Source organism: Pseudactinotalea sp. HY160, from assembly GCF_009372055.1.
Classification (GTDB): domain Bacteria; phylum Actinomycetota; class Actinomycetes; order Actinomycetales; family Beutenbergiaceae; genus HY158.
The window spans coordinates 57,672-114,499 of record NZ_WHMT01000009.1 but is presented as its reverse complement, the minus strand read 5'-3'; the positions used below and the strand labels follow the sequence as shown (position 1 = coordinate 114,499).

Sequence of the window (56,828 nt, the reverse complement as noted above, 5' to 3'; positions counted from 1 at the left end):
AGCGCGGTGAGCTTGGCCATGAAATTCTCGTAGCCGCGGTAGATGAGCTCGATCCCGCGCACGTTCGAGGTGCCCTCCGCGGCGAGCGCGGCGATGAGGTGGGAGAAGCCGCCGCGCAGGTCGGGCACCTCGATGTCGGCGGCCTGCAACGGGGTGGGCCCGGAGATGACGGCGGAGTGGAAGAAGTTCCGCTGCCCGAACCGGCAGTCCTTGCCGCCGAGGCATTCGCGGTAGACCTGGATCTTCGCTCCCATGCGCCGCAGCGCGTCTGTGAACCCGAACCTGTTCTCGTAGACGGTCTCGTGCACGATCGACAGGCCGGTCGCCTGGGTGAGGGCGACGACGAGGGGCTGCTGCCAGTCGGTCATGAAGCCGGGGTGGACGTCGGTCTCGAGCACGATGGAACGCAGGTCCCTGCCGGGGTGGCGGAACCGGATGCCCTCGTCGTCGATGTCGAAGTCGCCGCCGACCTTGCGATAGGTGTTGAGGAACGTGCCCATCGCCGACTGCTCGGCGCCGCGCACGTAGATGTCGCCGTGGGTGGCGAGCGCGGCCGAGGCCCACGAGGCCGTCTCGATCCGGTCCGGCAGGGCCGTGTAGGTGTAGCCGCGCAGGGCGTCCACCCCCTCGATCCGGATGACCCGGTCGGTGTCCACGGAGATGATCGCGCCCATCCGCTGCAGCACGTCGATGAGCGCGAGGATCTCCGGCTCGATCGCGGCATTGCGCAGTTCGGTCACGCCGTTCGCGCGCACGGCGGTGAGCAGGAGTTGCTCGGTCGCGCCGACGCTCGGGTATGGCAGCTCGACCTGGGTTCCCTGGAGCCCGCGGGCGGGGGCCTTGATCCAGATGCCGGATTCGAGCTTGTCGATCTCGGCGCCGAACTGGCGCAGGATGCTCAGGTGGTAGTCGATCGGGCGGTCGCCGATGTGGCAGCCGCCGAGGTCGGGGATGAATGCCTCGCCGAGGCGGTGCAGCAGCGGACCGCACATGAGGATCGGGATCCGGCTCGAACCGGCGTGGGTGTCGATGTCGGCGCGGCCCGCGACCTCGACCCGGGACGGGTCCATGGCGACCGTGCCGGCGGCGGAGTCCCAGTCGACCTGCACGCCGTGGAGCGAGAGCAGCCCGCCCACGACCTGGACGTCCTTGATGTCGGGGACGTTGCGCAGCACCGAGGGGGTCTCCCCCAGCACCGCCGCGACCATCGCCTTGGAGACGAAGTTCTTCGCGCCCCGGACCGTGATGTCACCGGTGAGCGGAACTCCCCCGTGCACTCGCAGAATCGTCATGTGACCGTCCCTTCTCGCCCCAGGATAGGCCACGCCCGCCCGCGTCCCCGTCGCGGCGGGATGTGACCGGGCCGAACCCCCCGATCCACCGGCCGACCAGGGCCGAATCCCGGATCCACCGGCCGACCAGGGCCGAATCCCGGAAATCCCAGCAGAATCCCCGGGCTACGCCCTGCTCGACCGCGGGGTGAGCGACCCCGCCACCAGGCCATGAGGTGGATCGGCCGGATACGCTGGTCGCTGCAGCACGATGCCACTCCACTGGAGTTGATGGTCACGATGCCCAGGTTCCTACGCCGACACGGCCTTCCCGAAGGACCACGGTGGCCCGCCGGCTTCACGCTCGGGGTCACGCCACGCGCCCGGAGCCTATTGGAACTCCTGTACATCCGGGACCGCTGGGATCTGCACCCGCAGATCGACCTCCCGCCGCTCGACCCGCCGCCACCGCGGGACCGCTCGCGCCCGCCGGATCCTGGGGTGCCGGAGTGGGAGGACCGCTGGCTCGGCTGCTGGCAGGAGACCCTGCAGTGGTTCCGCGACCAGACGCCCGCGCCGCACCCGCCCACGCGAACCAACCCGCCCGAGTTCCCACCACTGCTCTGGCGGCGCCGATACGGAGACGTGGGCATCGACCGCGAGGCCCTGGACGAGTGGTATTTCGCGCTGCCGATCGAGGTGTTGCCGCCGCCGGACGGGTCGCCCGAGGACCGCTGCGCCGACGCCGTGGCGCGGGCGTGGACGCGGGGCCTGCGCGGCGTCGTCTCCCTGCCCCTCGCCGGGGATCACGCCGAGCGGCTCGGGCAGCACCGCCTGCTCGTGTCAGCCCACACGCGCGCCGAGCCGGACCGCTACCGGGCCGCGCTCGAGGCGACGTTCTGATCGGAGCCGGCCGGGCGCCGTCCATACGAGACGACGAACGCCGCCCCGGGTGGGGCGGCGTTCGCGCGTGCTACCGGCTTCGCGGGGTCAGCTGAGCGACTCGTTCTGGGTCGGCACCGTGACCGGGCGGGCGGCTACGATCTCGACGGGCGGGAGGGTCTTGGCCGGCAGGGTCGTGGGACGCCAGGCGGCGCGCGACTGTTCGTAGGCCGTGATGTCGGCCTCGTGGTTGAGCGTGAGGCCGATGTCGTCGAGGCCCTCCATGAGGCGCCAGCGGGTGTAGTCGTCGATCTCGAAGGTGGCGACGATGTCACCGCAGGTCACCTGCCGGTTCACGAGGTCGACCGTGATCTCCTGGCCGGGGTTGGCCTCGAGCGCCTTCCAGATGAGCTCGACGTCCTCCTGCGCGAGGATCCCGGCGACGAGACCCTGCTTGCCGGAGTTGCCGCGGAAGATGTCGGCGAAGCGGCTCGCGAGCACGACCTTGAAGCCGTAGTCCTTGAGCGCCCAGACGGCGTGCTCACGGGAGGAGCCGGTGCCGAAGTCGGGGCCGGCGACGAGCACCGAGGCCGTCTTGTACGGCTCCTGGTTGAGGATGAACTCCGGGTCGGACCGCCAGGCGGCGAAGAGCGCGTCCTCGAAGCCGGTGCGGGAGACCCGCTTGAGGTAGACGGCCGGGATGATCTGGTCGGTGTCGACGTTGCTGCGGCGCAGCGGGATGCCGACGCCGGTGTGCGTGGTGAATTTCTCCATGGTGGCGGCCTCCTCAGGCGTTCACGAGGTCGGCGGGGGACGAGAGGGTGCCGCGGATGGCCGTGGCGGCCGCGACGAGCGGGGAGACGAGGTGGGTGCGTCCACCCTTGCCCTGCCGGCCCTCGAAGTTGCGGTTCGAGGTGGAGGCGGCCCGTTCCCCGGGCTTGAGCTGATCGGGGTTCATGCCCAGGCACATCGAGCAGCCGGCGTTGCGCCACTCGGCGCCGAAGGCGAGGAAGACCTGGTCGAGCCCCTCGGCCTCGGCCTGGAGTCGCACCCGCGCCGAGCCCGGCACGACGAGCACGCGCACGTCGTCGGCCTTCTTCCGGCCGGCGATGACGTCGACCACGGCGCGCAGGTCCTCGATCCGGCCGTTCGTACACGACCCGATGAAGACCGTGTCGACGTGGATGTCGCGCAGCGGCAGTCCCGGCGCGAGGTCCATGTACTCGAGCGCCCGCTCGGCGGCCACGCGCTCGTTCTCCTCGTTGATCTCCTCCGGGTTCGGGACCCGGCCCGACAGCGGCAGGCCCTGGCCCGGGTTCGTGCCCCAGGTGACGAAGGGTTCGAGGTCGTTCGCGTCGAGGGTGACCTCGGCGTCGAAGGTCGCATCCGAGTCGGTGCGCAGCGTGCGCCAGTACTCGACGGCGGCGTCCCAGTCCTCCCCCTCGGGGGCGTGCGGGCGGCCCTTGAGATAGGCGAAGGTGGTCTCGTCCGGGGCGATCATGCCGGCGCGCGCCCCGGCCTCGATCGACATGTTGCAGATCGTCATGCGCGCTTCCATCGACAGCGCCTCGATGGCCTCGCCGCGGTACTCGAGCACGTAGCCCTGGCCGCCGCCGGTGCCGATCTTGGCGATGACGGCGAGGATGATGTCCTTGGCGGTCGTGCCCTCGCGCAGCGTGCCGTTCACCGTGATCGCCATGGTCTTGAACGGGGCGAGCGGCAGGGTCTGGGTGGCGAGCACGTGCTCCACCTCGGAGGTGCCGATGCCGAATGCGAGCGCGCCGAAGGCCCCGTGGGTCGAGGTGTGGGAGTCGCCGCACACGACGGTCAGGCCGGGCATGGTCAGGCCGAGCTGGGGCCCCACGACGTGGACGATCCCCTGATCGGCGTCGCCGAGGGAGTGGATCCGCACGCCGAAGTCCTCGACGTTGGCCCGCAGCGTGTCGATCTGCTTGCGCGAGGTCTTGTCGGCGATCGGCAGGTCGATGTCGAGGGTCGGGGTGTTGTGGTCCTCGGTGGCGATCGTCAGGTCGGGACGACGCACGGGACGCCCGGCGAGGCGCAGCCCCTCGAAGGCCTGCGGGCTCGTGACCTCGTGCACGAGGTGGAGATCGATGTAGAGGAGGTCGGGCGCGCCGTCCTCACCTCTGCGGACAATATGGTCCGCCCATACCTTCTCCGCCAACGTCCTACCCATGACGCGTCCAACTTCCTTGATCCGTGTGCTGATGGAGGGCCTTGCGACACTCCGGGTTTCACCATCGAACTTGCGTCTCATCTTCCGAGACGGCAATATCGACTTATGGACAACTCTAGCGGAGTCGGCGTTCTTGACAAGGCCGCGATCGTTCTGGGCGCCCTGGAAGCGGGTCCGGCGACCCTGGCACAGCTGGTGGCCAGCACCCACCTGGCGCGCCCGACCGCGCATCGGCTCGCCGTCGCCCTCGAGCACCACCGACTCGTCTCCCGCGACATGCAGGGGCGGTTCGTGCTCGGGCCGCGCCTGGCCGAACTCGCCTCCGCCGCGGGCGAGGATCGACTGCTCGCCGCCGCGGGCTCGGTGCTCGTGGCGCTGCGCGACCACACCGGCGAGAGCGCCCAGCTCTACCGCCGCCAGGGCGATCAGCGGATCTGCGTGGCCGCGGCCGAGAAGCAGATGGGCCTGCGTGACTCCATCCCCGTGGGCGCCACGCTCACGATGCTCGCCGGCTCCGCCGCGCAGATCCTGCTCGCCTGGGAGGAGCCGGACCGGCTGCACCGCGGGCTGCACGGCGCGAAGTTCACGGCCACGATCCTCTCGGGGGTGCGCCGGCGCGGCTGGTCCCAGTCGATCAGCGAGCGCGAGGTCGGCGTGGCCTCGGTCTCGGCCCCCGTGCGCGGGCCGTCGGGTCGGGTCATCGCCGCCGTCTCCGTCTCCGGCCCCGTCGAGCGCATGAGCCGGCAGCCCGGCCGGCTGCATGCCGCCTCGGTCGTGGCCGCCGCGAACCGGCTGACCGAGGTGCTGCGCAAGGCCGACGAGGGACTCTAGGGCGCCGTCGGCCCCGCCCGGAGCGCCCCCTCCTCGAGCGCTCGCGCACCCGCGCGCAGGTGGGAGACGAAGGCGTCGATCTCGCCGATCTCATCGGCGCGCCACGTGAGGCAGAACTCGTATGCACCCGGGTCGGCCGTGTAGTTCGCGCCCACTCCCCCGGCCGCGGTCGGAGCGAAGGCGAGCCGGACGATCTCGCCCCGGCCGCCGATCGAGGTGGTCGAGAGCACATCGGTGGTCAGCAGCCGGTAGCCGTCGTCGGCGAAGATCCGCGGGGTGAGCCCGAGCCGGGAGGCCATGGCCCGCAACCCGAACAGGTGCCGGTCGATCCCGTTGCCGCTCTTGCACGCCTTGACGAGGGCCGAATGCGCCCCGCGGGCGGCCTCGAGCTGTTCCGGCGTGGCATCGCCGTCGAGGAGCGCGCCCGCGAGGGCCACCGCCTCGGGCGTGTTCGGTCGCAGGCACTCGGTCCGTCCGGCGAGGTACTCGCGCATGTCCACGGCCTCGTAGGTGCTGCGGACCCGCCCCCACGTGGCGCGCTGGGCGACGAGCATGATCCACTGCATCGCGCCGTCGTGGCTGAACCGCAGGCCCGCCGGTGCGGTGAACGGCACGGTGACCACGCGGACCCGATATCGGCCGGCCTCGGCGCGATACGCCTGCAGGGCTGCGTCGATCTCGCCCCGGAGCCGGGCATCGACCGGCCAGACCAGCTCCGTCGGCCGCCCCGCCGCCGGCGCCTCGACCACCCGGTCGTCGGGCTGCACAAGGTGCGCCTGCGCGACGTGCGCGGCGAGCGTCGCCCCGTCGAGGATCGAATGCTCGACGTGGACGGCGACGAAGCCGTCGACCAATCCGACCTCGACGCTCAGCGGCTTGTACACCCACGCCGCTCCCGGATCGAACGCCACCCGCCGCAGCGCCTCGGCGGTGCCGCCGGTCTCGCCCTCGTCGCCGAGGTCGAGCACGAACAGGGCCTCGCGCAGCCGGCGGTAGGTCTCGGCGCCGGCCGGTTCGGCGCGCAGTCGATCGAGGACGGCCGCGGCGTGCTCGCTGCCGAGGAGGGAGGGGTCGGTGAACGTGCCCGGCGTCGCGACCGAGCGCAGGATCTGCGTCATCGCCGCGGCGAGGGCGGGGCGCGGCAGGGGCCGCCCGGCGGCATCGGACACCGCCAGGGCATGGGCGCGGTTGTGTCGGAGCACGACGATCTCGCGGTGCGCCGGTGACGGGTGGCCCTCGAGGAAGCCGTCCGTGCCGGGACGCGGATCACGGATCCCGCCGGCGAGGTAGCGCCACTGCGTGGGCGTGAGCGGCTCCCCGCGCGGGCTCACCTCGGGCCGGGCCTCGCCCCGCAGGTGACGCAGGTGGACGGCGGCCAGTCGATGGGCGACGTCGGCCGCGAGGTCGACCCCGCGCCTGGTCCGGTCCCACGCGAGCTGGAACGCGACGTTGCCGGCCAGCGGCAGGGGGGATCGCTGCTCGAGGTAGGTGTCCTGCCATGCACGAGTCAGCCAGCTGCGCCCCCGCCGGTGCTCGGCGCGGGCGAATCGCTCGAGCTCCTCCTGGCAGGCCGGACCGTCGGCGTTCGCGAACTCGGTCACGGCCGCGCCCGTGACCGCTCGTTCGTGCGCGGTCTGGAGCGGCCCCAGCGCGGTGAGATAGCGCTCCAGGGTCTGCGCCAGCGGCGGAACGGGGAGGGACTTCATCGGGCACCCTCCGATCTCGGACGGTCACGTCAACGGCTTCACGATACCGCCGCGGCGGGGCCGATTCTCGTGACCCGAGTCTCCCGTCAACGAAGAAAGGCACAGGATCCCTGCTCAGCAGAGATCCTGTGCCTTGTTTGCAGCCCCGACCGGATTCGAACCGGCGCCGCCGCCGTGAGAGGGCGGTGTCCTAGGCCGCTAGACGACGGGGCCATGCAATTTCTTCTTGCCTTCGGAATGCTACCTGACGGAGCACTCTTCACGCGCTGGGGTACCAGGACTCGAACCTAGACTAACTGTACCAGAAACAGTCGTGCTGCCGATTACACCATACCCCATCGGAGTATTCGGTCCGGATCGGACGCCGCGAGGCGCCGTGATCCAAACGTCCTACCGCCGGATGACTCTACCGGAGCGGGGGCCGCGAACCAAAACGAGAGCCGTGAGCAAGCCCACACCTGTGCTCGATCCGCATCAGAGAGCCCCGAGCAGGTCCGGAAGCTCCGTCAGCGAGGTGAGGACCGCCACACCGGAGGCCCGGGCCCCCTCCGGGTCCTCGTCGTGGTGACCACCCCGGCGGCGCCCCGGACGCGCCAGCCACATGCCCCGCAGCCCGGCGTTCATCGCCCCGCGGGCGTCCGTGTCGAGCTCGTCGCCGACGTAGGTCGTCTCCCCCGGCTCGACGCCGAGCCGCCGGCACGCCTCGAGGAAGACCTCGGGGGCCGGCTTGCCGACCCCGAACGTGTCCATCGTGACGAGCAGCGGCAGATCGTCCAGCCCGGTCGCGGCGAGCTTGAGCTCCTGCACGCGCGTCTGGGCGTTCGTGACGACGCCGATCTCGTAGCCGGCCTCCCGGAGCCGGTCGACCGTCGGGCGGGCGTCGGGGAACGGGGCCCAGGCGCCCGCGAAGGCGAGGTCGAAGGCCTCGTTCCACGCCTCGACGTCGTCCGCGCCGAGTCCGGGCAGGCCGAGGGCGCGGCCGATCTCGCGCAGCCGGGCCTCCCGCTGTTCCCAGTAGCCGACCGTGCCGCGGGTGTAGGCGCGGTAGTGTCCGCCCAGATCCTGTCGCCAGCTCGCCAGGGCCACGGCGGACCGCTCCGGGGTGAGGTCCGGGTCGAGCAGCCGGGTGGCCGCATCGATCGCCGCCGCGAACGCCGTGCGGGTGTCCACGAGGGTGTCGTCGAGGTCGAAGACGACGGCCCGGCTCACAGGCTCGCCCGCAGCGCGCGCAGCCGCGCGAGGCTCGAGTCCCGCCCGAGGATCTCCATCGACTCGAACAGCGGCGGCGAGACCCGCCGGCCCGTCACCGCCGTGCGCAGCGGCGCGAACGCGAACCGAGGCTTGATGCCGAGCTCGTCGACGAGCACCGCCTTGAGCGCCTCCTGCTGCGATTCGGCGCCGAAGTCCGTGAGCCCGGCCAGCACCTCGATCGATCGGTCGAGCACCTCGGCGGCCTCGGGCCGCAGCTTGCCGCGGGCGTCGTCCTCGACGATCAGGTCCGCGTCGGCCGTGAACAGGAAGCCGAGCATGCCCGGCGCCTCCCCGAGGAGGGTCATGCGCTCCTGCACGAGGGGGGCCGCTTCGCGCAGGATCTCCCGCTCCCGCTCGCCCAGGCCCGCGTACTCCGGCGCCGAGACGGCGCCCGCAGCGTGCAGGTACGGCACGAGCCGGCCGCGGAAGTCCTCCGGGGCGAGCATCCGCAGGTGGGTCGCGTTGATCGCCTCGGCCTTCTTCACGTCGAAGCGCGCCGGATTCGGGTTGACGCTGGCCACGTCGAACGCGGCGACCATCTCCTCGCGGGAGAAGATGTCGTTGTCCGGGGAGATCGACCAGCCGAGCAGGGCGAGGTAGTTGAGCAGGCCCTCGGGGATGAAGCCGCGGTCGCGGTGCAGGAAGAGGTTCGACTCGGGATCGCGCTTGGACAGCTTCCTGTTCCCCTCCCCCATGACGTAGGGCAGGTGGCCGAACTCCGGCATGACGGTGGCCACGCCGATGTCGAGCAGGGCCCGGTAGAGCGCGATCTGGCGCGGCGTGGAGGAGAGGATGTCCTCCCCGCGGAGCACGTGGGTGATCTGCATGAGCGCGTCGTCGACCGGGTTGACGAGCGTGTACAGCGGCTGACCGTTGCCCCGCACGATGACGAAGTCGGGTACCGAGCCGGCCTTGAAGGTCACCTGCCCGCGCACGAGGTCGGTGAAGGACAGGTCCTCGGCCGGCATCCGCAGCCGCAGCACGGCGGCGCGGCCCTCGGCCCGGTAGGCGGCCTTCTGCTCCTCGCTCAGGTCGCGGTCGTGGCCGTCGTAGCCGAGCTTCGGATCGCGGCCCGCGGCCCGGTGACGGGCCTCGATCTCCTCGGGCGTCGAGAACGACTCGTAGGCGTGCCCGGCGGCGAGGAGCCGGGCGGCGACGTCGGCGTAGATCTCCATCCGCTCGCTCTGCCGGTACGGCCCGTGCGGGCCGCCGACCTCGACGCCCTCGTCCCAGTCGAGGCCGAGCCAGTCCAGCGCGTCGAGCAACTGCCGATAGGACTCCTCGGAGTCGCGGGCGGCGTCGGTGTCCTCGATCCGAAAGACCAGGGTGCCGCCGGTGTGGCGGGCATAGGCCCAATTGAACAGGGCCGTGCGGATGAGGCCGACGTGGGGAGTACCGGTGGGCGAGGGGCAGAAACGCAGGCGAATTGTGCTCATGATGCCCACCAGACTACTGGGCGCGGCCGGCCTCGGTTCCGGCCGTCGCATCACCGAACAGCTGATGGGCGGCGGCGAGCGTCAGGCGTTCCGGATCGGTGCCCGGCAACGCGCCGCCGAGCCAGAGCGTGGCCAGCCCGTGCACGAGGGCCCAGGCGCACTGGCGCGCCTGGGTGGGGCCCACGAGCAGTCGGTCGCCCGGCACGGATGCGAGCCCCGAGTCCAGGAGAGCGGTCGTCCGGCGGCGGGCGTCCGCCAGCGCGTCGTCCGTCGTCGCGAGCAGGTCGGAGCGGAACATGACGCCGTAGTGGCCGGGATGGGAGAGCGCGAAGCGGACATATGCCACCGCGGTGCGATCGAACTCGCCCGCGGCGACCGAGGGTTCCAGGGTGGCGGCGAGGAGGTGGAAGCCCTCGGTCGCCAACGCCGTGACCAGCCCGCGCCGGTTGCCGAAATGATGGGCCGGTGCGGCGTGGGAGACGCCGGCGCGGCGCGCGAGCTCGCGCAACGACAGCGCGTCGACCCCCGACTCGGCCACGACCTCGGCGGCGATGGCCAGGACGCGCGCACGCAGATCTCCGTGGTGGTAGGGCCGTTCCATACGCGCCACCCTAAACCAATCTAGTCACCGCCTAGACAGGCCCGAGGCCCGCGCCGTAATCTAGCCACCGACAAGATACCTCGATCTCCCGGAAGGCCCGCCATGGCTCCACTTCTCGCTCTCGTGGGCGTCACCCTCGTCGGCCGGCTCCTCGGCCGGCTGGGTGTCGACTACCTCGACACCTGGCCGCAGGCGCTCGCCGCGGGGCTGGCGGCGCTGTTCCTGCTGACCTCGAGCGCCCACCTGTTCCAGCCGCGCCGGGCCGGACTGATCGCGATCGTTCCGCCGGCCGTCCCCTTCCCGGCGCTGGCGGTCACGGTCACCGGCGTCCTGGAGCTGGCGGGGGCCGTCGGGCTGCTCGTCCCCCCGGCGTCGGCCGCGTGGATCCGACCGGTCGCCGCCGCCTGCCTCGGCATGCTCATGCTCGCGATGTTCCCCGCCAACGTCTACGCCGCGGGCCGGCGCCGCCACCCGAGCGCGCCGACCACGCCCCTGGGTCGCCGGGCCCTCGTGCAACTGCTGTACCTGGCGGCCGCCGTGGCCGTGACGGTCACGGCCGTGTAGCCCGCCTACCATGGGGGCGGATCACCGAACGACTTCGCCGAAAGGGACCCGGATGCACGGACCGGAGCGCCACTCATGACCGATGGCCACCTGATCGACGCGAGCCCCGACTCGCCCGCGCCCCGCCCGCGTCCCACGTTCGGCCGGAATCAGGCGACGCTCTCGGTCGCCCAGCTGCTCTCCGGGGTCGGGATCGCGGTCGGATTCGCCGTCGGCGGGCTGCTCGCCGAGCACCTGACCGGGAGCGCGGCGTACGCCGGATTCGCCCAGACCGCCTCGATCCTCGGGGCGGCCACGCTCGCCATCCCGCTGGCCCGGCTGGCCCAGCGCACCTCCCGCCGCCGGGCGCTGACGACCGGATTCGGCATCGCGCTGGCCGGGTCGATCCTCGTGCTCGTCGGGGCCGGCACGGGCTCGGCGCCCGTCTTCTTCGTCGGGATGCTCGCGTTCGGCTCCTCGACCGCCGCCGGGTTCCAGGCACGCTACGCGGCCACGGACGACGCGCCCGTACACCGGCGGGCCGTCGCCCTCTCGATCGTCGTCTGGGCGACGACCCTCGGATCGGTCGCGGGCCCGAACCTGGCCGGCCCGGCGGGCCGGCTCGGCCGGGCGCTCGGGGTGGGCGAGCTCGGCGGGCCGTTCGTGGTCTCCGCGGTCGTCTTCCTCCTCGCCTCGCTCACGACGCTCCGGCTGCGCTCACCGGGGCACGCACCCGCGTCGACACCGACCGGCACGCGGACCATCGGCGTGGCCGAGGGCCTGCGGGAGGTGGTCGCCGCCCCGCGGGCGCTGCTCGGCTTCGCGGCCGTCGTGCTCGGCCACACGGTCATGGTCTCGGTCATGGTCATGACCCCGGTGCACATGGATCACCACGGCGACTCGATCACGATCATCGGCCTGGTCATCTCGCTGCACATCCTCGGCATGTACGCGCTCTCGCCGGTGTACGGCTGGCTGAGCGACCGCTACGGCGCGACGCGGGTCATCTGGGCCGGGTTCGCGATCCTCGTCCTCGCCGCGACCCTCGGGCTCGTGGACGACGTCGCCGGCTCCTCGACCCCGCGGATCACGGCCGCGCTCGTGCTGCTCGGGCTCGGCTGGTCGGCCTGCTTCATCGCGGGCTCGAGCCTGCTCACCGCCTCGATCCCCGAGGAGCACCGGGTGCCGATCCAGGGCACGGCGGACGCGGCGATGAACGTGGGCGCGGCCGTGTTCGCCGCGGCCGCCGGGCCACTGCTCGAACTGGGCGGATTCACCCTCATCAACGCCGTGGCCCTGACGCTCGTCGCCGCCGGGGTCACGATCGCGATCCGGTCGACCCGCCCAGGGCGGCTGCGGGGAGCCTGAGGGAGGCTACCGGCGCACGATCGGGTTCCCGAAGCGGCCGATGCCGTCGATCTCGATGTCGACCCGCCGGCCCGCCTCGACCGGCCCCACGCCCGCCGGCGTGCCCGTGAGGACGACGTCGCCCGGCAGGAGCGTGAACACGCTCGAGGCGTAGGCCACCAGTTCCGTCACCGAGCGCACCATGTCGGCGGTGGTGCCGTCCTGGCGCAGCTCACCGTCGACGTAGGAGCGCACGCCCACCCGCCCCGGATCGAAGGAGCCGTCGTCCAGGACCAGGTACGGGCCGAGCGGGCAGGAGGTGTCCCACGCCTTGCCGCGGGTCCACGTGGCATCGGCGCGCTGCGCCTCGCGCGCCGTGTAGTCGCAGGCGGCGGTGTATCCGAGGATCGCCGCGGGGGCCTGCTCGGGCGTGAGGTTCTTGCAGATCCGCGAGATGACGACGGCCAGCTCGGCCTCGTAGTCGACCCGGTCCGCGTAGGCGGGCAGCACGATCGGATCGTCGGGGCCGGCGACCGCGGTGTTCGGCTTGAGGAAGAGCACCGGCTCGGCCGGCACCTCGTTGCCGAGTTCGGCCGCATGCGCGGCGTAGTTGCGCCCCACGCCGACCACCTTCGAACGCGGGATGACCGGCGCGAGGAGGCGAACGTCGTCCACACGCACCCGCGCGCCCGTCGGCTCGGGCGCGGTGTGGAGCGGGTCGCCCCGCAGCACGACGAGTTCTCCGGCGGCCTCGTCGAGGAGGCCGTAGGCGGGGTCGGAACCATGGGCGAAACGGGCGATGCGCATGCCCCTACGGTAGCGCTCAGGCGCGGGCCAGGACCTCCCCGTGCACAACCACGAACCAGCCGTCGTCGTCGGCCGCCCAGTCCTGCCAGGCCGCGGAGATCCGGTCGAGTTCGGCCTGATCGACCAGGCCGGTGCGGATCGCCTTCTCGGCCACCCCGGAGTGCTGCATCCGCTCGGACCACGTGCGGGCCCAGTAGGCCCGCTCCTCCGGATCGGAGAAGCACCAGGTGGAGGCCCCGGCCTCGACCTGGCCGAAGCCGGCCGCGCGCACCCAGGCGAGCAGCCGCCGGCCCGCCTGCGCCTGGGCGCCGTGGGCGGCCGAGACCTGCTGGTACAGGTCGCGCCAGCCGGTGAGCCCCGCCTCGGGATACCAGGTCATCGCGCCGTAGTCCGCATCGCGCACGGCCAGGAGCGCGCCCCGGCGCAACACCCGGCGCATCTCGGTGATCGCGGCGACGGGATCCTTGAGGTGCTGGAGCACCTGGTGGGCGTGGACCACGTCGAAGGAGCCGTCCGCGTACGGCAGCGAATACACGTCGGCCTGCTCGAACTGCACGTTCTCCACACCGCGGGCCACCGCGAGGTCGGCGGCGCGGTCGAGCACCTCGGCGGCCCGATCGATCCCGAGCACCCGCCCGCCCGGCACGTGGGTGGCCAGGTCGGTCGTGATCGTGCCCACCCCGCAGCCGACGTCGAGCACGTCCATACCCGGCTCCAGATACTCCAGCAGGTAGGCTGCGGAGTTCTCGGCGGTGCGCCATGCGTGCGAGGCCAGCACGCTGGCGTGATATCCGTGCAGATATTGCTCGCTCATCTGCTCACGGTAGTACCGTTGCGCACGTTTATCTAAGAAACCGCCCGCGGTTTCCCGATCTGGATCCAGGGGGTCCGAGCCCGTGAGGAACATCCGCGTGGTCGGCATCGACGTGGCACGCGGCCTCGCGATCCTCGGGATGTTCGTCGCGCATCTAGCCATGCCCATGCCCGGCGGGTGGCTCGCGGACGGGCGCCCCTCGGCGCTGTTCGCGATGCTCGCGGGCACGGGCCTGGGGTTCATGACCGCCCGGGCCTACCGAGGCGGGGACGTCGAGGTGGTCGCCCTGCGCGCCGAGCGGGGGCGGATCCTCCGGCGGTCCGCGGCACTGTACGGCGCCGGGGCGGTGCTCATGCTGCTCGGCACCCCGGTCGTGGTGATCCTCGGCTCCTACGCGGTGATGTTCGCGCTCATGATCGGATTCCTGCGGTACCGGCCGGGGGTGCTCCTGGGCTGTGCGGGGGCCGTCATGGTGCTCGCTCCCCCGGTCGTGGCCGGGCTGCGGCTGTGGGTCAACGGCGAGCCGGCCGCCGCCTACGGGCCGCCCGTGCTCTTCGAACTCGCCACCGGCTACTACCCGGCGCTCGCCTGGATCGCCTACCTGCTCGTCGGGCTGGCCGTCGTGCGCCTCGACCTGACGCGCCTGGCCGTGCAGCTGCGACTGCTCGCCGCGGGGGCGGCCGCGGCGGTCGCGGGCTACGGGGGCGGCCTGCTCGCGATGCGGGTGTTCGCGCCCGCTCAAGGCGGCTTCGCCGCGGCGCTCCTCAGTCCCGCCCCGCACACCGACTCGGCGCCGGAGCTGCTCGGCAACGCCGGCGCCGGCGTGGCGGTGATCGCGCTGGCGCTGCTCGCGACGCGGGCGGCCCCCGGGCGGGTGCTGCTCGGCCCGATCGCCGCCACCGGCCGGCTCTCCCTCTCGGTCTACAGCGCCCACATCGTCTATATCGCCGTGCTCGGTTCCGACGCCGTGTGGTTCCCGCAGTCCCAGGCGCCGTTGCTGTGGCTCGTCGTCGTGACCCTCGTGGCCGCGACCGGCTGGACGGCCTGGCTCGGGCAGGGCCCGCTCGAACGGCTCGTGGCTGCGCTGGCGGGACCGCGCCCGCAGCGACGTAGCGTTCCGCTCACCCCGTGATCCGCCGAAGGTCCCAATTACGAAACTCGACCCTCCCGTAAAGTGGGGGCGTGTCTCGCCCAGGTACCCCCATGCTCCGCCTGGCCTTCCTCGTCCCCGCCGGGCTCGCCATGCTCGCGGGTCTGAACGCGGCGCTCCTGCTGCTCGGCGTTCCGGCCCCGGTGCAGGCGCCGGCGTGGGCGGACCTGCACGGCATCCTCATGGTCGGCGGCTTCCTCGGCACGCTCATCTGCCTCGAGCGGGCCGTGGCGCTGCGGCAGGCCTGGGCGTTCTGCGCCCCGGCGCTCCTCGGCGTCGGGGCACTCCTGCTGCTCACCCCGCTCCCGGCGCTGCTCGGGCAGCTCTTCCTCGTCGAGGGGGTGATCGGATTCATCGCGATCTACCTGGCGCTGTGGCGACGCAATCACGACGACGTCGTGCTCGTGCAGCTCCTCGGCGCGGTGCACCTGCTCATCCCGCTCACGCTGTGGATCTGGCTGCCGCTGCCGTGGATCATGCCCTGGCTCGTGGGCTTCCTCGTGCTCACGATCGGGGCCGAACGCGTGGAGCTGGCGCGGCTGGCGATGCCCGCCACGGGCGGGCGCACCCTCGTGCTCGCGGCCACCGCCCTGACCCTGACGATCACCGCCACGCTCCCCTGGCCCGCGTGGGGCGCGCGCGCCACCGGGCTCGTGCTCGGGCTCTTCGTGATCTGGCTCGTGCGCCACGATCTCGCCCGGACCCTCGTGCGGTCCTCGGGGCTGCCCCGCTTCAGCGCCGCCGCGCTCCTGGCCGGCTACGCGTGGCTACTCGTGGCCGCTGCGGCCTGGCTCGTCGCCGGCGATCAGCGCTCCGGCGCGCTCTACGACCTCGTGGTGCACTCGGTCATGCTCGGCTTCGCGATCTCGATGGTCATGGCGCACGCCCCGATCATCCTGCCCGCCGTGCTCCGCCGGCCGCTGCCCTACCGGGCGGTCATGTGGGCCCCGCTCGCGCTCCTGCACGCGGGGCTGGTCGTGCGGGTCGCCGCCGGTGACCTCGCCGGGATCACCGCGGCCTGGCGCGCCGGCTCGGTCGTCAACGTCATCGCGCTGCTGCTGTTCGTGGGCGTGGCCGCCACCTCGAGCCTGCTCGGCCCGCGCGCCCGCCCCGAACCGGCACCCCGAGCCCGGGCGACCCGAGCACAGGTGAGCCGGCCCGCCCCACCCGACCCGACGTCGTCCATCCCCCGGAGTGATTCGTGAGTACTCGTGGCACGTGGTTCATGCGTGACCGGCCCGTCGTCATCTGGCTGTTCGTGGCGGTGCTCGTCAGCCTCGTCCACCCGTTCTTCGCCGACTCCCGGTGGCTCATGGTGCACCTCGTGGCCCTGGGCGCGCTCACCCATTCGGTCATGGTCTGGAGCGTGCACTTCGCCGACGCGCTGCTCAAGACCAAGTCGATCGAGCCGCGCCGGAGACAGTCGCTGCGCCTGGGGCTGTTCCACGTCGGAGCCGTCGCCGTGTTCGCCGGGGTGCCGCTGACGCTGTGGCCGCTGACGATCGCCGGGGCCGCGGCCATCAGCGTCGCCGTCGCCTGGCACGGGGTCATGCTCGTGCGGCGCCTGCGGGTCGCCCTGCCCGGGCGGTTCCGCATCACGGTGCGCTACTACGTCGCGGCCGCGGCGATGCTGCCGGTCGGGGCCACGTTCGGGGTGTTGCTCGCCCGGGGGCTCGGGGACCCGTGGCACGGCCGGCTCCTCGTGGCGCACACGATGACGAACCTGCTCGGCTGGATCGGACTGAGCATCCTCGGCACGCTCGTCACGCTGTGGCCCACGATGCTGCGTACCCGCATGGCCGAGGGCTCGGAGCGGACCTCCCGCCGCGCGCTGCCGGTGCTGCTCGTCGGGCTCGCCGCCGTGATCGCCGGCCCGCTCGTGGGTCTCGAGCCGCTCGCCGCGGCCGGGATCGCGTGCTACCTGGCCGGCGCGCTCGTCGTCTACTGGCCGATCCTGGTCGCCGCCCGCAACCGGCCCCCGTACGCGTTCCCCACGCTCTCGGTCGGCGCAGGCCTGCTCTGGCTGCCGATCGGCCTCGTGACCATGGGCGTGGCCCTGCTCAGCCGCGGATGGACGGCGCTCGCCGGCTCCTACGGGAATCTCACCGTGATCTTCCTCGTGGGTTTCGCCCTCCAGGTGCTCTTCGGGGCGCTCAGCTACCTGCTGCCCGTCGTGCTCGGCGGCGGCCCGTCGGTGCTGCGGGCGACGATGAAGGGCATGGAGCGCTGGGGCACGTGGCGGGTGGTCGTGGTCAACCTCGGCCTCGCCGCGTGCCTGCTGCCGGTGCCGAGCCTCGTGCGGGTCGTGCTCTCGGCCGTGACCCTCGTGGCGCTCGCGAGCACGCTCGTGTTCATCCTCACCGGACTCGCGGCCGGGATCCGGGCGAAGCGGGCGGCCCAGGCGAGCCCGCCCGCCCGGGGCGGGGCGCCCACCCACGACCGGGCCGAGCGCGCCCTCACGCTGTCGTGGTCGCGGCCGCAGCTCATCGCCGGGGTGACGGTCATCGCCGTCGGTGCCGCGCTCGGCGTGGGCCTCGACCCGGCCGCCGCGGGCTTCCCGACGGCGGGGGCCGACCGGCCGGCCGCCGGCGACACGAGTGCGGTGACCGCCACCGGCGAGGTGACCACGGTCGACGTCACCATGAGCGACATGCGCTTCCACCCGGCGTCCGTCGAGGTGCCCGTGGGCAACGAGCTCGTGATCAACCTGACGAACGCCGACGAGGCGGAGGTGCACGACCTCGTGCTCGCCGACGGCGCGAACTCCGGGCGGCTGGCCCCGGGCGAGTCGACCACGCTCGAGGTGGGCGTCGTCGGCGCGGACATCGACGGCTGGTGCTCGATCGTGGGGCACCGGCAGATGGGGATGGTCTTCGAGGTCGTCGCGACCGGCGGCTCCGATGGCATGAACGGCCCGGGTGACATGGGCGGCCCGGGTGGCATGGGTGGCCCGGGTGACATGGGTGGCATGCACGGCGGCACGGGCTCCTCGAGTGATGCGGGTGATTCGTCGTCCCCGATCGACTTCATGGCCCCCTGGCCCGAGGACTTCACCGGCTTCGACCCGGAGCTGCCGCCGCTGGCCGAGGAGACCGTGCACGAAGTCACGATGCGGGTGACCGACGTGCCCACCGAGGTCGCCCCCGGGGTGCGGCAGGTGCGCTGGACCTATAACGGCTCCTCGACCGGGCCGACGCTGCACGGGCGGGTGGGCGACACGTTCAAGGTGACGCTGATCAACGACGGCACGATGGGGCACTCGATCGACTTCCACGCGAGCGAGCTGGCGCCCGACGAGCCGATGCGCGACATCGCGCCGGGCGAATCCCTCGAGTACACGTTCACGGCGAAGCGGGCCGGGATGTGGATGTACCACTGCGGCACGATGCCGATGACCGCCCACATCGCGGCCGGGATGGCGGGTGCGATCGTCATCGAGCCGCCGGGGCTGCCGGAGGTGGACCGGTCCTATGTGATCACCCAGTCCGAGCTGTACCTGGACACCGCGGGTGCGGCGGGCACCTCCGGCGACGGCGACGCCGCCGAGGTGGATGCGACGAGGGCGGCGACCGAGGACGTCGACGCCGTCATGTTCAACGGCTTCGTCAACCAGTACGTCGACAATCCGTTGCAGGCGAGGGTCGGCGAGCGGGTGCGGTTCTGGCTGCTCGATGTCGGACCGAACCGGCCGCTGAGCTTCCACATCGTCGGCGCCCAGTTCGACACCGTGTACAAGGAGGGCACGTATCTGCTCAAGGACGGCCGCGGGCCGCTCGACCCACCCGGCTACGATGCGGGCGGATCGCAGGCACTCGACCTGCTCGCCGCCCAGGGCGGATTCGTGGAGACGGTCTTCGTCGAGGCCGGCCACTACTCGATGATCAACCACGTCATGGCCGATGCCGAGCGCGGCGCCCGCGGGATCGTCGAGGTGAGCGAGTGAGGGACGGGTAGCCTGGCGCCGTGGCCACCAACTCCGATCAGCCGACGTATCCGAGCCTCGCCCGGTTCGACTTCCCGACCGCGCTCGTCGTGGCCGATGCGAGCCACGTGCTCAGCGTCGACGGCGACGTCGAGGGCGTGTACCCGTGGAAGTCGGTGACGAAGCCGCTCGCCGCACTCGCGACGCTCGTGGCGATCGAGCAGGGGCACGTGCGCCTCGACGAGCCCGCCGGCCCCGAGGGGGCGACGGTGCGGCATCTGCTCGCGCACGCCTCCGGACTGCCGTTCGAGGCCGGCGCCCCCGCGCAGGCGCCCGGGCGGCGGAGGGTGTATTCCAATCTCGGCTTCGAGGCCCTCGCCGAGCACGTCGCCGCCCGGGTCGGCATGGACTTCCCCACGTGGGTCCATGTGGCCGTGCTCGAGCCGCTCGAGCTCGACTCGGTCGAGTTCACCGGCAGCGCCGCCCACGCCGCGAGCGGGAACGTCTTGGACGTGCTGGGCCTGGGGATCGAGCTCCTCACGCCCACGCTCATCTCGGCCGAGCTCGGTGCGCAGGCGCGCACCGTGCAGTTCCCGGGCCTGGACGGCGTGCTGCCGGGCTTCGGGCGCCAGAGCCCGAACGACTGGGGCCTCGGCTACGAGATCCGCGCCGCGAAGTCGCCGCACTGGACCGCCCCCGGCGCCGACCCGGCCACGTTCGGCCACTTCGGCCAGTCCGGCTCGTTCCTCTGGGTCGACCCGAACGCCGGCCTCGTGGCCGCCTTCCTCGGGGAGCTCTCGTTCCGGGAGTCCGTGCACGGGGCCATCTGGCCCGACCTCAACGCCGAGATCCTCGAGGCTCACCGACCCTGAACGGGTAGCGGGCATCACTGGGCTCTCAGCCCGCGTGCGCCCGTCCCGGGGCGATGACATCCAGACCCGCGGCGCGCGCCGCGTCGCCGAGCCTGTGGTCATACGTCAGGACGGCGGAGGCATCGAGCCGTAGTGCGGCCTCCAAGTGAAGCGCATCCAGGGTGCGCAGGTACGGCATCGGCAGGTAGCCGGCGCTGCGGTACACGGCCCGGTCGAGGGCCGCCAGCGCCACTCCATCCAGAAGCCGGGTCACATCGACCTGCTCCAGCCCCTCCCGCATCGCGAGGCGGCGCAACTCGGTCTCGAGAAGGTCGCTGGAGACCAATGCGGCGGACGTCCGGTCGAGCCAGTCCAGCAGCGCAGCACTCTCGGGCTGGTCGACGAGCAACGCCCCCAAGGCCGAGGTATCGACGTAGACGGTCACAGGCGGTCCGCGCGCAACTCGTCCAGAACGGCGGCAAGGCTCCGGGCCGCGGGCCTGCGGACGATCCCGAGCGCGGCCCAACCACCCACTCTCCGCACAGGCCGAGCAATTCTGAGGGAGGGGGTCGGCGTGTCGAGCGGCACGATCCGCCCGACCGGCACCCCGCTATTGGTCAGCACGAAGGAGCGCCCCTCGCTCACCGACCGGAGCACGCGTCCGGACTCGTTACGCAGCTCGCGCTGCGACAGGCTCTCCGGCTCGTGATGGTCGATACTCATGCCCCCGAGCGTAGCGCTCGTGCGACAGCTGTGACAGGTACCTGGCCTCCCCGGGACCGCGGACCGCGTCGACGCCCCGGGAGAACACCCGAACCGGGCACGCCCGCAGAGCCGGGCGGGCGTCGTCCACAGGCCGACCGGGCGGGCCGGAACCGAAGCCGATGCGGCGATGTCGGCCACGTGCGGCAGACTGGCGGGTGATGACCTCCTCAGCCTCCCCCCAGCTCCCGCCGGCGAACTCCCACCCGGACGACGACGAGCTCGTGCTCGCATTCTCCGAGTGGGCGGCCGCGCGCGGGCTCGAGCTGTACCCGCACCAGGAGGAGGCGCTGCTGGAGATCGTCACGGGCTCCCACGTCATCGCCTCCACGCCGACCGGGTCGGGCAAGTCGCTCATCGCGGTGGCCGCCCACGCGGTGGCGCTCGCGCGCGGGCAGCGGTCGGTGTACACGGCTCCGCTCAAGGCGCTCGTGTCGGAGAAGTTCTTCGACCTGGTCGAGGTGTTCGGCCCGGAGAACGTCGGCATGGCCACGGGCGACTCCTCGATCAACCCGGACGCGCCGATCATCTGCTGCACCGCCGAGGTGCTCGCGAACCAGGCGCTGCGCCAGGGGGCGGAGACCCCGTTCGGGATCGTCGTCATGGACGAGTTCCACTTCTACGCCGACCCGCAGCGCGGCTGGGCGTGGCAGATCCCCCTGCTCGAGCTGACCGAGGCCCGGTTCGTGCTGCTCTCGGCCACCCTCGGCGACGTCTCGTTCTTCGCAGGCGACCTCACCCGCCGCACGGGCGCACCCGTGGCCGTGATCGACTCGGCCGAGCGGCCGGTGCCGCTCACGTTCAGCTATGTGGTCGAGCCGCTCCAGGATCTGCTCGCGGAACTCGTGAGCACGCACCGGGCCCCCGTGTACGTCGTGCACTTCACCCAGGCGGCCGCCGTCGAGCGGGCCCAGTCGCTCAGCTCGCTCAAGCTCGTGAGCCGCGCCGAGCGCGACGAGATCGCCGACGCGATCGGGGACTTCCGGTTCGCGAAGGGCTTCGGAAGCACGCTCTCGCGGCTGCTGCGGCACGGCATCGGCGTGCATCACGCCGGCATGCTCCCCCGCTATCGCCGGCTGGTGGAGCGCCTCACCCAGGCGGGCCTGCTCAAGGTCATCTGCGGCACCGACACCCTCGGCGTGGGCATCAACGTGCCGATCCGCACGGTCGTGCTCACCGGGCTGACGAAGTTCGACGGCCGGCGCCAGCGCCACCTCAACGCCCGGGAGTTCCATCAGATCTCCGGCCGGGCGGGGCGGGCGGGCTACGACACCCTCGGTGAGGTGCTCGTGCTCGCCCCCGAGCACGTGATCGAGAACGCGAAGGCGCTCGCGAAGGCCGGCGACGACGAGCGCAAGAAGCGCAAGGTCGTGCGCAAGCAGGCCCCCGCGGGCGCCGTGAACTGGACCGACAAGACCTTCGAGCGGCTCCGCGACTCCCAGCCCGAATCGCTCACGTCCCAGTTCCGCATCTCCCACGCGCTCGTGCTCAACACCCTCGCGCGCTGGGAGGACCCGGTCGAGGTGATGCGCCGGCTCATCACCGAGAACCATGAGCCCGCCACGGCCTGGAACCCGCACGTGCGCGCGGCGGTTCGGATCTTCCGCTCCCTCAAGGCGGCCGGCGTGGTCGAGCACCTGAGCGAGCCGGACTCGTTCGGGCGGCGGGTGCGCCTCACCCAGGATCTTCCGGAGGACTTCGCGCTCAACGCGCCGCTGTCGCCGTTCGCGCTCGCGGCGCTCGAACTGCTCGACCCCGACGACGAGGACTACGCGCTCGACGTGGTCTCGGTGCTCGAGGCCACGCTCGAGGATCCCCGCCCCGTGCTCATCGCGCAGGAGAAGGCCGCCCGGGGTGAGGCCGTGGCCCAGATGAAGGCCGACGGGATGGACTACACCGACCGGATGAACGCGCTCGAGGAGGTCACCTATCCCAAGCCGCTGGCCGAGCTCCTCGGCGCGGCCCTCGCCGAGTACGCGAGCGTGCACCCGTGGGTGCGCGACCACGAGCTGCGACCCAAGTCCGTGGTCCGGGAGATGGCGGAGTCGGCGATGACCTTCGCGGAGTTCATCTCCCACTACTCCCTCGCCCGGTCCGAGGGGGTCGTGCTGCGCTACCTCAATGACATGGCCAAGGCCCTGCGGCAGCTCGTGCCCGAGGAGAAGCGCACCGAGGAGCTGACGGACCTGACGGCGTGGCTCACGGAGACCGTCCGCTCCGTCGACTCCTCCCTGCTCGCCGAGTGGGAGGCGATCGCCTCGGGCGATCCCGCGGCCGCCGCCCGCGCCCTCACGCCTACGGACGACGAACCGGCCTTCCGTAGTGATCGGCCGGTGACCGAGAACGAACGCGCGTTCACGGTCATGGTGCGCAACGCCGTCCACAGGCGGATCGACCTGCTCGACCGCGAGGACTACCGGAGCCTCGCCGACCTCGACGGGGAGTGGACGGCGGCCGAGTGGGCCGAACGCATGGAGCCGTACTGGCAGGAGTACACCGACCTGGACACCGGCAACGCCGCCCGGGCCGCGTCGATGACCTCGATCGTCAAGCACCCGGCCACCTGGGAGGTGACCCAGGTGCTCGCCGATCCGGACGGCGACCACGACTGGCGGATGCACCTGAGCGTCGACCTGGCCGCGAGCGCCGAGGCGGGCGAGGCCGTCGTGCACGTGACCGGGCTCGGGCCGCTCACGGGCTGAGGAGCGCCCGCCGGCACGCTGCTGCCTGCCGGTGGACACGTCGAGCCGTTCTGCACTGGATAGGTGTCGCTCCGTAGTCTCGATTCGCCGCGCGGACGACGCTCGCTCTCCACGGAGGCGGGCCGGACAGTATGTATCTTTGAGTGCGATACGCGTCAGGTCGAGGAGGGGTGATGTCGGCTGAGATGACTTCCTCCGTGTCCAGCGGCAGGTCCACAGGTCCACAGGTCCACAGGTCCACAGGTCCACAGGCGAAGCTACCCGGCCGCTTCCGTCCTGACGTTCATGCCCTGCGTGCTCTCGCCGTCGCGCTGGTTGTCGCGTTCCACGTAGCACCAACGTTCTTCCCCGGGGGCTACGTCGGCGTCGACGTATTCTTCGTCATCTCCGGCTTCCTCATCACCGGCATCATGTTACGCGAGGCCCGAGACGCCGGCCGAATCTCGCTGATCCGATTCTATTCACGTCGCGCCCGCCGAATCCTCCCCGCCGCCACGACGACCATCGTCGTGACCGTGGCGGCCGGACTCCTGCTCCTCCCGCCCATGCGCTGGGAGGGCCTGGCCAGACACGCACTCGGCTCATCGCTCTTCTTCGAGAATTGGCTCCTCGCATCGGAGTCGGTGGACTATCTCGCCGAGGGGCAGGCGCCGAGCCTCTTCCAGCACTATTGGAGCCTCTCCGTCGAGGAGCAGTACTACCTGGTCTGGCCGCTGGTCTTCCTCCTTCTCATCGGTCTCGCGGGGCGGCGCGGTTGGCGGCATCGGCACGCCATCGGGGCGATCCTCGCGACGGTGACCCTCGCCGGGCTGGTGCTCTCCATCGTGATCACCAGTTCGGGCGAACCATCCGCCTACTTCGTGACACCGACGCGAATCTGGGAATTGAGTGCGGGTGGCCTGCTCGCATGCATCCTGACGCAGGAGCGCAACCGCTCACGCCCTGCAGCGACCGCCGGCGGCTTCGCGCTCATCCTCCTGGCGATGCTCACGTTCAGCGGCACCACTGCCTTCCCGGGCATCGCGGCGGTCGTGCCAGTGCTCGGTTCGCTCCTTGTGATCGCCGGCGGGATCGGCCCGCGCCGGCAGTCGCTCTTCACATCTCGGCCGGTGACGTGGCTCGGCGATGTCTCGTTCTCGCTCTACCTCTGGCATTGGCCGGTCGTCGTCCTATTGGCGGCACTATGGCCGGCCTCCCCGGCCTGGCTTCGGGCCCTGGCCGTACTGGTCCTCGCAGGGATACTTGCTCACCTCTGCCGCCAGTGGATCGAGTTGCCGTTCATCAGCGGTCGGTTGCGCACGCTCAGCCCGAGACGGGTCCTCATCACGGGCACGACCGCCATCACAGTGGGTGTGTGCGCTGCTTCCGTCGGATTCATCGCCCTGGACGCGCGCACCGCCGCCATGGCGGCGTCTGCCGAGCAGTTGGCGACCTCGCCACCGCCCGGAATGGGCGCGGCGTCCATCTTCAGCCAGGACTATCGAGAATTCGCGCCGGGTGCACCGATCGGCGTGATCGTGCCCAGCCCGATCGATGCCCGGTCGGAACTCCCCGAAGGCGCCGAGGGCAGGTGCAAGAGCACCATGTCCGCGGACACCACGCCCGTCTGTGAGTTCGGAGACGTGGACTCCGCCTTCACGGTCGCCCTGGTCGGCGATTCGCACATCGAGCAGTACCTTCCAGCCTTCCAGCAACTCGCGGGTGAGTACGACTGGCACGTCGTCACGTACTTCCATTCCAGCTGCCCATGGTCCACGGCACAGCGGGTGAGTGACGCCGATCGTGGTGGTCCGTGCCTCGAGGCGAACGAGCAGACTCTCGCCGCCCTGGCGGAACTGCACCCCGGCCTCATGGTCACCTCGTCACGAACGGCTCTGCCGTTCGTGCAGAACGCGAGCGTGCCCGATCCGGTCACCGGATTCCGCGAGGCCTGGACGAGTGTCACGGCCCTCGACATTCCCGTCGCCGTCATCGCGGACAATCCCCTCATGCTCCCGAGCGATGCCACGAACGAGTGCGTGTCCGAGCACCTCGACGATCCCGAGCAGTGCGAGCGCTCGCGCGACGAATCCATGCCGCAGGATTGGCAGCGTCCAGCCCTGAGCACTCCACAATCCGGCGTCTCGTTCATCGACCTGACCGACCGATACTGCACTCGGGCGGTGTGTCCCGCCGTGGCCGGCAGCACGCTCATCTATCGCGATGAGCAGCACGTCACGCCGGCATTCATGCGAACGCTCACCCCGTACATCCACTCCGCCCTCGACGGGCACGGACTCATCGGCCGGGCCGCGAGGTAGGCGCGGGCGAGTCGCCCGCGAGTTCGCGGCTCGGGCACGCCCTCAGGCGCGGGGCACGATGCGCTTGCCGAGCGGGGCGAGGGCGAGCGGGATCATCTTGAGGTTGGCGTAGGCGAGCGGGATGCCGATGATCGTCAGCAGCAGGAACACGGCGGTGATCAGGTGGGCGAGCACGAGCCACAGGCCCGCGACCACGAACCAGATCACGTTCCCGATCGCCGTCACCGCGCCGGCGCGCGGCCGCTCGAGGATCTCGCGTCCGAACGGCCACAGCACGTAGCCGGCGAGGCGGAAGCTCGCGATCCCGAACGGGATGGTCACGATGAGCAGGCAGCACACGATGCCCGCGATCGTGTAGCCGACGGCGAGCCCGAACCCCGCGAAGACGAGCCAGATGACGTTCAGGATCGTGCGCATGCCTCAAGTCAAGCACGTCCGGGCCGCCCGGGAGAAGCCTTCGCCGCCCCCGCGCACCCGCGGCGGGCCTACGATGAGGTCGTGCAGGAGCCCGCCGGATGGTATCCCGATCCCGCCGAGCCGGAACGCGACCGGCTCTGGGACGGTGAGGCGTGGACCGCCTACACCCGCACCCGCATCCCGGGAGCCGAGCCCGGCCCGCCGGACCTCACCGGCACCTCGGCATACGGCTACCTCGCGACCTCCGCGCAGGCCGACTCCCCGATGGCCACGCCGATGCCACCGGACGATCCCCGCCGGGTCCGCGACGTGCGGATGCAACGGATGCGCACCGCGGGCTGGTACGCGATCATCGTACTCATCGTGCTCGCCCTGTTCATCGTCTACGGCGGCGTCGCCCTCATCATGAGCTGAGCCCCGCCGCGGCCGGCATGACCAGGCTGGAATACCTCGCCGGGCACACCTGTTCTCCCTCGTGGAAGCACTCATCCCGCCACTCCGAGGAGCCGAGCGGGCCGACCGTCAGGAGAACCGTGACGACCCTCAACGTGACCACCGAGACCTTCGAGCAGACCGTGACCGGCACCGACATCGTCTTCATGGACTTCTGGGCGGAATGGTGCGGCCCGTGCCGCCAGTTCGGCCCCATCTACGAGAAGGTGTCGCAGTCCTACCCCGACATGGTGTTCGGCAAGGTGGACACCGAGGCGGAGCAGGCGATCGCCCAGCAGGCGCAGATCACCTCGATCCCGACCCTCATGGCCTTCCGCGAGGGCATCCTCGTGTTCCGCCAGGCGGGCGCGCTCAACGCCCAGAGCTTCACCGAACTCGTCGAGGCCGTCAAGAACCTCGACATGGACGACGTTCGGCGGCAGCTGGCCGAGGCCGAGGCGGCCGGGGCGACACAGCAGGGCTGATTCGGCGCCGCCCTCAGGGCACGCGATTGCGCCAGGCGGGCGCGGTGAACTTGGTCTCGACCAGGTCCCGCGCCCGAGCCATCTCCGCGGCCGTGATCTCGCCGGGAACGGTCGCGTACCGCGCGGCGAAGTAGTCCGTGAAGGCCGCGATCACCTCCGCCCGCGTCATGCCGGTCTGCCGCCGCATCGGGTCGACCCGCTTGTTCGCGGACTTCGTGCCCTTGTCGGAGAGTTTCTCGCGGCCGATCCGCAGCACCCGGCTCATCGCATCGGCGTCGATGTCGTAGGCCATCGTCGCGTGATGAAGGACGGCGCCCCCCGCCAGCCGCTTCTGCGCCGCCCCGCCGATCTTCCCGGCGGGCGAGGAGATGTCGTTCAGGGGCACGTAGGTCGCCTCGATTCCCACCGTTGCGAGCGCGCCGAGCACCCAGTCGTCGAGGAAGGCGTAGGAGCGCTCGAAGCTCAGCCCGTCCACGAGGCTGCCCGGCACGTAGAGGGAGTAGGTGATCGTGTTGCCGGGCTCCATGAACATGGCCCCGCCGCCGGAGATCCGCCGGATCACCTCGACGTCGCGCTCGGCCGCGGCCTCCTCGTCGACCTCGTTGCGCACCGACTGGAACGAGCCGATGATCACCGCCGAACTCGTCCACTCCCACAGCCGCAGCGTGGGGCCGCGGCGGCCCGCGCCGACCTCCTCGAGCAGCACCTGATCGAGGGCGACGTTGAGCACCGGCGGGATCGGATCGCCGTGGACGACCTCGAACGTGTGCTCCGACCAGTTCGACGCGTGGCCGAGCGCCCGCCGGACGGCGATGGCGACCGCCTCGGGCGTGAAGCCGACCATCGATGCCCCGGCGGTGGCCCCCTCGACCGCCTCGGTCATCGTGGCGACCGTGGAGTCGGCGGGCAGTCCGGTGAGCGCGGCGTCGATCGCGGCGAGGGCGTCGTCCGGTTCGAGGAAGAAGTCCCCGCTGATGCTTGCCCGGGAGATGACCCCGCCCGAGACGTCCACCTCCGCGGCGACGAGCTTGCCTCCGGTGACCTTGTACTCGCCTCTGCTCACGCCCCCACTCTAGCTAGGCCGCCTCGCACCCGTGGACGAGCAGGCCGTAGGTGATCGCGTCGACGAGCGCCTCCCACGAGGCCTCGAGGATGTTCGCGCCGACGCCGACCGTGTTCCACGTGCGCTCCCCGTCGCTCATCTCGATGAGCACCCGGGTGATGGCGTCGGTGCCACTCGAGGAGTCGAGCAGGCGCACCTTGTAGTCGATCAGGGTGAACTCCTCGATCACCGGATAGGCGGCCATGAGCGCCTGCCGCAGGGCGTGATCGAGGGCGTTGACCGGGCCGTTCCCCTCCCCGGTGCTCACGACCCGGCTGGACAGCCCCGGGCCGGTGTGGAGCTTGACGGTCGCCTCGGCGTCGACCCCGGGTGCGTCGACCGTGCCGCCCGCGCCGGTGTGGGTGACGATCGAACGCCACGACTCGACCCGGAAGAACGTGGGACGGCGGCCCTGCTTCTCCTCTCGAAGCATGAGCTCGAAGGATGCGTCCGCCGCGTCGTAGGTGTATCCACTCGCCTCCGCATCCTTGACGCGGGTGGTCAGTCGCGTGAGCAGGTCGGACTGACCGGTCAGGTCGAAGCCGAGCTCGCGCCCCTTGAGCTCGATCGAGGCCCGGCCCGCCATGTCGGAGACGAGCATGCGCATGTCGTTGCCGACCTCGCGCGGGTCGATGTGTTGGTAGAGATCCGGGTCGATCCGGATCGCCGAGGCGTGCAGTCCCGCCTTGTGGGCGAACGCGCTCGTGCCGATATAGGGCTGGCGCGCGAAGGGGGCGATGTTGGTGATCTCGCTGATCGCGTGCGCGATCCTCGTCGACTCGGCGAGCCGCCCGGCTGGCAGGAGGCGCCGGCCCGTCTTGAGTTCGAGGTTGGCCACGACCGTGAGCAGGTCGGCGTTGCCCGTGCGCTCCCCGTAGCCGTTGATGCAGCCCTGCACGTGGGCGGCGCCGGCGGCCACGGCCGCCATCGTGTTCGCCACCGCGCAGCCGGAGTCGTTGTGGGCGTGGATGCCCAGGCGACCGCCTGTGCGCGCGCGCACGAGGGTGACGATCTCGCTCACCCACTCCGGCAGCATCCCCCCGTTCGTGTCGCACAGCGCCACGACCGACGCCCCCGCGCCGAACGCGGTCTCGACGGCGCGCAGGCCGTAGTGCTGATCGAAGCGGTAGCCGTCGAAGAAGTGCTCGACGTCGACGATCACGGTGCGCCCCTCGCCCGTGAGGTAGGCGACCGTGTCGGCGATCATCGCCAGGTTCTCCTCCGGGGTCGTGCGCAGTGCGCGCTCGACGTGGCGGATGTCGCTCTTGGCCACGAGCGTGATCACGGGCGCCTCGGAGTCGAGCAGGCCGCGCACCTGCCGGTCCTCGTGCACCGCCACCCCGGGCTTGCGGGTCGACCCGAAGGCCGCGAGCTGCGCGTGGGTGAGCTCGACCTCCTTGTGCACCCGGGCGAAGAACTCCGTGTCGCGGGGAATCGCGCCGGGCCAGCCGCCCTCGATGTAGCCGACCCCGAGTTCGTCGAGCAGCGGGATGATCGCCAGTTTGTCGGCGACCGACAGGTTCATCCCCTCCTGCTGGGCGCCGTCGCGCAGCGTCGTGTCGTAGACCTGCACGTCGCCGGCGTCTGCCAGGGCGGGTTCGTGCGTGGTCGATCCGGTGGGGGTGGTCATCATGTCCTCCGCGTTCGAGGCGGGGCCTGAGGGGCCCGGCGTATCGCCGCCGGTCGGTCGGTGCCGCATGGGTGTCGTGGCAATAAAAAACCCCCCGGGTAGGGAGGTGCGCGCGTTCGAGTGGTGTGTCGAACGCGCTACGGAATGATTGTGAACCGGCGGGTCATGTTTCCCAGTATGTCACATCGCCTCTGCGGCCTCGCCCGGCTCCCGATTACCCTTCTCGCGTGGAGATCTATCTGACCGGCGACGCGAACGAGGACGTCGTGGAGCTGGCCGTCGGCGACGGGCCCGTCCACACCGCGCCGCCCGAGGAGCTCCACACGCTCCTGCCGGATCCGGCCGATCCAGCCGATCCAGCCGGTCGGGCCGGTCGGGCCGGTCGGGCCGGAACGGGGGGCGCCGGTGACATCGTGTGGGTCTGGGCGGACACGGCACGCGCCTACGGCCCGGCGCTGCACCGGCTCGGATGCGTGCGGCGCTGCCACGACCTGCGGGCCGTCGAGCGGCTGTTGCGCTCGGTCGACAGTTCCGGCGGGGCCGACAGTGCCGACAGTTCCGGCAGGGCCGACGCGCTTCCCACGACGCCGCCGTGGCTCGACGTGTCCCACCATCCCCCGCACACTCCGGATCCGGCACCGCGCGGGCTGTTCAGCACGCAGTCCGCGACGCCCACCGTGGCCGAGTTGCGCGCGCGGTATGCGCTGCACGCCCGCGTCCTCGAATCGGCGAGCCCCGGGCTCCGGCTCCTGGCGGCCGCCGAGTCCGCGGGCGCGCTCGTGGCCGCGGAGATCTATGCGGCCGGGTTGCCGTGGGACGTCGGCCGGCACCGGGAGATCCTCGAGCAGACGCTCGGCCCGCGCCCGGCCGCGGGACGGCGCCCGGCCGTCATGGCGGGCCTCACCGAGGAGATCCGGGCCGCGCTGCACGCCCCGCGCCTCAACCCCGACTCCCCCGCCGCGCTGCTGCGGGCGCTCCAGGCCGCCGGCGTGCCCGTCCAGAGCACGAGCAAGTGGGAGCTGCGGGCCCTCGATCCGGCCCTCCACCCCGTGGTCACGCCCCTGCTCGCGTATAAGCGTCTCGCCCGCCTGCTCGCCGCGAACGGCTGGGCCTGGCTCGACGAATGGATCGTGCCGCCCGAGCACACGCGCCTGCGCGGCCGGTTCCGGCCCGACTACCTCCCCTCCGCGGTGGTGACCGGCCGGTGGGCCGCCCACGGGGGTGGGGCGATGCAGATCCCCAAGTCCATCCGGGGCGCGGTGGCCGCGGAGCCCGGCTGGTCACTCGTGGTCGCCGACGCCGCACAGATCGAGCCGCGGGTGCTCGCGGCGATGTCCCACGACCGCGCCCTCGCCGCCGCCGGAGACGGCCGGGACCTGTACACCGGCCTCGTGGCCTCCGGGCTCACGGATTCCCGGGAGCGTGCCAAGGTCGGGATGCTCGGCGCCCTGTACGGCTCGACCACCGGCACCTCCGCCGAGCTCATGCCACTGCTGCGCCGCGCCTACCCGCGGGCGATGGCGCTCGTCGACGACGCGGCACGCATCGGGGAGCGCGGCGGGAGGGTGTCCACTCACCTGGGCCGGCGCAGCCCCGCCCATGTCGGGGGCCCACCGGCCGATCCCCGGGCGGCGCGGGCGTGGGGCCGGTTCACCCGGAACTTCGTGGTGCAGGGCTCGGCGGCCGAGTGGGCGGTGGCCTGGATGGCGCGGCTGCGGCTCGCGCTGCGCGACCTCGCCCCGCCGGCCCCCGCCTCACCCGACTCCCCCAGCTCACCCGACTCACCCGGCTCACCCGGCTCACCCGGCTCACCCGGCTCACCCGGCTCACCCGGCTCACCCGGCGACTCTGCACGCCCCGAGCTCGTCTACTTCCTGCACGACGAGATCATCGTGCACTGCCCCACCGACCGGGTCGGGCAGGTGCGGGAGGCGATCGAGGCCGCCGCCGCGGAGGCGGGCCGGCTGTTGTTCGGGAGCTTCCCGATCACGTTCCCGCTGACCGTCGCCGCCGGGAGCCGCTACGACGAGACGCTCGAACGCCCCGGCCCGAGCGGGCACATCTGACCACCCGGCGCGGGGGAAGGCGTCCCGGTCGCGCCGGGGTCGGCGCCCGGCGAGACCTACGCGAGCCGGTGCATCCAGCCGAAGGCGTCCGGGCGGCGTCCGTACTGGATATCGGTGATCGTCTCGTACAGCTCGGAGGTGATCGGCCCCGCCTCGCCGCCGTTGATGGCGACGTCGAAGTCGGTCGACTTGAGGCGCCCGATGGGCGTGACGACCGCGGCGGTGCCGCAGGCGAACACCTCGGTCACCTCACCCGAGCCGAGGCCGTCGAGGACCTCGGTCAGGGTGATGTCGCGCTCGCGGACCTGCCGGCCGGTCTGTTCGGCGACCTGCAGGATCGAGGAGCGGGTGATGCCCTCGAGGATGGTGCCCGACAGCCGCGGGGTGTGGATGGCGCCGTCGGCCGTGACGAAGAACGTGTTCATCCCGCCGAGTTCCTCGATCCGGCTGTTGGTCCCGGCATCGAGGAAGCACACCTGCTCGCACCCGTTCTCGGCCGCGATCCGCTGCGGCAGCAGGCTCGCCGCGTAGTTCCCCCCACACTTGGCCGCGCCCGTGCCTCCGGGGCCGACCCGATGGAAGTCGCGATCGACCCAGATGCTCACGGGGGTGAACCCGGCGCTGAAATAGGGCCCGACCGGGGAGGCGATGACGAGGTACTCGACCTCGCCGCTCGGGCGCACCCCGATGAAGGATTCGGAGGCGAACATGAACGGGCGCAGGTAGAGCGAGGACCCCGGGGACGAGGGCACCCACTCGGCGTCGGTCTGCACGAGCGCCTCGATCGAGCCGAGGAAGTCCGCCTCGCTCAGCTCCGGCAGCGCCAGCCGGCGCGCCGAGGCCGCGAGCCGGGCGGCATTCGCCTCGGGCCGGAAGGTCCACACGCTGCCGTCGGAGTGCCGGTAGGCCTTGAGCCCCTCGAAGACCTCCTGCGCATAGTGGAACACGGCGGTCGCCGGATCCAGCTGCAGCGGCGCGTAGGCCTCGACTCGCCGCTCGCCCCAGCCGGCCGCGGTGGTCCAGCGGGCGCGGGCCATGTGGTCGGTGAAGACGCTGCCGAAGTGGAGGTCCTCGAGTGCGGCCGCGCGGTCGGCGAGGCTGCGAGGATGGGGAGAGGGCTTCACCGCGAAGGTGGACACCTCGGTCATGCTTCTCACCTGTTCTTTCGGGCGCGTACCGGTCGGGTCAGCCGAGGCGGGCGATGATGGCATCGCCGATCTCGGTGGTGCTGCGCGGGGTGGCGTCCCGCTGCTCGATGTCGGCCGCGACCGCCGCGGTCACGCGGGCCGCCTCGGCGGGCATGCCGAGGTGCTCGAGCAGGAGGGCGATCGAGAGGATCGCCGCACTCGGGTCGGCCTTGCCCTGACCGGCGATGTCGGGGGCGGACCCGTGCACGGGCTCGAACATGGACGGGAAGGTGCGGTCCGGGTTGATGTTGCCCGAGGCCGCCAGGCCGATGCCGCCGGTGATGGCGGCGGCGAGGTCGGTGATGATGTCGCCGAAGAGGTTGTCGGTGACGATCACGTCGTACTGGGCCGGGTTCGTGACCATGTAGATCGTGGCGGCGTCGATGTGCTGGTAGTCGACCGCGACCTCGGGGTACTCGGCCCCGACGACCTCGACGGTGCGGCGCCACAGGTGCCCGGCGTTGACGAGCACGTTGTGCTTGTGCACGAGCGTGAGCTTCTTGCGGGGGCGCGCCTGGGCGCGGGCGAACGCGTCGCGCACGGCCCGCTCGACCCCGTAGGCCGTGTTGACGCTCACCTCGGTGGCGATCTCCTGCGGGGTCTGCGGCCGCAGTACGCCGCCGTTGCCGGCGTACGGTCCCTCGGTGCCCTCGCGGACGACGACGAAGTCCACCTCTCCCGGATCGGCCAGCGGGCTGGCCACGCCGGCGTAGAGCTTCGAGGGGCGCAGGTTGACGTAGTGGTCGAGTGCGAACCGCAGCCGCAGCAGCAGTCCGCGCTCGAGCACGCCGGAGGGCACCGACGGGTCGCCGACGGCGCCGAGCACGATGGCGTCGTAGGTCGTCAGCTGTTCGAGCTCGCCATCGGTGAGCGCCTCACCGGTGCGGTGCCACCGGTCTGCCCCGAGGTCGAATTCGGTCGTGGCCACGGTGGTGCCGGAACCGGCGAGCACGGCCTCGAGTGCGCGCAGCCCCTCGGCGGTCACCTCCGGCCCGATCCCGTCCCCGGCGATGACAGCAAGATTGATCGTTCGCGACATATCCATCACATTGATTCGGCGTCCAGTGGACGGTGCATCTCACGCCGGGCCACCGCGCGGGCCGGGCGTCTGGTCGACCGGACGGGGCCCGCGGGCCCCGTCCGGTGTACTACGGGTGAATCGAGCGGCTCCCGACCGGTCAGCGGCCGACGTGCCCCTCGACGTAGTCGTTGTCAGTCGGCTTGACCCACGCGAACATCTTGCGCAGTTCCTTGCCGGTCGTCTCGATCGGGTGCGCCTCGCCCTTGGCGCGCAGCGCCTTGAACTCCGGCGCGCCGGCGTCCTGGTCGTCGATGAAGCGCTTCGCGAACGCGCCGCTCTGGATGTCGGCGAGGACGGCCTTCATGTTGTCCTTGACGCGCGGGTCGATGACGCGGGGCCCGGAGACGTAGTCGCCGTACTCGGCGGTGTCGGAGATCGACCAGCGCTGCTTGGCGATGCCGCCCTCGATCATGAGGTCGACGATGAGCTTGAGCTCGTGCAGCACCTCGAAGTAGGCGACCTCGGGCTGGTAGCCGGCCTCGGTGAGGACCTCGAAGCCGTACTGGACGAGCTGGGAGGTGCCACCGCACAGGACGGCCTGCTCACCGAACAGGTCGGTCTCGGTCTCCTCGGTGAACGTGGTCTTGATGCCGGCGGCGCGCAGGCCGCCGATCGCCTTGGCGTAGGACAGGGCGAGCGGCCACGCTGTGCCCGAGGGGTCCTGCTCGACCGCGACGATCACGGGCACGCCGCGGCCGTCGACGAACTCGCGGCGCACGAGGTGGCCCGGGCCCTTGGGGGCGACCATGATGACGTCGACGGTGTCCTTCGGCTCGATGAAGCCGAAGCGGATGTTGAATCCGTGCCCGAAGACGAGGGTGGCGCCGTCGGCGAGGTTCGGGGCGATCTCGTCGCGGTAGACGAGGCGCTGGACCTGGTCGGGTGCGAGGATCACGACGACGTCGGCCTCGCGGGTCGCCTCGGCGACCGACGTCACCGCCAGGCCCTCGTCCTCGGCCTTCTTGCGAGAGGCGCTCCCCTCGCGCAGACCGACGCGGACGTCGATGCCCGAGTCCCGCAGGTTGAGCGCGTGGGCGTGCCCCTGGCTGCCGTAGCCGATGACGGCGACCTTCTTGGCGGCGAGAACGGACAGGTCGGCGTCGTCGTCGTAGAACAGCTCAGCCACAGGTTTTCTCCTTTGTATTGATCAGTGTTGCGAAGACGGATCGGCTCAGGCGCTGCGCGCGAGCCGGTCGAGTGCCCGGTCGGTCATGGACTTCGAGCCGCGGCCGATGGCGACGGCCCCCGACTGTACGATCTCACGAATCCCGTAGGGCTCGAGCGCCGTGAGCAGGGCGGACAGCTTGCCCTCGGAGCCGGTGGCCTCGATGGTCACGGCGTCGGGGACGACGTCGACCACGTGGGCCCGGAAGAGCTCGACCACCTGGAGCACCGCGGTGCGGGAGGCCTGGTCGGCGCGGACCTTGACGAGCAGGAGCTCGCGCTGGACCGAGGACTCGGGTGCGAGGTCGACGATCTTGAGCACGTTGACGAGCTTGTTCAGCTGCTTGGTCACCTGCTCGAGCGGGTTCGCGTCGGCATCGACCACCACGGTGATGCGGGAGACGTCCGGATGCTCGGTCGGGCCGACGGCGAGCGAATGGATGTTGAAGGCACGGCGGGCGAAGAGGGCCGAGACGCGGGTGAGCACGCCCGGCTTGTTCTCCACCAGCACGGAAAGTGTGTGTCGTGACATGTCGGGTGACTCGCCTCTCACTCGTCTCGGTCGAATTCGGGCGTGATGCCCCGGGCGTACTGGATGTCGTCGTTGCTCACGCCGGAGGCCACCATCGGCCAGACCATCGCGTCGCGGCTGACCACGAAGTCGATGACGACGGGAACGTCGTCGATCTCCTGGGCCTTCTTGATCGTGGCGTCCACGTCCTTGGCCGACTCGCACCGCAGCCCCACGCACCCGTAGGACTCCGCGAGCTTGACGAAGTCGGGGATGCGCCGGGTCTCGTGCCCGGTCTGCAGGTCCGTGTTCGAGTACCGCTCCCCGTAGAAGAGGGTCTGCCACTGGCGCACCATTCCGAGGGAGGAGTTGTTGATGAGCGCGGTCTTGATCGGGATGCCCTCGAGGGCGCACGTGGCCAGTTCCTGGTTGGTCATCTGGAAGCAGCCGTCGCCGTCGACCGCCCAGACCTCGCGGTCCGGCTCGCCCACCTTGGCTCCCATCGCGGCCGGGATGGCGTAGCCCATCGTGCCCAGGCCGCCGGAGTTGAGCCACGTGCGCGGCCGCTCGTAGCGGATGAACTGGGCCGCCCACATCTGGTGCTGGCCCACCCCGGCGGCATAGACCGCCTCCGGGCCCGCGAGCTCACCGAGGCGGGAGATCACGTGCTGCGGCGCGAGCAGGCCGTCCGCCGTGGGGGTCCACCCGAGCGGGTAACGGGTGCGCAGGTCGTCGAGCAGTGCCCACCAGGCCTCGAGGTCGGGCAGTCCGTGCTGCTTGTGCTCACGGGCCAGTTCGGCGGCGAGGTCGACCATGACCTCCTTGAGGTCGCCGACGATCGGCACGTCCGCGTGGCGGTTCTTGGAGATCTCCGCGGGGTCGATGTCGGCGTGGACGATCGTGGCACCGGGGGCGAAGGAGTCGAGCCGGCCGGTGACCCGGTCGTCGAAGCGGGCGCCGAGGGCGACCACGAGGTCGGCCTTCTGCAGCGCGGCGACGGCCGAGACGTTCCCGTGCATGCCGGGCATGCCCACGTGCTGGGGGTGGGAGTCGGGCAGCGCCCCGCGGGCCATGAGCGTGGTGACCACCGCGGCGCCGGAGAGGTTCGTCAGCGCGAGCAGTTCGGCCGAGGCCTTCGAGCGGATCGCCCCGCCGCCGACGTAGAGCACCGGCCGGCGAGCCGTGGCGAGCAGCCGGGCGGCCTCCCGCACCTGCTTGATGTGTGGCCGGGTGGCCACGCGGTAGCCGGGCAGGTCGAGTTCGCCCGGCCACGCGAAGGTCGTGTCGGCCACCATCGCGGACTTGGCGATGTCGACGAGCACCGGGCCCGGGCGGCCGGTCGAGGCGATGTGGAAGGCCTCCGCGATCCGGCCGGGGATCTCGGCGGGATCGGTCACGAGGAAGGAGTGCTTGGTGATCGGCATGCTGATGCCGACGATGTCGGCCTCCTGGAACGCGTCGGTGCCGATCATGCTCGCGCCCACCTGACCGGTGATGGCCACCATCGGCACCGAGTCCATGTGCGCGTCGGCGAGCGGGGTCACGAGGTTCGTGGCGCCCGGCCCCGAGGTGGCGATGCAGACGCCCACGCGGCCGGTCGCGGCGGCGTAGCCGGTCGCGGCGTGACCGGCACCCTGCTCGTGGCGCACGAGGATGTGGCGCACCTTCGAGTCGAAGAGGGGGTCGTAGAGGGGGAGGACCGCGCCGCCGGGAATGCCGAAGACGACGTCGACGTCGGCCTCCTCGAGCGACCGGACGATGGCCTGGGCTCCAGTCATCGCTTCGCCCGCCGCAGGGCGGGTCTGGGTGCCGGGCACGGGCGCTGGGCGTGGGGGCGCCGGGCGGGGTGCCGGATGCGGGGCCTTGGTAGCCATCGCTCCTCCTCCATGGACCGAACGTTCGGGCGAACGTTCACAGACAATGAAAAACCCCTCGTCCCAGTGGGAGGTCGAGGGGTGCGCGCGTGGTTGGTCGTCGATCAGACGGCCGCGCTCGCGCGCCCGCTAATAACGACGAGAACCTGGTGCATGCCGCCCATACTAGCCCCTCTCCCCCACCACGTCAGCCCATCTCACATCGTGGATCACGATATCGCCCAATGGACAGCTCGGACCGTCTCGAGTAACCGCGGGTCACGCTCCGCCGGGGTCGGGCTCGCTCCGCCACGTGCACACGCACGCCTCGTTCCCCTCGGCGTCGGCGAGGACCCAGAACGAGGGCGCCGCCCCGCCGTCCACCAGCCTCCCCCCGGCCGCGAGCGCGGCGGCGACCCGGGCGCCGGCCTCGTCCTCGGGCACGTGCACGTCGAGGTGGACGCTGTTGCGCTCGGGGCGCGGGACGTCCATCTGTTGGAACCAGACGAGCGGGCGTAGGCCCAGCGGATCGACGAGATCCTCGGGGCGGCTCCCGGGCACGTACCCGAGCACCGCCTCCCAGAACGGGCGGACGGCGTCGAGGTCCATTGCGTCGATCGCGATCTCGAGCACCTTGAAGTCGGCCAGGCCCAGCGCGAGCTCCATCTCCTCGGCGATGGTCGTGATCGCCCGGGCCATCGCGACGTCCCGCTCGGTCACCGCGCCGACATCGTGGCTCGTGAGCGTGACGACCACCCGCGGATACGACAGCGCGACGTCGGGATGGTGGTTGTGCTCCTCGGCGACCTGCATGATCCGGCTGACGAACTCGACCCCGGTGATCATCGTGCCCGTGTGCACGACCGTGGCGAGCGTCGCCGGGAAGATCCGCCAGTCGGGAAGATCGGCGCCGTGGACGTCGGACGGCGAGAGATGTGGTGCCATCCCCCCACGATGCGCCGCACCCGCCGCTGCCGACAAGGGGCCCGCGCGATCATCCGCTGCCCGGACTCGAAGGGCGCCGCCGGTCAGCCCACCGCCGCCCCGAGCGATCCGCGCCGCTCGAGGGTCGGGGAGTCGAACTCCTCGTCGTCGACCTCCCGTCCGGCGATCCCCGCGAGGAGCGCGAGGGCGGCCCGCCGGCCGAGCGTGAAGGGATCCCGGCGCAGCGCGGCCAGCGTCGGGGTCGTCGCCTCGCACAGGGGCGTGTCCTCCCACGAGACGATGCTCAGGTCGCCGGGCACGTCGATCCCGCACTCCCCCGCCCGCCGCAGCACGCCGAGCGCGAGCTGATCGGAGTCGGCGACGATCGCACTCGGCCGCAGCGGCCACAGCCGGTCGAGGGCCCGCGCTCCCTGCTCGGGGCTGTAGTCCGTGCGGATCGCCGGCAGGTCCGAGAGCCCGGCGGCGTGCATGGCCCGGGCGTAGGCACGCACCCGCGAGCGGGTGTGCGTGAACGATTCCGGTCCGCTCACGTAGCCGATCCGGCGATGACCGAGGGCGAGCAGTTCGCACACCAGGTCGACCGTCGGCCCCTCGTCGTCGGCCCAGACGACGGGCAGCCTGCCGCCCCGGTGCTCACGGGCCCCCACGAGCACCGCCGGCAGCCCCAGGTCCACGAGCAGCCCCGGGCGCGGATCGTCGCTGCGCAGATCGACGACGACGGCGCCGTCCACCCGCTGCTGCGCCGTCCAGCGGCGGTAGATGACAGTCTCCGCCTCGAGGGAGTCGACCAGCTGGAACGTCAAGGTCACGTCCTGCGGCGAGAGCTCGGCCTGCAGGCCGGCGATGAACCGCAGGTAGAACGCGTCCCGCGACAGGTCGCCCGCCGGGCGGGCGAGCACGAGACCGACCGATCCGGTGCCCTGCCCGGAGAGCGCGCGGGCGGCGGCCGACGGCTCCCAGCCCCACTGCTCCGCAGCCGCGATGATGCGGGCGCGGGTCGCCTCGCTCACCCCGGGCTTGCCGTTGAGGGCGAAGGAGACGGCGGCCGGCGAGACCCCCAGGTGAGCCGCCAGCTCGTGAATGGTGATCCGGGCGGGACGCTCGCGCCGCCGGATGGAACCCGTGCTCATTCCGGCGAGCCTAGCCGCGATCCGCTCCGCGGGCGACCATCGAGACTCGCGAAGCCCTTGCGATTACACAACTTAACCGCGTAAGCTCGCACGCGTCAGCCGAGCTCCCCCGCTGTCGGCCGAGCTCACCACCTGCCGTCCCGCGCTGTTGCGTGACCGAAAGGAATGATCCGTGCGACCACGAACCACACTGAGATCGGCGATCGCCGCCGGTGCGTGTGCCCTCCTCCTGGCACCGGTCGGCGCCAGCGCCGCCACCGATGCCCCTGACGCCCTCGACGCCCCCGCTGCCACCGATGCCACGGCGGGGCCGACCATCGAGGACCCCGGATTCGAATCCGGGGCCTGGGGCGAGGCCACCCAGCACAATCACGCCTCCATCGTCGATCCCGGCGCGGACGGCTCCGGGCACGCCGCCCAGATCGGGCTGTCCTATACGGACTCCGAGACCCAGGTGCCCATCGGCTCCACCCTGCCCGTCCGCGGGGTCGCCGACCGGGGCATGGTGAACAAGACGGTCACCGGGATCGAACCGAACACCGTGTACGAGTTCTCGGTGGCGCTCAAGGGCACCGACATCCGCTGGGGCATCTTCGACACCGAGGCGAGCCTGTACTACCGGGGCCTGGCGGTCGGCGACGGCGGCGGCGAGTACGACGCCGGGATCACCACCCCCGGCGGGGGCACCGAATGGGCCACCTACACCTCGACGATCACGACCGGCCCGCGCACTCACGAGCTCAACGCCTTCTGCTTCATCGGCGGCCAGGGGCCCGCCTGGTGCGACGACTTCGCCGTGACGGCGATCGGCCCGGCGGCACAGCCCCAGGCCGCGCCCGAGACCTGGGACGTCCCGCCCATAGGCGACAACGGCTTCCCGGTGACCATTCCCGCCGTCCAGGAGTTCACCGGCTCGGGTGAGGCCTGGGCCGGCCCGCTCGAGCGGGTGGTCGTGAGCGAGGCGGACCGGGCGGCGATCGCCGACGAAACGCATCTGGGCGCCGCGAACCTCACCGAGGCCCTCGGCGGCGAGATCGAGCTCGACTACGGCACCGCCGGGGACACCCCCGCCGGGCAGGTCTTCGTCCGGCTCGGCGACGCAGGCGTCCCGGACGAGATCGCCGCCGGCGCCGACTCGCTGCTCGAGGAGGCCTACCGGATCGACATCTCGGCCGAGCGGATCACGATCACCGCGGGCGGCGAGGCCGGGGTGCTCTACGCCCTGAGCACGCTCACCCAGGCGCTGCTCAGCACCGGCGGCGACGACCTGCCCGCGGGCACCGTGACCGACTGGACCGACATGGAGATCCGCGCCCTCCAGGTCGACTCCGGACGCCGCTACTACTCGATCGACTGGCTGAAGAACCAGATCAAGGACCTCGCCTACACGCACATGAACACGATGGTCCTGCGCGTCAAGGACGGGCAGGGGCTGCGCGTCGAGAGCGACGTCTTCCCCGAGCTCGTCGACGACATGCCGGACGGCGGCCACTGGACCAAGGCCGAGATCGCCGACCTGGTCGCGTTCGCCGACCGGTTCCACGTGACGATCATCCCCGAGTTCGACATGCCGGCCCACGCGAGCCTCGACGCGAAGGTCTTCACCGAGCCCGGCTACACCCTCGGCGGGGAGGCATACAACTACGCCCGCGCCGACGTGCGCGAACGGCTCGAGCGGGTGGCCGTCGAGATGGGCGAGACGTTCGGCTCCCCCTACGTGCACGTCGGGGCCGACGAGTTCATGTCGATGGAGCAGCACGAGGCGCCGATCGAGTGGGTGCGAGAGCTCACCGGAGACGAGACCGCCACCGCGCGGGACGCCTACGTCGCCTTCCTCAACGGCGTGAACGCCGCGCTCGAGGAGAGCGGGCGCGGCATGGTCATGTGGAACGACATGCTCAACGGACAGAACCAGGTGGTCGAGCTCGACAAGGACGTGACCATCATCTTCTGGGCGAAGATCTACGGCTCGCTCAGCGCCTCGGAGCTCATCGCCGAGGGGTACCACGTCATCGGGTCGGCCTCCGATCTCTACCACGACCTGTGGCCGACCATGGGGACCGCGGACCAGACCTCGGGCGACTCCCGCAACGGCTCGGTCATCAACCGGCCGCTGCCGGAGTACGCGTGGACCCACTACTCGAACCCGTTCGTGTTCTCGAACGGCTGGGGCGCGCCGAGCGAGGTGGGCGAGGACCAGCACGGCATGGTGCGCGGCCAGTTCTTCCCGATCTGGGACGACTCCCACGGCTGGGCGCCCGAGCACGTGCTCACCCAGACGCTCCTGCCGCGGCTGCGCCTGTTCGCGCAGACGGTGTGGAACTCACCCCGACCGACCGACTCCTTCGCGGACTTCGATCCGTACCTGCGATTCCTCGGCCACGCTCCCTACTTCGAGGCCGCACAGGTGTGGCAGGTTCCCGAGGCCTCCGAGCCGGAGCCGGAGCCGACCGTGACGCCGGAGCCGGAGCCGACCGACCCGGAGCCCACGGAGTCGCCGGAGCCCACAGAGTCCACTGAGCCGACCGAGTCCACCGAGCCCACGGACGGCGCGAGTGATCCCGCCGGCCACACCGCGGGCTCGCCCGACTCCGACGGTACAGACGGGGCCGCGGGCCCGCTCCCCGATACGGGCTCCGCGCCCGCGGCCGCGGGGTTCGTCGCCGCTGCGCTCCTGGCGATCGGTGCCCTCGCCCTCGCCGTCCGGCGCCGCCGGCTGCAGGGCTGAGACCCGGACGCCCGGACACGCGATCGCGGTCGTGAATCTGCCGATTCACGACCGCGATCGCGTGTTCACTCCCATCCGGAGCGCGGGGTGGTCACCCTCAGGTGAGCACGGCCCCGTCGGAGGCGGAGCCGACGAGCTTGACGTACTTGCCGAGCACGCCGGAGGTGAACTTCGGCGGCAGCGGCTCCCAGCCCTCGCGGCGGGAGGCGAGCTCGGCGTCGTCCACAAGCAGGTCGAGGGTCTTGTTCGCCACGTCGAGGCGGATCTGATCGCCGTCGCGGACGAAGGCGATCGGGCCGCCGTCGACCGCCTCCGGGGCGACGTGCCCGACGCACAGGCCGGTCGTGCCGCCGGAGAACCGGCCGTCGGTGAGCAGCAGCACGCTCTTGCCGAGGCCGGCGCCCTTGATGGCGCCGGTGATCGCGAGCATCTCCCGCATGCCGGGGCCGCCCTTGGGGCCCTCGTAGCGGATGACCACGACGTCGCCGTCGGTGATCGTGCCGTCCTCGAGCGCGTCCATCGCCGCCCGCTCCCGGTCGAAGACCCGGGCCGTGCCGGTGAACACGTCGGTGTCGAAGCCCGCGGACTTGACCACGGCGCCGTCGAGGGCGAGCGAGCCGCGCAGGATCGTGATCCCGCCGCTGTGGTGGATCGGGTTGTCGAGGGCACGCAGGATCTGCCCGTCGGGGTCGGGCGGGTCGATGTGGGCGAGGTTCTCGGCGACGGTCTTGCCGGTCACCGTGAGGCAGTCCCCGTGCAGCAGTCCGGCGTCGAGGAGCGCCTTCATGACCACCGGGACGCCGCCGATGCGGTCGACGTCGTTCATGACGTACCGCCCGAACGGCTTGAGGTCGCCCAGGTGGGGCACCCGGCTCGCGACCCGGTCGAAGTCGGCCAACGTCAGGTCGACCTCGGCCTCGCGCGCGATGGCCAGCAGGTGCAGGACCGCGTTCGTCGAGCCGCCGAACGCCATGACGACGGCGATCGCGTTCTCGAACGCCTCCTTGGTCATGATCTGGCGGGCGGTGATGCCCAGCCGCAGCAGGTTGACGACCGCCTCGCCCGAGTCGCGCGCGTAGGAGTCGCGGCGGCGGTCGGCCGACGGCGGCGCGGCGCTGCCCGGCAGCGACATGCCCATCGCCTCGGCGACCGAGGCCATCGTGTTCGCGGTGTACATGCCGCCGCAGGCGCCCTCACCGGGGCAGATGGCCCGCTCGATCCTGTCGACGTCGGCCTCGCTCATGAGGCCGCGGGAGCAGGCGCCGACCGCCTCGAACGCGTCGATGATCGTCACCTCCTTCTCGGTGCCGTCCTCGAGCTTGACCCAGCCGGGCATGATCGATCCGGCGTAGAGGAAGACGCTCGCGAGGTCGAGCCGGGCGGCGGCCATGAGCATCCCGGGCAGGGACTTGTCGCAGCCCGCGAGCAGCACGGAGCCGTCGAGGCGCTCGGCCATCATGACGGTCTCGACCGAGTCGGCGATGACCTCCCGGGAGACGAGCGAGTAGTGCATGCCCTCGTGTCCCATGGAGATGCCGTCGGAGACGGAGATCGTGCCGAACTCGAGCGGGTACCCCCCGCCCGTGAACACGCCCTCCTTCGAGCCCTGGGCGAGCCGGTCGAGGGAGAGGTTGCAGGGGGTGATCTCGTTCCAGGAACTGGCGATGCCGATCTGGGGCTTGGCGAAGTCGTCATCGCCGAGTCCGACCGCGCGCAACATGCCGCGGGATGCAGTCGCCTCGATCCCGTCGGTCACCACGCGTGAACGAGGTTTGATATCGGGAGTTGAGGTCATGTCGGCAGTCTAGAACTCCCGCGCGAGTGACGAGCACCACCAGCCACGACCGGGACCATGGGCCCGATCCTGGGACCTGTGGCCCGAGCTGCGCCGGATGCCGGCGGGGAGGCTGGTGCCACCACCCGCCGGGTGGGCATCGGTACCGCACAGACCTCGGTTCAGGTCCCCTCACCCAGGAGGCGTCAGATGAGCTCCACCGCAGCCCCCAGCCCCCGCACATTCGTGCCCGTCGTCGGCATCACCTCGTTCGTCGCCGGGATCCTGTTCATCCTCGCCGGCGTCGGCACCTACGTCATGGTCTCCGGCCAGCTCGCGGACCAGCACATCACCGTGTCCGAGGATGCGTCCCTCCTCGCGGGGCGCACGGTCGCCGGCCCGTTCACGGCCTACGCCCAGGCCGACGTCATCAACGTCCACGCCCTCGCCTCGACCGACGGGCGCACGTACTCCGAGCTCGGCGAGTTGATCGGTCAGGCCGAGGAGGGCTCCGCCGAGGAGGCGGAGCTGCAGGCCCAGCGCGCCACGGTCATGAACGCCTCGTTCCTGCGGGCGTCGCTGTACACCTCGGTCGTGGCGTTCGGGGTGGCCGTGCTCGTCATCGGCATCGGCGTCGTGCTCGCGCTCTCCGGGCTCGCGATCCGCAGGCTCGCCCTCATGAACGACGCCCGCGCGGCCCAGGCGCAGGATCTGGCCGCGCGCCAGCTCGCCTGAGCCTCATTCGGCGCCGGCCCGGCCCGGCGTCAGCGCGCGCTCCAGGTGCCCGCCGGCCTCGTCCAGGAGGCGGCGGGCGGCCGCGTCGTCCACCCCCGCGAGCAGACACAGGATCGCCCGCTTGACCGAGCCGTCCGAGCCCGCGAGGGCCCGGGCGGCCCGGTCGTTGTCGACGCCCGTCACGGCGGCCACGGTGCGCACGGACCGGGCGCGCAGCTTCTCGTTCGTGGCCTGCAGGTCGACCATGACCCCCTCGTAGGTCTTGCCGAGGCGCACCATGACCAGGGTCGAGAGCATGTTGAGCACGAGCTTCTGGGCCGTGCCCGCCTTGAGACGGGTCGAGCCTCCGATGAACTCCGGCCCCGTGACCACCTCGATCGCGATGTCGGCGGCCGCGCCGGTCGCGGAGCCGGCGTTCGAGGCCACCGCGACCGTCAGCGCGCCGGCCGCGCGGGCAGCGGTCAGGCCCGCCACGACGTACGGCGTCCGCCCCGAGGCCGACAGCCCCACCACCGCGTCGTCGGCCCCGACCCCGAGGTCGGTCAGGGTGCGCGGGGCCGCGGTGACGTCGTCCTCGGCGTCCTCGACGGCCGAGCGGATCGCCGTATCGCCGCCGGCGATGAGCCCGACGACGACGCCCGGGTCCGTACCGAAGGTCGGCGGGATCTCGCTCGCGTCGAGCACCCCCATCCGCCCGGCCGTACCCGCACCGAGGTAGACGAGTCGCCCGCCGCGGGCCATCCGCTCACTGATCGCGTCGACGGCGGCGGCGATCGGGCCGCTCGCCGCCGCGAGCGCGTCCGGGATGCCCCGGCCGTCGTCGATCATCTCCGCCACGAGCTCGCCCGTCGCCCGCGTGGCGAGCTCCCCCCGGTCCGCGCGGGACTCCGTGGTCAGGGCGGCGAGGTCGCCGATGAGGTGCTCGAACCGGTCGGGTGCGGCTGGGTGGTCAGGCACGGTGGATCCGCCTCTCGTGGGGAAGGGTCGTGTGGGATGCGGCGAGCAGGGCGCCGTCGAGCGCGGTTCCGGCCGGGGACCGGGGCGTCAGGCCGGAATCGCGCAGGCCGGCTTCGAGGCGGGCAGCGAACCAGGGGGCGTCGGCCACTCCCCCGACGACGGCGACCGGGCAGCCGGGCTCGTCCGGTGCCGCCGCCCGGGCCGAGGCGCTCAGGTGGCCGACGGCGAGGTCGACGAGCCCGATCGCCGTCCGGTCGCCGTCCTCGGCGGCGGCGAGCACGAGCGGGGCGAACGTGGCGAGCCGCCGGGCTGGACTGTCGCCCTCGCCTCCCATCGACCAGCGGGGCAGGGCGGGCAATCCGCCGGGGACGGCCGCCGCCACGAGCCCGCTCACCGCGGTCGGCGGGGCGGCTCCCTGGGCCGCGCGCACCGCGGCCATGGCCCCCTGCCGGCCGAGCCAGCCGCCGGATCCCAGGTCGCCGATCTCCGGTCCGGCGCCGTCGACCACCCGCACCCGCCCCGTCGCCGCGACGCCGACCGCGGTCGCGCCGGTGCCGGCGATGAGCACGACCCCCGGTCCGCCGCCGAAGGCGCCGAGGTGGGCCGTGATCGCGTCCGAGGCGACGGCCACGGGGCACCGGAAGCGGCCCGCGAGCGCACGGGCGAGGTCGCTGCCCGACTCGGGTGCGGCGAGCACCCCGGCGGCCCCGACCGAGACGGCCGTCGGCGCCGAGACCTCGCGCAGACCCTCGTAGGCGCGCACGATGAGGTCGGCGATCCGCGCCGACGCCCCGGGGGCGGCGATCCCGAGGTCACCGTCCACCGTCGTCCCCACCGGTCTCGCTCCGGTCGGGGTGAGCAGCAGCCGGCACCGGGTCTTGCCCAGGTCGACGGCGAGCACCGTTGGGGTCATGGTCTGTCACCGTCTCCGATCAGGACGAGGGCCACCCCCGGCGGGCCCGAGGGTCAGTAAAGACCCTACAATAATCCGCCTCACTCGAAACTCATTTACATCGTCCCGAGATTCCCCGACCACGGCGAACCCGCGGGCCTAGGATGGCCGGATGAGCATCCAGGCCGAGATCGAAGCGAAGGCTCCGCGGCTCTCCCCGTCGCTGGCGCGGGTCGCCGCGGCGCTGCAGGAGGATCCGAGCCTCGCGCTCACCTCCACGATCACCGAGCTGGCCGAGGCCTGCAGCACGTCGGTGGCCTCGGTCGTGCGCTTCTGCCGCGCCATCGGCTTCTCCGGCTATGCCGAGCTGCGCGTCGGCCTCGCCCAGGAGCTGGGCAAGGAGTCCGCCCAGTACGCCGGGCGCGCCGGCTACGGCGGGGAGATCTCCGAGCGCGACACGCTGCCCGAACTGGCCGCCAAGATCAGCCTGCTCGAGATCCTCGCGATCCAGGAGACGATCGACACGCTCGACTACGAGGTGCTCGATCGCGTCGTCGACGCCCTCGACGCCGCGGATCGCATCCTCCTCTACGGCGTCGGCGCGAGCCAGCTCGTGGCCCAGGACCTCGGCCACAAGCTCCTGCGGATCGGCCGCAACGCGTTCGTGCCGAGCGACTCCCACGAGGCCCTCGCGATCGCCGTCCTCGCCCCGGACCGCACCGTCGCGGTCGGGTTCTCCAACCTCGGGGAGACGGCCGAGACCCTGCGCTTCCTCACGGCCGCGCACGAGGCCGGGGCCACGACCGCGGGGGTGACCTCGAGCCGCGGCGCCGCGATCACCGAACTCGCCGACCACTGCCTTTACACCGCCGTGCGCGAGACCCCGTTCCGGGCCGCGGCGATGGTCAGCCGGATGGCCCAGCTCGCGGTCGTCGACTGCCTCTTCGCGGGCGTGGCGCAGCGCCGCTACGGCCAGACCGTGGCGGCGCTGCGCAGCACCCGGGAGGCGACCCGCGGGCAGACTCAGGGGCCGGGCGGCTCCTGAACCGGGCGGATCCACGCGACCGCATCGACGACCCCGGGCGGGCACGACTCCTGCCAGGCGATCGCCCGCGCCGAGGCGAGCACGAACTCGGCGATGACCACGGGCCGGCCCCTGGGATCGGACCGCCGCCCGATCCCGATCAGGTGCTCCTCGGGCACGGCCGCACTGGCGCGCTCGCAGTCCTCGTCGCTCCAGGTGCCGGGAGTCTCTCCCCCTCGGCCCGGCTGCACCTGTTCAGTGCCGAGCCAACCGGCGCCCGGGACCGGCGCCGTCGACGCCGCCGAGATCGTCACCCCGTCCCAGACTCCCCGCACGAGGAACGGTCCGCCCACCGCGCTCACGCCGGGCAGGTGCAGGCGCGTGCGCATTGCGAACGGCACAGGCGACCCCGCCGGGGTCGGGCCGAGCGGGGCCAGGCCCCCGTCACCGTCGAGAATCCCGATCACCTGCACCGGCCGGCCAATCTCGATCGACTGGCTGCGCAGCGTCCTCATTCAGCACTCCAGGGATTGCTCACAGGCGCAGCCCCACGTGCCGGTTCACGTCCTTGTAGAGCAGGTAGCTGAAGGGGCCGGGCCCGCCGGCATAGGCGGCCTGCGGGCAGTAGGCGCGCAGCCACATGAAGTCGCCGGCCTCCACCTCGACCCAGTCCTTGTTGAGCAGGTAGACCGCCTTGCCCTCAAGCACGAACAGGCCGTGCTCCATCACGTGGGTCTCGGGGAACGTGATCGACGCCCCCGGCGAGAGCGTGACGATGTTCACGTGCATGTCGTGGCGCAGGTCGGCCGGGTTCACGAACCGCCGGGTGCGCCAGGCGCCGTCGGTACCCGCCATCTCGACCGGCTCGACGTCGGCCGCGTTCGTGACGAACGAGGCCGGCACCTCGATCCCGTCGACCTGCTCGTACGCCTTGCGGATCCAGTGGAAGCTCGCGACGGCGTCCGTGTGGTTGCGCAGGCTCCACTCCGCGCCGGGCGCGAGGAACGCGTATCCTCCCGAACCGAGCGTGTGGGCCGTGCCGTCGAGCGTCAGCTCCACCTCGCCGCCGACGACGAAGAGCACGCCCTCGGCACCGGCGTCCGGCTCGGGCCGGTCGCTGCCGCCGCCGGGGGCGACCTCGACGAGGTACTGCGCGAAGGTCTCCGCGAAGCCGCTCAGGGGCCGGGCGAGCACCCACAGCCGGGTGTCGTCCCAGTGCGGCAGGAGGCTGGCGGTGATGTCGCTCATCGTGCGCGCGGGCAGCACGGCGTACGCCTCGGTGAAGACGGCGCGGTCCGTGGTCAGCGCCGTCTGGGGCGGCAGTCCGCCCTGGGGAACGTGGTAGGTCATGCCTGTCCTCTCCAGATCAGTTCACCGGCCGGTGCGTCGAAGTCGATGTCTGCCCCGGCCAGCAGGGTGCGGCGCACGACGCCCGAGAGCGTCTTGCCGTCGTAGGGGGTGATGGGGTTCTTGTGCTCGAGCTGATCCGCATGGACGACGAAGGTCGCCTCGGGCGCGAAGATCGCCAGGTCGGCGTCGAGGCCGATGTCGATCGCGCCCTTGGTCGGCAGCTGCGCGAACGCGGCGGTGCGGGTGGACATCCAGCCGATCACCTGCTCGAGCGAGATGCCGCGGGCCTTCGCCGCGGTCCAGATCGCGGGCAGGCTCACCTGGATGGAGGCGATGCCGCCCCAGGCCGTGCCGAAGTCGCCGGTGTCCAGGTTCTTCAGCTCGAGGGTCGAGGGGGAGTGATCCGTGACGATGATGTCGATCGTGCCGTCGAGCAGGCCCTGCCAGAGCGCGTCCTGGTTGGCGGACTCGCGGATCGGCGGCGCGCACTTGAACGCCGTGTTCCCGTCGGGAACCTGCGCCGAGGACAGCGTGAGGTAGTGGGGGCAGGTCTCGGCCGTGATGCGGACCCCGTCGCGCTTCGCGGAGGCGATCATCGGCAGCGCGTCCGAGGAGGAGACGTGCACGATGTGCGCCTTCGCCCCCGCCCACTTGGCCCGCGCGATCACCTCGGCGATCGCCAGGTTCTCCGCGCTGCGGGGGCGGGAGGCGAGGTAGCCGTCGTAGGCGTCGCCGCTGGCCGCAGGCGCCGCGTCGAGCGTGCGCTCGTCCTCGGCGTGCACGATCATCTGCCCGTCGAACGTGGCCAGCTCCCGCAGATCGGCCTCGAGTTCGTCGAGGCTCAGGGGCGGGAACTCGTCCACGCCGGAGGGCTGCATGAAGCACTTGACGCCCACGACGCCCGCCTCGTGCAGCGGACGCAGGTCGGCGGTGTTCCCCGGCACGGCCCCGCCCCAGAAGCCGACGTGCACGTGCCGCTTGCCCTCGGTCGCGGCGACCTTCGCCTCGAGGCCGGCCACGCTGGTCGTCGGCGGGATGGAGTTGAGGGGCATGTCGATGATCGTCGTGATCCCGCCCCTGGCCGCGGCCCGGGTGGCGGAGTCGAAGCCCTCCCAGTCGGTGCGACCCGGTTCGTTCACGTGGACGTGGGTGTCCACGAGCCCCGGGATGAGTACCTCGTCGGCGGCGAGTTCGATGATGTCGTCCGCCTCGAGGCCCGTGCCGAGCGGCGCCGTCGCCACGATCTTGCCGGCGGTGACGGCCACCTCCCGTGGCCTGAATCCCGCGGCGCTCAGGACCCGCTCACCGCGGATGACCCGGTCATACGTCATGATTCCTCCTCGAGATGATCGGCCGCCACCCGGCGACCCAAGAGTTCCAACAGCCGGCCGGCCTCACGCATGCAGACCTCCGGATCGGGTTCGATGTCGAGCAGTGCGTACCTGCCGGCGATGCCCGCCGCCCGCAGCTGCTCCTCCGTCAGGGTCGAGCGTCCGGCCACCGCCACGGTGATCGCGCCCGCCGCGGTCGCCGCCCGGGCCACCCCCACGGGCGTCTTGCCCGAGAGGGACTGCTCGTCCAGGCTGCCCTCGCCGGTGATCACGAGGGCCGCTCCGGCCACCTTCGCGGCGAAGCCGGTCAGCTCGAGCACGACGTCGATGCCGGACTCGCGGTGGGCGCCGAGGACGGCGAGGGCGGCGTAGCCGACCCCGCCGGCGGCCCCGGCACCGGGCTGGTCGATCCCGCGCTCCGCGCCCTCGAGGCCGGCCCCGGCGAGCACCCGGGCCCACCGGGCGAGGGCCTCGTCGAGCTCGGCCACGGTGTCCGGGCTCGCCCCCTTCTGCGGTCCGTAGACCGCCGCGGCGCCGGCCGGCCCCAGCAGCGGGTTGTCGACGTCCGCGGCGAGCACGAACTCCACGTCGCCGATACGGGGGTGCAGCCCGGCCAGGTCGACGCTCGCGAGCGAGGCGAGCGCCGCACCGCCGTCCTCGATCTCCTCGCCCGTGGCGCCGAGCAGGCGCGCGCCCAGGGCGGCGATCATCCCCGCGCCCCCGTCGGTGGAGGCGCTGCCGCCGACGCCGAGGACGATCCGGCGGGCGCCGGCGTCGAGGGCGTGGGCGACGAGCTCCCCGGTGCCGCGGGAGGTGGCGGCGCGGGCGTGGGCGTCGGTGGCGCCGGTCATGGCGAGCCCGGAGGCGAGCGCCATCTCGACCACGGCCGTCCCGGATCCCTCGTCGAGGGCGTAGTCGGCCCGCACGCGGGTTCCGAGCGGGCCGGTCACCTCGAGGGTCACGGGGGTGAACCCGGCGGCGAGGGCGGCGTCGACCGTTCCCTCGCCGCCGTCGGCCATCGGCACCGATCGGATCTCGACGGCGGCGCCACCGTCCGCTGCGAGCGCCGCTTCGATTCCCCGGGCGAGGTGATCGGCCACCTGCGCCGCGGTGAGTGAACCCTTGAACTTGTCGGGGGCGATGACCACGGTTGTCATGGCACTAGTCAAGCAGAGCGAGCGCGGTGGGGGCGTCGTCGGGGGAGATCGCCAGCGCCTCGAACTCGTTCACGCCGTCGAGCTCGGCCGCGCCCATCGCGATGTTGGTCACCCGCTCGAGGATGACCTCGACCACCACCGGCACCCGGAACTCCGCGGCCATGGCCTCGGCCTTCGAGAACGACTCGAGCAGGTCCTCCGGGTCGGTCACGCGGATCGCCTTGCAGCCGAGGCCCTCGGCGACCTTGACGTGGTCGACGCCGTAGCCCTCGGTCTGCGGGGAGTTGAGGTTCTCGAAGCCGAGCTGCACGTGATAGTCCATGTCGAACGCGCGCTGCGACTGGCGGATGAGGCCGAGGTAGGAGTTGTTCACCACGACGTGCACGTAGGGGATGTTGTGCTGGGCCCCCACCGCGAGCTCCTCGATCATGAACTGGAAGTCGTAGTCGCCGCTGAGCGCCACGACCTGCTCCTCGGGGGCCGCGGTGGCGACCCCGAGCGCGGCCGGGCCGGTCCAGCCGAGCGGGCCGGCCTGGCCCGCGTTGATCCAGCGCCGCGGCTCGTACACGTGCAGGAACTGCCCGCCGGCGATCTGCGAGAGCCCGATCGTGGTCACGTAGCGGGTGCTGCGGCCGAACGCCCTGTTCATCTCCTCGTACACCCGCTGCGGCTTGATCGGCACCTCGGTGAAGTGCGTCTTGCGCAGCATCGTGCGCTTGCGCTCGACGCAGTCGGCCACCCACCCGGAGTAGTCCGGAAGCGTGCCCGCCGCCTTGCGCTCGGTGGCGACGGCGATGAACTGATCCAGGGCCGCCCCGGCATCAGAGCTGATGCCGAAGTCGGGGGCGAACACGCGCCCGATCTGGGTGGGCTCGACGTCGACGTGGATGAAGGTGCGGCCCCGCCGGTAGGACTCGACGTTGCCGGTGTGGCGGTTCGCCCACCGGTTGCCGATCCCGAGCACGAAGTCCGATTCGAGCAGGGTCGCGTTGCCGTAGCGGTGCGCGGTCTGCAGGCCGACCATCCCGACCATGAGCTCGTGGTCGTCGGGGATGACGCCCCAGCCCATGAGGGTGGGGATGACCGGCACGCCCACGAGCTCGGCGAAGGCGACGAGCTTCTCCTCGGCCGCCGAGTTGAGGATCCCGCCGCCGGCGATGATCACCGGCCGCTCGGAGGCGAGCAGCATGTCGATCGCCTTGTCGGCCTGGGCCCGGGTCGCGGCCGGCTTGTACACCGGCAACGGCTCGTAGGTGTCGATGTCGAACTCGATCTCGGTCAGCTGCACGTCGATCGGCAGATCGATGAGCACCGGCCCCGGCCGGCCGGAGCGCATGAGGTGGAAGGCCTGGGCGAAGACCTGCGGCACCTGGCCCGCCTCGAGCACGGTCTTGGCCATCTTCGTCACCGGAGCGGCGATCGCGGCGATGTCGACCGCCTGGAAGTCCTCCTTGTCGAGCTTGGCCACGGGCGCCTGGCCCGTGATGCACAGCATCGGGATCGAGTCCGCCGCCGCCGCGTACAGGCCGGTGATCATGTCGGTGCCCGCCGGGCCCGACGTGCCGATGCACACGCCGATGTTGCCCGGCGTCGTCCGCGAATAGCCGTCGGCCATGTGTGAGGCCGCCTCGACGTGCCGGGCGAGCACGTGCCGGATTCCGCCATGGTCCTTCATCGCGGAATACAACGGGTTGATCGCCGCGCCGGGCAGACCGAACGCCTGCGTCGCGCCTTCCTTCGCCAAAATGGCCACTGCGGCATCCACCGCACGCATCCGTGCCATATCGGGCCTCCTTCTCAGATTCTCGCGGCCGTGGGCCGCTGGTCGTGGGGACGGCGCAGCGCGCCCTCCGGGGTGATCGTCGGCTCAGTCCTCGCGGCCCGAGAGCCGCTGGGTCGTGCGGAACAGGCCCGAGTGGTCGAGCCCGCCGTCGCCCATGGCCCGGGCGGCGCCCATGAGCTGGGCGATGAGCGCTCCGACCGGCACGCTCACGCCCGCCTCGCGGGCGGCCGAGGTGACGATGCCCATGTCCTTGTGGTGCAGGTCGATGCGGAAGCCCGGGGCGAAGTCGCGGTCGAGGATCTTCTGCGCCTTCTGGTTGAGCACGGCCGAGCCGGCCAGGCCGCCGCCGAGCACCTGGACGGCCGCGGGCATGTCCACGCCGTAGGCCTCGAGGAACACGACGGCCTCGCTCAGCGCCTGGATGTTCGTGGCCACGATGAGCTGGTTCGCCGCCTTGACCGTCTGGCCGGAGCCGGCGGGACCGACGTGCACGATCGTCTTGCCCACGGCGTCGAAGACCGGCTGGGCCTCGGCGAAGTCCGCCGCGTCCCCGCCGACCATGATCGAGAGCAGGGCGTTGATCGCCCCGGGCTCGCCGCCGGAGACGGGCGCGTCGAGCATCCGGAAGCCGCGCTCGGTCGCCTCGGCGGCGAGTTCCTGGGCCACGTCCGGGCGGATCGAGGAGAAGTCGATGATGAGCGCGCCGGGCTTCGCGTGGTCGAAGACGCCGTCCGTCTCGTCGCGGAGCACGCCGGCCACGTCGGCCGAGTCGGGCACCATGATGGCGATGACGTCGGCGTCGGCGACGGCCGCCGCGGCCGTATCGGCGCCCGCGCCCCCGGCGGCGACGAGGTCGTCGTAGCGCGGGGTGCGGTTGTGGCCGGTGACGGAGAAGCCGGCGTTCTGCAGGTTGAGGGCCATCGGGGCACCCATGATGCCGAGGCCGATGAAGGCGATGTTGGTCATGGCGGAGTCCTTTCGGTCAGTCGGTCAGTTGGAGGCGGAGCGTCGGGCTCGGGGAAGCCAGGCGAAGGGGTCGGCGGCGGACTGCTCGGTGGCGGGCTTGTACTCGAGCCCGATCCAACCGTCGTAACCGCCCGCGGCGAGGTCCTCGACCCAGCGCGCGATGGGCAGGTCGCCGGTTCCCGGCTGGTCGCGGCCGGGGGCGTCGGCGATCTGCACGTGGGCGATGCGGTCGGCGTAGGCGGCCCGCGCGGCGTCGACGTCGTCGCCGTTGACGCTCAGGTGGAACACGTCGAACAGGAGGCCGATGTTCTCCTCGCCCGCGCGGTCGATCGCGGCGATCGCGTCCGCGGAGGTCTTGAGCGGGTACGCCGGGGTGCCCGAGACGGGTTCGACGAGCACGGTGCCCCCGATCCGGGCGACGGCGCGGGCGGCCAGGGCGAGGTTCTCGGCGGCGAGGTCGTCCTGGGCCGCGGGCGTGGAGTCCTCGACGCGGTTGCCGTAGAGGGCGTTGAAGCCCGTGCAACCGGTGGCCTCACCGATCCGGGTGACCACGTCGAGGTTGTCGCGGAACTCGCCGGAGCGGGCGGGCCAGGAGACGAGGCCGCGGTCGCCGCCGGGCATGTTCCCCGCGTTGAAGTTCAGGCCCGTCAGCTGCACGCCGGCGTCGGTGATCGTGCGCACGAACGCATCCACCTCATCCTGGGCCGGCGTCGAGGTGGCGAACGGCCACCAGAACTCCACCCCGTCGAAGCCCGCGGCCTTGGCCGCGGCCGGCCGCTCGGCCAGGGGAAGGTCGGTCAACAAGATGGAACAGTTCACGCTGTAGCGGGTCGCAGTCACACGTTCTCCTCGGGTCGGCTGTGCATCCGACGGGCGGCAGCGCCACCTCGGCGTGGCCGGCCCGTCGACTCCTCCGCATCGGTGTCTCACAGTTTTCATAATGCGGAAGTTCAGTTCTGTTATGTGAAAGACTAGCCCAGTCCGGATCCGGGAGTCAAGGTGCTTCGAGGGAGTCACGGTGCGTCGAGGATGACTCGCCCCCGATGTGCATCCCCGTGTGCATCCCCGGCGCCCCGGCCGGAATGTCATAGTGAGAGACCAGCGGGAGACACGAGGAGCACCACGGCGGCCGCAGCACCGAGGAGAAGGCCATGGGCGACGAGATCAGCAGCAGGACGTTCACGCGGGAACAGCGGCTGCAGTACCGGGCCAAGGTGCGGCGCTGCCTCGACGTCTTCGGGCAGATGCTCGCCCACCACAGCTTCGAGACGGGGCCCGCCCGGACCGGGCTGGAGATCGAGCTCAACCTCGTCGACGACCGGCTCGAGCCCGCGATGAAGAACGCCCAGGTGCTTGAGGCGATCGCCGACCCGGCCTTCCAGACCGAACTGGCCCGCTACAACATCGAGCTCAATGTTCCGCCGCAGCCGCTGCCGGGAGATTCGGTGCTCCGGCTCGAGCAGGAGCTGCGGGCCGCCCTCGACCACGCCGACCTGCGCGCCCACTCCCGCGGCGCCGCGATCGCCATGATCGGGATCCTGCCGACGCTCGCGCCGGAGCACCTGACCGAGGACTGGATGAGCGCCAACCCCCGGTACGCGGCACTCGAGGAGGCGGTCTTCGCGGCGCGCCGGGAGGACATCGAGCTCGACATCGCCGGTCCGGAGCCGCTGCGGATGTACACCTCGACCCTCGCACCGGAATCGGCGTGCACGTCGGTGCAACTGCACCTGCAGGTCTCCCCCGCCGAGTTCGCGCCCGCCTGGAACGCCGCCCAGCTGCTCGCGGGCCCGCAGCTCGCGCTCGGGGCGAACTCCCCGTTCCTGTTCGGACGACGCCTCTGGGCCGAGACCCGCACCGAGCTGTTCCTCCAGGCCACCGACACCCGCTCCCCCGAGCTGCGCAACCAGGGCGTGCGCCCGCCCGTCTTCTTCGGTGAATCGTGGATCACCTCGATCTTCGACCTGTTCGAGGAGAACGTGCGCTACTTCCCCGCACTCCTGCCGGAGACGACCGCGGAGGATCCCGAGGCGGAGCTCGCGGCCGGGCGGGCCCCGCGGCTGCAGGAGCTGCGGCTGCACAACGGCACGATCTACCGCTGGAACAGGCCGATCTACGACGTCGTCGATGGCCGGCCGCACCTGCGGGTCGAGAACCGGGTGCTGCCGGCGGGCCCGACGGTCGTCGACATCCTCGCCAACGCCGCCTTCTACTACGGCTGCATGGAGATGCTCGCGACCGAGGAGCGGCCGACCTGGACCCGGATGTCGTTCTCCGCGGCCGCCGCGAACTTCGCCGCCGGGGCCGAACGCGGCGTCGAGGCCACGCTGTACTGGCCCGGATTCGGCGAGGCCCCGTGGGACGAGCTCATCCTGCGCCACCTCCTGCCGCTGGCCGCCGAGGGGCTGGGGCGCCTCCGGGTCTCCGGCTCGGTCGTCGACCGCTACCTCGGCGTCGTCGAGGCGCGCTGCAAGCTGCGCCGCAACGGCGCCTCCTGGCAGGTCGCCACGGTCACGGCCCTGGAGGAGCGCGGCATCTCCCGCCCGGAGGCCCTGCGGGAGATGCTCGCGCTCTACATGGCGGGCATGCACTCGAACGAGCCGGTGCACACGTGGGAGGTCCCCGCCCGCTGACCCGGCCCCTACGGCGCCATGAGCTCCGCCAGTGCGGTGACCGGCACCGCGAGCTCGCCCTCGTCGATCGAGCCGCAGTCGAGCCCGCGGCGCAGGAACCAGGCGAGCGCCCGGGCCGTGGC

Annotated in this window: 49 protein-coding genes and 2 tRNA genes (2 of these 51 cut by a window edge); 17 read left to right on the top strand and 34 right to left on the bottom strand. The window is 71.8% G+C overall.

The window, feature by feature from the left end; genetic code table 11:
• Positions 1–1,292 carry the 5' portion of a UDP-N-acetylglucosamine 1-carboxyvinyltransferase gene (gene murA / locus GCG21_RS10330; RefSeq protein WP_152909604.1) on the bottom strand. The gene continues 25 nt to the left of window position 1, outside the view, so only the first 1,292 of its 1,317 coding nucleotides appear in the window; its start codon is at positions 1,290–1,292; its stop codon lies beyond the left edge, outside the window.
• Between the two features lie 270 nt (positions 1,293–1,562).
• Here murA and GCG21_RS10325 point away from each other — a divergent pair, with 270 nt between their 5' ends.
• The gene (locus GCG21_RS10325) at positions 1,563–2,174 is read left to right on the top strand and encodes a hypothetical protein (RefSeq protein WP_152909603.1); all 612 of its coding nucleotides are present in this window, start codon (positions 1,563–1,565) and stop codon (positions 2,172–2,174) included.
• 87 nt (positions 2,175–2,261) lie between these two features.
• On the opposite strand, the gene leuD is transcribed toward GCG21_RS10325, so the two are convergent.
• Together leuD and leuC are read right to left on the bottom strand one after the other, a co-directional pair.
• Positions 2,262–2,927 (bottom strand): 3-isopropylmalate dehydratase small subunit, encoded by a 666-nt coding sequence (gene leuD, locus GCG21_RS10320; protein ID WP_152909602.1) that lies wholly within the window; start codon positions 2,925–2,927, stop codon positions 2,262–2,264.
• A gap of 13 nt (positions 2,928–2,940) precedes the next feature.
• On the bottom strand, positions 2,941–4,350 hold the full coding sequence (leuC, locus tag GCG21_RS10315) for a 3-isopropylmalate dehydratase large subunit (RefSeq protein ID WP_152909601.1): 1,410 nt from the start codon (positions 4,348–4,350) through the stop codon (positions 2,941–2,943).
• Positions 4,351–4,455: 105 nt separating this feature from the next.
• Here leuC and GCG21_RS10310 point away from each other — a divergent pair, with 105 nt between their 5' ends.
• Positions 4,456–5,181: an IclR family transcriptional regulator gene (locus GCG21_RS10310; protein WP_152909600.1), complete on the top strand. Its 726-nt coding sequence runs from the start codon at positions 4,456–4,458 to the stop codon at positions 5,179–5,181.
• On the opposite strand, the gene GCG21_RS10305 is transcribed toward GCG21_RS10310, so the two are convergent.
• The 6 genes from GCG21_RS10305 to GCG21_RS10280 all read right to left on the bottom strand — a co-directional run bounded on the left by GCG21_RS10305 (position 5,178) and on the right by GCG21_RS10280 (position 10,175).
• Positions 5,178–6,887 carry a choline/carnitine O-acyltransferase gene (locus tag GCG21_RS10305; RefSeq protein ID WP_152909599.1) on the bottom strand — a complete coding sequence of 570 codons (1,710 nt, stop codon included), beginning with the start codon at positions 6,885–6,887 and terminating at the stop codon, positions 5,178–5,180. The genes GCG21_RS10310 and GCG21_RS10305 overlap by 4 nt on opposite strands.
• A gap of 140 nt (positions 6,888–7,027) precedes the next feature.
• Positions 7,028–7,100: transfer RNA gene (locus tag GCG21_RS10300), tRNA-Glu, on the bottom strand.
• 53 nt (positions 7,101–7,153) lie between these two features.
• A tRNA-Gln gene (locus GCG21_RS10295) sits at positions 7,154–7,225 on the bottom strand.
• Between the two features lie 136 nt (positions 7,226–7,361).
• Positions 7,362–8,096 carry an HAD family hydrolase gene (locus GCG21_RS10290; protein WP_370517443.1) on the bottom strand — a complete coding sequence of 245 codons (735 nt, stop codon included), beginning with the start codon at positions 8,094–8,096 and terminating at the stop codon, positions 7,362–7,364.
• Positions 8,093–9,574: a glutamate--tRNA ligase gene (gene gltX / locus GCG21_RS10285; RefSeq protein ID WP_152909598.1), complete on the bottom strand. Its 1,482-nt coding sequence runs from the start codon at positions 9,572–9,574 to the stop codon at positions 8,093–8,095. Before gltX ends, GCG21_RS10290 begins: the two co-directional genes overlap by 4 nt.
• Positions 9,575–9,587: 13 nt before the next feature.
• Positions 9,588–10,175: a TetR/AcrR family transcriptional regulator gene (locus GCG21_RS10280; protein WP_152909597.1), complete on the bottom strand. Its 588-nt coding sequence runs from the start codon at positions 10,173–10,175 to the stop codon at positions 9,588–9,590.
• A 102-nt stretch (positions 10,176–10,277) separates the two neighbouring features.
• Between GCG21_RS10280 and GCG21_RS10275 the strand changes: the two genes are divergently transcribed.
• The gene (locus GCG21_RS10275) at positions 10,278–10,739 is read left to right on the top strand and encodes a DoxX family protein (RefSeq protein ID WP_152909596.1); all 462 of its coding nucleotides are present in this window, start codon (positions 10,278–10,280) and stop codon (positions 10,737–10,739) included.
• 75 nt (positions 10,740–10,814) lie between these two features.
• On the top strand, positions 10,815–12,086 hold the full coding sequence (locus GCG21_RS10270) for an MFS transporter (RefSeq protein WP_152909595.1): 1,272 nt from the start codon (positions 10,815–10,817) through the stop codon (positions 12,084–12,086).
• A gap of 6 nt (positions 12,087–12,092) precedes the next feature.
• Here the strand turns inward: GCG21_RS10270 and GCG21_RS10265 are convergent, their stop codons facing one another.
• Positions 12,093–12,872: a fumarylacetoacetate hydrolase family protein gene (locus tag GCG21_RS10265; protein WP_152909594.1), complete on the bottom strand. Its 780-nt coding sequence runs from the start codon at positions 12,870–12,872 to the stop codon at positions 12,093–12,095.
• Between the two features lie 16 nt (positions 12,873–12,888).
• Positions 12,889–13,686 (bottom strand): class I SAM-dependent methyltransferase, encoded by a 798-nt coding sequence (locus GCG21_RS10260; RefSeq protein ID WP_152909593.1) that lies wholly within the window; start codon positions 13,684–13,686, stop codon positions 12,889–12,891.
• 82 nt (positions 13,687–13,768) lie between these two features.
• On the opposite strand from GCG21_RS10260, the gene GCG21_RS17280 reads away from it, so the two are divergent.
• Genes GCG21_RS17280 through GCG21_RS10240 form a run of 4 tightly spaced genes read left to right on the top strand, consistent with a single transcriptional unit; the run spans position 13,769 to position 19,630 of the window.
• On the top strand, positions 13,769–14,818 hold the full coding sequence (locus tag GCG21_RS17280; protein WP_152909592.1) for a DUF418 domain-containing protein: 1,050 nt from the start codon (positions 13,769–13,771) through the stop codon (positions 14,816–14,818).
• 50 nt (positions 14,819–14,868) lie between these two features.
• Entirely contained in the window at positions 14,869–16,041 is a 1,173-nt protein-coding gene (locus GCG21_RS10250) for a hypothetical protein (protein ID WP_194165043.1), read from the top strand.
• Complete coding sequence (locus GCG21_RS10245) at positions 16,038–18,779, top strand: multicopper oxidase domain-containing protein (protein WP_370517442.1); 2,742 nt, start codon at positions 16,038–16,040, stop codon at positions 18,777–18,779. The genes GCG21_RS10250 and GCG21_RS10245 overlap by 4 nt, the downstream gene beginning before the upstream one ends.
• 20 nt (positions 18,780–18,799) lie before the next feature.
• Positions 18,800–19,630 (top strand): serine hydrolase domain-containing protein, encoded by an 831-nt coding sequence (locus tag GCG21_RS10240; RefSeq protein ID WP_370517441.1) that lies wholly within the window; start codon positions 18,800–18,802, stop codon positions 19,628–19,630.
• 25 nt (positions 19,631–19,655) lie between these two features.
• Here the strand turns inward: GCG21_RS10240 and GCG21_RS10235 are convergent, their stop codons facing one another.
• Positions 19,656–20,054, bottom strand: coding sequence for a type II toxin-antitoxin system VapC family toxin (locus GCG21_RS10235; RefSeq protein WP_370517440.1), 399 nt, complete (start codon positions 20,052–20,054; stop codon positions 19,656–19,658).
• Positions 20,051–20,332: a type II toxin-antitoxin system Phd/YefM family antitoxin gene (locus tag GCG21_RS10230; protein WP_152909590.1), complete on the bottom strand. Its 282-nt coding sequence runs from the start codon at positions 20,330–20,332 to the stop codon at positions 20,051–20,053. The genes GCG21_RS10235 and GCG21_RS10230 overlap by 4 nt, the downstream gene beginning before the upstream one ends.
• Before the next feature lie 200 nt (positions 20,333–20,532).
• On the opposite strand from GCG21_RS10230, the gene GCG21_RS10225 reads away from it, so the two are divergent.
• Together GCG21_RS10225 and GCG21_RS10220 are read left to right on the top strand one after the other, a co-directional pair.
• Complete coding sequence (locus GCG21_RS10225) at positions 20,533–23,073, top strand: RNA helicase (RefSeq protein WP_152909589.1); 2,541 nt, start codon at positions 20,533–20,535, stop codon at positions 23,071–23,073.
• Between the two features lie 173 nt (positions 23,074–23,246).
• A complete protein-coding gene (locus GCG21_RS10220) occupies positions 23,247–25,373 on the top strand; it encodes an acyltransferase family protein (protein WP_152909588.1) in 2,127 nt (708 codons plus the stop codon).
• Between the two features lie 42 nt (positions 25,374–25,415).
• Here the strand turns inward: GCG21_RS10220 and GCG21_RS10215 are convergent, their stop codons facing one another.
• Positions 25,416–25,790: a YccF domain-containing protein gene (locus GCG21_RS10215; RefSeq protein WP_152909587.1), complete on the bottom strand. Its 375-nt coding sequence runs from the start codon at positions 25,788–25,790 to the stop codon at positions 25,416–25,418.
• 81 nt (positions 25,791–25,871) lie between these two features.
• Between GCG21_RS10215 and GCG21_RS10210 the strand changes: the two genes are divergently transcribed.
• Both GCG21_RS10210 and trxA read left to right on the top strand, forming a co-directional pair.
• Positions 25,872–26,204: a DUF2510 domain-containing protein gene (locus tag GCG21_RS10210; protein ID WP_153877633.1), complete on the top strand. Its 333-nt coding sequence runs from the start codon at positions 25,872–25,874 to the stop codon at positions 26,202–26,204.
• A gap of 119 nt (positions 26,205–26,323) precedes the next feature.
• Positions 26,324–26,707: a thioredoxin gene (gene trxA / locus GCG21_RS10205; protein WP_153877632.1), complete on the top strand. Its 384-nt coding sequence runs from the start codon at positions 26,324–26,326 to the stop codon at positions 26,705–26,707.
• A gap of 13 nt (positions 26,708–26,720) precedes the next feature.
• On the opposite strand, the gene GCG21_RS10200 is transcribed toward trxA, so the two are convergent.
• Together GCG21_RS10200 and cimA are read right to left on the bottom strand one after the other, a co-directional pair.
• On the bottom strand, positions 26,721–27,770 hold the full coding sequence (locus tag GCG21_RS10200) for a biotin/lipoate A/B protein ligase family protein (RefSeq protein ID WP_153877631.1): 1,050 nt from the start codon (positions 27,768–27,770) through the stop codon (positions 26,721–26,723).
• 13 nt (positions 27,771–27,783) lie between these two features.
• Positions 27,784–29,439 carry a citramalate synthase gene (gene cimA, locus GCG21_RS10195; RefSeq protein WP_152909585.1) on the bottom strand — a complete coding sequence of 552 codons (1,656 nt, stop codon included), beginning with the start codon at positions 29,437–29,439 and terminating at the stop codon, positions 27,784–27,786.
• A 227-nt stretch (positions 29,440–29,666) separates the two neighbouring features.
• Between cimA and GCG21_RS10190 the strand changes: the two genes are divergently transcribed.
• Entirely contained in the window at positions 29,667–31,505 is a 1,839-nt protein-coding gene (locus GCG21_RS10190) for a bifunctional 3'-5' exonuclease/DNA polymerase (RefSeq protein ID WP_370517439.1), read from the top strand.
• A 56-nt stretch (positions 31,506–31,561) separates the two neighbouring features.
• On the opposite strand, the gene GCG21_RS10185 is transcribed toward GCG21_RS10190, so the two are convergent.
• The 7 genes from GCG21_RS10185 to GCG21_RS10155 form a co-directional block, all read right to left on the bottom strand.
• Positions 31,562–32,653 (bottom strand): branched-chain amino acid aminotransferase, encoded by a 1,092-nt coding sequence (locus tag GCG21_RS10185; RefSeq protein WP_152909584.1) that lies wholly within the window; start codon positions 32,651–32,653, stop codon positions 31,562–31,564.
• Between the two features lie 37 nt (positions 32,654–32,690).
• Positions 32,691–33,731, bottom strand: coding sequence for a 3-isopropylmalate dehydrogenase (locus GCG21_RS10180; RefSeq protein ID WP_152909583.1), 1,041 nt, complete (start codon positions 33,729–33,731; stop codon positions 32,691–32,693).
• A gap of 139 nt (positions 33,732–33,870) precedes the next feature.
• Entirely contained in the window at positions 33,871–34,899 is a 1,029-nt protein-coding gene (gene ilvC / locus GCG21_RS10175; protein WP_153877627.1) for a ketol-acid reductoisomerase, read from the bottom strand.
• 45 nt (positions 34,900–34,944) lie between these two features.
• Positions 34,945–35,469 carry an acetolactate synthase small subunit gene (gene ilvN, locus GCG21_RS10170; RefSeq protein WP_152909582.1) on the bottom strand — a complete coding sequence of 175 codons (525 nt, stop codon included), beginning with the start codon at positions 35,467–35,469 and terminating at the stop codon, positions 34,945–34,947.
• 17 nt (positions 35,470–35,486) lie between these two features.
• On the bottom strand, positions 35,487–37,322 hold the full coding sequence (locus tag GCG21_RS10165; RefSeq protein ID WP_152909581.1) for an acetolactate synthase large subunit: 1,836 nt from the start codon (positions 37,320–37,322) through the stop codon (positions 35,487–35,489).
• A 258-nt stretch (positions 37,323–37,580) separates the two neighbouring features.
• Positions 37,581–38,246 (bottom strand): VOC family protein, encoded by a 666-nt coding sequence (locus GCG21_RS10160; protein ID WP_152909580.1) that lies wholly within the window; start codon positions 38,244–38,246, stop codon positions 37,581–37,583.
• A gap of 83 nt (positions 38,247–38,329) precedes the next feature.
• The gene (locus tag GCG21_RS10155) at positions 38,330–39,376 is read right to left on the bottom strand and encodes a LacI family DNA-binding transcriptional regulator (RefSeq protein ID WP_152909579.1); all 1,047 of its coding nucleotides are present in this window, start codon (positions 39,374–39,376) and stop codon (positions 38,330–38,332) included.
• A 172-nt stretch (positions 39,377–39,548) separates the two neighbouring features.
• On the opposite strand from GCG21_RS10155, the gene GCG21_RS10150 reads away from it, so the two are divergent.
• Entirely contained in the window at positions 39,549–42,104 is a 2,556-nt protein-coding gene (locus tag GCG21_RS10150) for a family 20 glycosylhydrolase (RefSeq protein ID WP_152909578.1), read from the top strand.
• 97 nt (positions 42,105–42,201) lie between these two features.
• Here the strand turns inward: GCG21_RS10150 and ilvD are convergent, their stop codons facing one another.
• Positions 42,202–43,899 carry a dihydroxy-acid dehydratase gene (gene ilvD, locus GCG21_RS10145; RefSeq protein ID WP_152909577.1) on the bottom strand — a complete coding sequence of 566 codons (1,698 nt, stop codon included), beginning with the start codon at positions 43,897–43,899 and terminating at the stop codon, positions 42,202–42,204.
• A gap of 189 nt (positions 43,900–44,088) precedes the next feature.
• On the opposite strand from ilvD, the gene GCG21_RS10140 reads away from it, so the two are divergent.
• Positions 44,089–44,613 carry an aromatic ring-opening dioxygenase LigA gene (locus GCG21_RS10140; RefSeq protein WP_152909576.1) on the top strand — a complete coding sequence of 175 codons (525 nt, stop codon included), beginning with the start codon at positions 44,089–44,091 and terminating at the stop codon, positions 44,611–44,613.
• Between the two features lie 3 nt (positions 44,614–44,616).
• On the opposite strand, the gene murQ is transcribed toward GCG21_RS10140, so the two are convergent.
• Positions 44,617–45,570 (bottom strand): N-acetylmuramic acid 6-phosphate etherase, encoded by a 954-nt coding sequence (gene murQ / locus GCG21_RS10135; protein ID WP_194928830.1) that lies wholly within the window; start codon positions 45,568–45,570, stop codon positions 44,617–44,619.
• Positions 45,563–46,483, bottom strand: a complete 921-nt coding sequence (locus GCG21_RS10130) for an N-acetylglucosamine kinase (protein ID WP_152909575.1) — start codon at positions 46,481–46,483, stop codon at positions 45,563–45,565. The genes murQ and GCG21_RS10130 overlap by 8 nt, the downstream gene beginning before the upstream one ends.
• A 151-nt stretch (positions 46,484–46,634) precedes the next feature.
• Between GCG21_RS10130 and GCG21_RS10125 the strand changes: the two genes are divergently transcribed.
• Entirely contained in the window at positions 46,635–47,507 is an 873-nt protein-coding gene (locus GCG21_RS10125) for a MurR/RpiR family transcriptional regulator (RefSeq protein ID WP_152909574.1), read from the top strand.
• Here the strand turns inward: GCG21_RS10125 and GCG21_RS10120 are convergent.
• The 7 genes from GCG21_RS10120 to GCG21_RS10090 all read right to left on the bottom strand — a co-directional run bounded on the left by GCG21_RS10120 (position 47,486) and on the right by GCG21_RS10090 (position 54,913).
• Positions 47,486–48,001: a hypothetical protein gene (locus GCG21_RS10120; RefSeq protein ID WP_152909573.1), complete on the bottom strand. Its 516-nt coding sequence runs from the start codon at positions 47,999–48,001 to the stop codon at positions 47,486–47,488. The genes GCG21_RS10125 and GCG21_RS10120 overlap by 22 nt on opposite strands.
• Positions 48,002–48,020: 19 nt before the next feature.
• Positions 48,021–48,836 (bottom strand): bifunctional allantoicase/(S)-ureidoglycine aminohydrolase, encoded by an 816-nt coding sequence (locus GCG21_RS10115; RefSeq protein WP_152909572.1) that lies wholly within the window; start codon positions 48,834–48,836, stop codon positions 48,021–48,023.
• Entirely contained in the window at positions 48,833–50,167 is a 1,335-nt protein-coding gene (allB, locus tag GCG21_RS10110; RefSeq protein WP_152909571.1) for an allantoinase AllB, read from the bottom strand. Before allB ends, GCG21_RS10115 begins: the two co-directional genes overlap by 4 nt.
• Positions 50,164–51,324, bottom strand: coding sequence for a glycerate kinase (locus GCG21_RS10105; RefSeq protein ID WP_152909570.1), 1,161 nt, complete (start codon positions 51,322–51,324; stop codon positions 50,164–50,166). The genes allB and GCG21_RS10105 overlap by 4 nt, the downstream gene beginning before the upstream one ends.
• A 4-nt stretch (positions 51,325–51,328) precedes the next feature.
• On the bottom strand, positions 51,329–53,107 hold the full coding sequence (gene gcl, locus GCG21_RS10100; RefSeq protein WP_152909569.1) for a glyoxylate carboligase: 1,779 nt from the start codon (positions 53,105–53,107) through the stop codon (positions 51,329–51,331).
• Between the two features lie 84 nt (positions 53,108–53,191).
• On the bottom strand, positions 53,192–54,073 hold the full coding sequence (locus GCG21_RS10095) for a 2-hydroxy-3-oxopropionate reductase (RefSeq protein ID WP_152909568.1): 882 nt from the start codon (positions 54,071–54,073) through the stop codon (positions 53,192–53,194).
• A 24-nt stretch (positions 54,074–54,097) separates the two neighbouring features.
• A complete protein-coding gene (locus GCG21_RS10090; protein ID WP_370517438.1) occupies positions 54,098–54,913 on the bottom strand; it encodes a TIM barrel protein in 816 nt (271 codons plus the stop codon).
• 311 nt (positions 54,914–55,224) lie between these two features.
• On the opposite strand from GCG21_RS10090, the gene GCG21_RS10085 reads away from it, so the two are divergent.
• Positions 55,225–56,706 (top strand): glutamate-cysteine ligase family protein, encoded by a 1,482-nt coding sequence (locus GCG21_RS10085; protein WP_152909566.1) that lies wholly within the window; start codon positions 55,225–55,227, stop codon positions 56,704–56,706.
• Positions 56,707–56,714: 8 nt separating this feature from the next.
• Here the strand turns inward: GCG21_RS10085 and GCG21_RS10080 are convergent, their stop codons facing one another.
• A protein-coding gene (locus GCG21_RS10080; RefSeq protein WP_370517437.1) for an aldolase crosses the window boundary here: on the bottom strand, positions 56,715–56,828 show its end. Its footprint extends 1,095 nt past the window's final position; the window shows 114 of its 1,209 coding nt (coding positions 1,096–1,209); the start codon falls outside the window, past its right edge; the stop codon is at positions 56,715–56,717.

What these genes read in the sequence shown, in the direction of transcription:
- GCG21_RS10270 (WP_152909595.1), top strand. Translation starts at nt 10,815, where the DNA reads ATGACCGATGGCCACCTGATCGACGCGAGCCCCGACTCGCCCGCGCCC.
- leuC (WP_152909601.1), bottom strand. Translation starts at nt 4,350, where the DNA reads ATGGGTAGGACGTTGGCGGAGAAGGTATGGGCGGACCATATTGTCCGC.
- ilvD (WP_152909577.1), bottom strand. Translation starts at nt 43,899, where the DNA reads ATGACCTCAACTCCCGATATCAAACCTCGTTCACGCGTGGTGACCGAC.
- GCG21_RS10280 (WP_152909597.1), bottom strand. Translation starts at nt 10,175, where the DNA reads ATGGAACGGCCCTACCACCACGGAGATCTGCGTGCGCGCGTCCTGGCC.
- GCG21_RS10120 (WP_152909573.1), bottom strand. Translation starts at nt 48,001, where the DNA reads ATGAGGACGCTGCGCAGCCAGTCGATCGAGATTGGCCGGCCGGTGCAG.
- GCG21_RS10125 (WP_152909574.1), top strand. Translation starts at nt 46,635, where the DNA reads ATGAGCATCCAGGCCGAGATCGAAGCGAAGGCTCCGCGGCTCTCCCCG.
- GCG21_RS10165 (WP_152909581.1), bottom strand. Translation starts at nt 37,322, where the DNA reads ATGGCTACCAAGGCCCCGCATCCGGCACCCCGCCCGGCGCCCCCACGC.
- gltX (WP_152909598.1), bottom strand. Translation starts at nt 9,574, where the DNA reads ATGAGCACAATTCGCCTGCGTTTCTGCCCCTCGCCCACCGGTACTCCC.
- GCG21_RS10160 (WP_152909580.1), bottom strand. Translation starts at nt 38,246, where the DNA reads ATGGCACCACATCTCTCGCCGTCCGACGTCCACGGCGCCGATCTTCCC.
- GCG21_RS10225 (WP_152909589.1), top strand. Translation starts at nt 20,533, where the DNA reads ATGACCTCCTCAGCCTCCCCCCAGCTCCCGCCGGCGAACTCCCACCCG.
- GCG21_RS10095 (WP_152909568.1), bottom strand. Translation starts at nt 54,073, where the DNA reads ATGACCAACATCGCCTTCATCGGCCTCGGCATCATGGGTGCCCCGATG.
- GCG21_RS10310 (WP_152909600.1), top strand. Translation starts at nt 4,456, where the DNA reads ATGGACAACTCTAGCGGAGTCGGCGTTCTTGACAAGGCCGCGATCGTT.
- GCG21_RS10140 (WP_152909576.1), top strand. Translation starts at nt 44,089, where the DNA reads ATGAGCTCCACCGCAGCCCCCAGCCCCCGCACATTCGTGCCCGTCGTC.
- allB (WP_152909571.1), bottom strand. Translation starts at nt 50,167, where the DNA reads ATGACGTATGACCGGGTCATCCGCGGTGAGCGGGTCCTGAGCGCCGCG.
- GCG21_RS10130 (WP_152909575.1), bottom strand. Translation starts at nt 46,483, where the DNA reads ATGACCCCAACGGTGCTCGCCGTCGACCTGGGCAAGACCCGGTGCCGG.
- GCG21_RS10180 (WP_152909583.1), bottom strand. Translation starts at nt 33,731, where the DNA reads ATGTCGCGAACGATCAATCTTGCTGTCATCGCCGGGGACGGGATCGGG.
- GCG21_RS10085 (WP_152909566.1), top strand. Translation starts at nt 55,225, where the DNA reads ATGGGCGACGAGATCAGCAGCAGGACGTTCACGCGGGAACAGCGGCTG.
- GCG21_RS10215 (WP_152909587.1), bottom strand. Translation starts at nt 25,790, where the DNA reads ATGCGCACGATCCTGAACGTCATCTGGCTCGTCTTCGCGGGGTTCGGG.
- GCG21_RS10305 (WP_152909599.1), bottom strand. Translation starts at nt 6,887, where the DNA reads ATGAAGTCCCTCCCCGTTCCGCCGCTGGCGCAGACCCTGGAGCGCTAT.
- GCG21_RS10325 (WP_152909603.1), top strand. Translation starts at nt 1,563, where the DNA reads ATGGTCACGATGCCCAGGTTCCTACGCCGACACGGCCTTCCCGAAGGA.
- GCG21_RS10260 (WP_152909593.1), bottom strand. Translation starts at nt 13,686, where the DNA reads ATGAGCGAGCAATATCTGCACGGATATCACGCCAGCGTGCTGGCCTCG.
- GCG21_RS10275 (WP_152909596.1), top strand. Translation starts at nt 10,278, where the DNA reads ATGGCTCCACTTCTCGCTCTCGTGGGCGTCACCCTCGTCGGCCGGCTC.
- GCG21_RS10115 (WP_152909572.1), bottom strand. Translation starts at nt 48,836, where the DNA reads ATGACCTACCACGTTCCCCAGGGCGGACTGCCGCCCCAGACGGCGCTG.
- leuD (WP_152909602.1), bottom strand. Translation starts at nt 2,927, where the DNA reads ATGGAGAAATTCACCACGCACACCGGCGTCGGCATCCCGCTGCGCCGC.
- GCG21_RS10220 (WP_152909588.1), top strand. Translation starts at nt 23,247, where the DNA reads ATGTCGGCTGAGATGACTTCCTCCGTGTCCAGCGGCAGGTCCACAGGT.
- GCG21_RS10230 (WP_152909590.1), bottom strand. Translation starts at nt 20,332, where the DNA reads ATGAGTATCGACCATCACGAGCCGGAGAGCCTGTCGCAGCGCGAGCTG.
- GCG21_RS10265 (WP_152909594.1), bottom strand. Translation starts at nt 12,872, where the DNA reads ATGCGCATCGCCCGTTTCGCCCATGGTTCCGACCCCGCCTACGGCCTC.
- GCG21_RS10155 (WP_152909579.1), bottom strand. Translation starts at nt 39,376, where the DNA reads ATGAGCACGGGTTCCATCCGGCGGCGCGAGCGTCCCGCCCGGATCACC.
- GCG21_RS10105 (WP_152909570.1), bottom strand. Translation starts at nt 51,324, where the DNA reads ATGACAACCGTGGTCATCGCCCCCGACAAGTTCAAGGGTTCACTCACC.
- ilvN (WP_152909582.1), bottom strand. Translation starts at nt 35,469, where the DNA reads ATGTCACGACACACACTTTCCGTGCTGGTGGAGAACAAGCCGGGCGTG.
- cimA (WP_152909585.1), bottom strand. Translation starts at nt 29,439, where the DNA reads ATGACCACCCCCACCGGATCGACCACGCACGAACCCGCCCTGGCAGAC.
- GCG21_RS10185 (WP_152909584.1), bottom strand. Translation starts at nt 32,653, where the DNA reads ATGACCGAGGTGTCCACCTTCGCGGTGAAGCCCTCTCCCCATCCTCGC.
- gcl (WP_152909569.1), bottom strand. Translation starts at nt 53,107, where the DNA reads ATGGCACGGATGCGTGCGGTGGATGCCGCAGTGGCCATTTTGGCGAAG.